Origin of the sequence: Cytobacillus sp. Hm23 (assembly GCF_051842895.1) — a bacterium.
Lineage (GTDB): Bacteria > Bacillota > Bacilli > Bacillales > SM2101 > Nanhaiella.
This window is the reverse complement of record NZ_JBPXRQ010000001.1, coordinates 1-57,671: the sequence shown is the minus strand read 5'-3', so window position 1 is coordinate 57,671 and position 57,671 is coordinate 1. Positions and strand designations below refer to the sequence as shown.

The following is a 57,671-nucleotide window of genomic DNA, read 5'->3' as shown; positions in this document are numbered from 1 at the left end:
TCTTTAAGAAGCTCTTCTTTGTTTTGTCTAATTAGTTCTGCTAACGGCATTTTTACTTTTTTCATTACATTCACTCACCTTTCAATTAATTTTTCTTAATTAAGGTCAATATAATATGTTTTGGCTTTATACAATTATGATTCTGTAGGAAATTATCGTGTTATATCATGTATAGTAGGTCAATATTTTTTACATCTCTTCACTCCGCTTTTGTATTACCTATCAAAAAAACCTTTACCAGAGTGGTAAAGGTTTTTCTACATATAAATACCTTTACCGCTTGATAAAGGTCTTGCTAACAACGTTTATGTCGCCAACAAAGCCGAGAGTATCAAACTCCGTAATGACGACTTTGCTGTAAAAGCTACTCCCCTTTAGGAGAAACATTAAGTTAATTTACCTATATCATAAAGTAAACAATATGTCTTTGTCAATTAGTATTTTCATATTTTATGTGACAGCATGGGCTTATTTTCTATTAACAAATTTTCCACTACCTCATACGAAAGTTGTACTAATACTCATACATCTGCCTAATGCTCTGTCTAATAAAATTTATTACAATAAACTCAACACCATATTATATAAAGATTTTTTTAGTTAAACAAAGGGGAGATTAATAATGAAGATTATTGAGTTATCTATGAAAACATATAACTTAGATAAAATGAAGAAATTTTATACAGATGTTCTACAAATGACATTAATTGAAGAAAACAACCAAATGTTTTCTGTGATAGCTGGAAAGACACGGCTAAATTTTGAACACGATACCCAACTTCCATTCTATCATCTTTGTTTTCGTACAAACGATTCGTTTTTCCAACAAATATATATAGCGTTGTCAAAAAAGGATGTGTTATTACCAGATGAGTCTGGAGAAACCTCTTTATTTTGGGAAGGGCAACAAGCATATTTTTATGATCCTGATGGGAATATTTTAGAAGTGCTAGTAAGACCTTTTATTGATGATGAAGTGGAACCATTAGGCTGGTTTGACGTTGGAGAAATCGGCATGCCTTCCAGTTCAGTTAGACAAATGCAAGAAGTTTTGATCCCTTATATTAATGACAAAATGCATGGAAATGGTGATAATTTTGCATTTTACGGTGATGAATTTGGTGTTTTTGTTTTAGTGAATGAAGGAAGACATTGGTATCCAACTGAACGTCCAGCAACGATCCATCCACTAGATATTACTATACTTGGTGAGAGGTTCCTTCATTTCGAACATTCAAACCTCCCCTATACAATCACGGTGAAACGTAATTAATTATTAAATACACTTGACTATTTTTGCATTATACTAATAGCCCTTCACCTAAACGATCTGTATTGTTGCTATACATTTTTCAACAGATGAGGAAGTGGATTGTGTAAACATAGGTACTTCAATAGACTTACTTACAGGTGAACGAGTACTGGTTCTAATTGAAACAACGGTAGATGTTTCAATTATACAGAATGATCTCTGATGGTCCCTTTTGTCCTTTGACGTGGTGTTGGAACAACTCTACATTTACAACCTTTATCTTTCGTTACTTATTTCACCTACTATAATGTTTTTTCATTTTAAATTAATGGTTATTTGCTATTGATGGTTGGACTATCTTATATAACGTAACTAAATTAGACTAAGGCCTAAGTTAATTGTACATCTGCCAACAATTATGATATTCTAATCATAGACAAGCAGTAACTGCATACAATAAGAAAGACCGCAAGTGTCGCAAGCACTCACGGTCTGTACAATAGACGATTCTCTAGAGAGTCGGCTTTAATAGTCTAAATAGACCACCTACCGCTCTGGCTAAAGCGTAAAGGGTGGTCTATTTGTCGTTATCTTTGTTGAAAGACAGTACTGAAATAATCAGCCCGCAAAATGCAATTGCTAACATCAATGCTTCAAATACCGTCATACGCCTCACCCCCTTTCACGGGGAATGAAGCCGACCACCCTTGGAAATTCGCTATTGTATTCCAATTATACCATAGTTGCCCATGTTATCGTAAGTTGATCCCACCTTGCATGTTTATGTATAATTAGAAAAGTTCCAATTTTTCATTTAAGAAAAACAGAAACTAATCAATTCACTAATTATTGAGCCTTAAAAAATGATTTATATAACCTATCACATTAATACAATCCTAAATTAAATGCTTACATAACATAAAGTACACCCTTTATTAACACTTTCCCCCTCCCTGGTTGGTTCATTCATCCTTTCGTGAACCATACAGGAGGGCTACTAATTTTCTGGATGTTCACTCCTTGTTTGTATCTATTTCTGGCTGATTGACATTTAGGTTTCCAATTCCAATATTAATAATGTTTGTTCTTCTTACTACTATTAACAACAGTAATGGAAAAAAGAAAAATCCCGCTAACACTAAAAAATCTTTTCTATGATACTTCATGTCATCTCTCCCTATTGACTTTACTGTCAAAAAGTTTTTTCTACTATTTTTACTTTTTCTTAACTGAATAAAGCTTGTTTTAACAATAAAATCAAGATACTTTCACGCAATATATTTTGTGTCAGCTTACCAGAACTAATAAGCTAACTCATTCTTTGCATTGCGACTCAAAGAATCTTGATAGCTTCATACGTTTTTTTTTGCTTCCTCTATAATGAACTTTTTTTACTTCTTCTCTTGAGCTTGGTTCTTCATATCAATCAGCTCCTGAAGGTAATTAATATGATAAATTTCCATTAAGATTGTGATGAAAAGTTGAGCTTCATTAAAATATTTCAACTGCACTTACATGTGATAATTTCACATGATACTCGATTGGACAGTAATAAACCTATATCTCTCTTTGATCTTTAAAGATAAGCCTATGTCCATAACGCAGCATAGAAAAATTTTGCATTTCATTTGTTTAATCCTATGGCAAATTCTCTTTTATATACTTCGTTACTTCATCTGCTTGTTTCTTCATTATAAAAGACATCACCTTTCATTATTGGATATACATCCCAATTCGACAAGAAAGGTGATTTTCCTACTATTTTTATTAGAAGATTTATACATAACAAACATGAAAGAAATTCGAGGAATAAAAAATGGCCAACTCTATAAACCATGATGAATCAACATAGAAATTTTAAGCTCGAAAACATCCGAAAAGCGGGCAAAAAACATCAAACTTATAAAGTAAAAATATTCCTAAGCATGTTTACATGTTCGTTTAAGCTTGCATATAATAATGTAACTTTAATACGGGAAGGAGGACGCGATGTATAAGCTAATGTTAATGTTGTTCAGTATTTATTTTTTTCTTTCCTCGGCATTTTTCTATGGGCAAATGTTAATAAAAGACTCTATCATATTTATAGCCCACCGTGGTGCATCTGCTTATGCACCAGAAAATACTTTTGCAGCATTCGATAAGGCAGTTAAAATGGATGCTGATTATATAGAAGTTGATGTGCAAATGACAAAAGACTCGCATTTAGTCATTATTCACGATCTAACGGTTGACAGAACGACGAATGGAACTGGTTATGTAAAAAACTTAACACTAACAGAATTACAGCAGTTGGATGCAGGTAGCTGGTTTCATACTAAATATGCAAATCAACAAATACCAACATTGTCAGATGTTATAGAACAATATAGCCGATATATTGGCATTATGATTGAAATTAAAAACCCTTCACATTATCCAGGTATAGAAGAAAAAATAGTGCAACTACTTCAACAATACCAAAACGAACAAAACATGCTCCAGCATATTAAAGTACAATCATTTAACGAAGCCTCTATCGTGAAATTCCATTCACTGCTCCCTTCTATTTCTTCCGGAATCATTATTAATAAATCAACCTCACCTTATCAAATCCTACAATATTCAGGTATAATTGATTTCATATCAGTTCATAAGTATTTTGTAACGGACGTACTAATAAAAACAGCCCATTCTATTGATGTCAGCATTTTTGCTTGGACGATTGATCGTTATGAAACTGCAAACAAGCTTGCTATAAACGAACCGATTGACGGAATCATTAGTAATAGACTAATGACTAAAAATGATATGGCAAATAAACAATTAATACTATACGAAAATTTTTGTGTTATGCCATCAGGGAATTCAAGTGAACAATTTATTTCACACGAAGAAAAGTCAAAAGGTTGAGCTTTAAGTCAACCTTTTGACTTTCTTACCATTCTATTTAGCAGTATCTCTCGATTAGTTCTTTCATTTTTTGTGTAAGATAACTCATATCATTAGCTGTAACTGTAAAACGGATGATGGATTCGTCCATTTCCAATGCTTCTGCTAAAAAGCCACCTAAACCTCTCGCTCGACGGTCTACTTCCATGAGTACTTCAACACTGTCATGTGATTGAGGGAAGAATACTAACTCCAACTCATCTAACTTGCCTCGAAATGGTCCACTCGTTGGAAAAAACTCAAACTCTTGAATAAATGGTAAACGCCCTTTCATACTGTACGGAGCTTGTTCACTTTCAACTTCGCGCAGACGAAAACCAAGTTCGTTAATTGATTTAAATATAGCAGTTGTTAAAGGCATCGGCTCTACTTGAATGTAATCCTTGTCACTAGGATCAACAGCATTTTTAATGTCTAAGCCTGTTTGAATCCATACTTTTGTTTTACCCATTGTTACAGGAGTGTCAATAGGTAGCTCAAATGAGAACGGGATTTCTTTTGCTTCTCCAGCCTTTATTGTAAAAGGTTCATTAATTTTAAACTTTCCAATATCAACTTGTCTATTAACCTTTGTATCATTAACTTCTTTAATATAAGTTGTTTTGACAGACAAATAGATTGAATCGATGTCCTGATCAACATTACCACCAGTTAGTTCAACAACACCTTTTACTTCTTCACCAGCTACTAATCGGTCATTATATAGCTTTGTATCAACTGTTGTCGATCCAATTCCAATACTTGCAAACATTTTATTAAAAAATGACATATTCATATCCTCCCATTTTCGCAAATATATTGACTAATCATATTATACTATAAACAGCAACTTCAAATAGGAAGTATTTTCAATAAATTTTTTGCAGTCTTAATCGGTATCAAATTCCTCGTCAATGATGTTCTTCTTCAGTAAATATTCAAAAGTGATATCTGCTATATCTAAGAGATCTTCTGCTTGTGGAATATGTCCTCTCTTTAGTAATTCATTAAAAAAAAACTCAGCAATTTCTTCTGTATCAATCACTACATTGATTTCACTCATTACATTTACCGCCTCCTTTTTTACAGGTTTATGTGTGATATTTTTACGATATACCTAAAGATTTACATCATGACACGAACATTATTTTTTGCAAAGGGTTTATTCACATTAATTGTTGGTTTTTAAAATAGGATGGTTTCGTACTAAAAAATCTCCGCATCTTTCTTCTATAAAACGATAACTGTTGCTTAAAACAACATTTTTATCTTCTACTTTTGGAACTATAAGAATAAAGCTTACGAAAAGAGCCTTGTAATTTAAGCTAAATAAGAATATTACTAACGTTCGGGGCATATTTTCTTCTCTAAACACTATAAAATTCATTTCATACACATCAATTATTCAAATGTGAGTGGAAAAGTTAATGAAAAGAATCTTTGTAAAACATGTATATTATGTTAAGACATTACATATCGTGTAATAAAAGTTAAGATTTTTAGGAGGGTTATGTATGTATGCAAAGCAAATAACTTATGTAAAGTCTCATGCGGAAAGTGAGGAGATGGATGTTGTAAGTGGACAAGCTTTTGACAGTTTATTAGAAAAGGTTACAAATGGGATGTTTGCATGCATTAAATACGTTGGTTTGCCATACTTGATCTACATTTTAATAAATTTTTTTCAATTGTAAAGTTATTATCTACTTAAATAAAGTGATAGTTTTTCTAAATGAAAGAAAATAATATCCATTATCTTTTTATATTCTTCATCCTGAAATGTTTCATATAGACGTTTGTAGTCGTTATAAATATCTAAATAGTAGTCAATCAGCTGCAAATATTTTTTTTTAATATAAGTCCGACTTTGATCAGATTCTTCTACATAGGAAGGTGAAAAATGATCTAATTCCTGATGTTTTAAGTATTTTAACGTTACATGCTTTTTTGTTAATACCTCACTACTATCTTTATCAGATAATAAAACTAGCTCTTCTTCACTGACTTCAAGCCACTCGCCCTCATTAATGCTTACGAGTTCATAAATGATATCTACAGCAACCTCAGCTTGATAATGCCATATTTCTGTTCTAATACCTATTACTTTAAATAAGGTGTTTCCATATTCCAACACCTTCACAATATCACCAAAGTAAAATTTATAATCAATTTCCATTTTTTCAATTTCAACATTATTTTCATAATCAGCTAATAGCTGAATCGCATTTTGGACATATAACTGATCACTGTAATTCACTTCATATAAAATTAACCCATCTATCATTGTGACATTTGTAATCATACCAACAGTACCATATTTGGAAATGACAACTACATCACCGACTTTAAATTGTGGTTTTTTTTCATTCTTCAAATGTATTACCCCCTTGCTGTAAGCTACATTCTAATACATTATTATATGCAGCTAGATCAGAAGAGGGATAAATCAATTTAACTTCATGACAGGATATTTCTAAGTTATATTTCTAATGTTCCTCATGAGCTCTATATAGCTCCCAAGCTGTATCAAATATTGACATACTGGCTAAGTAAGAACCATTCATTTCTAAATACGTACTAATTTCATTATAATCAAAAGAACTTTTAGGAAATCCATGATCTTCGTAAGCATTGTTTGCAAAGCCCCCGATATCAGTCTTAGCTTTAGGTTCCCTATATGTCATAAGATAATGATAAAATGATTTCAAAGCTACTACCTCTCAATCTTATATACGTGATATTAATTGTGTTCATTGTGTTTATATTAACTTTTTATATAACTATGGGTCAATTATTTTCACCTTCCTTGTCTTTTGGTACTTTGTTTTACTAACATGATAATTATGTAAGTAACAGAGTTCTGCACGCCCTTTGTAGCTCAATGATTTAAGTACTTAAATACATACTTAAGTAAATTTCCTGCCCTCAATACAAAGCCAGCCCCTTGCTGTGTTTTCATAAAAAGTAACCGAACCAAAACCAGTTGATATAAGTAATTGTTCCATATCCTCTTTAGTTTTATAGGATTGCATGTGATAGTTGATTTTGTATGTCTCTGCAACGATTAAGAAGATCTCATCCGACTTCAACACCGTAAAAACTTCTTTAACTCCAATCTCTATATCAGACCAGAAGTAATGAGTATTAAAAGCTATTATCGTATCAAATGATTAATGTGAAAATAGCAATTCATAAACAGTTGCTTGATATATGAGACTTTCTTCTTGGCAATATCCCCATTGTTAGCTTTAATCGATTCTTTTACTGCCTGTTCGGCACAATCTATGCCATATACTGTTCCGTTTGCAATTATTTTGGGTAATAATTGCACTGTTTTACTACCGCCGCAGCCTATGTCTAATATAGAAGCTTCTTCTACAAGTTGTATGTTCTCCAGCACCTATTTGTTTATGCCGAGAAGAGCACCCTTCATTATCTTCAGCATATAAGAACCTAAGCTCTCTCTTGGATTTTCAGCTTGGTCTATTAAACTTTGAAGTAATTTCATTTCTTTCCCCCTTTCTATTACCTCACTAGCGAATAAAAAAACCTAGCTTTGTACGTAGACACTTATTTAGCTAAAAATATAAACATAACATTTTCATATATTGTAATTACTACAAACTTTGTTTAAGTTAACAATAAAAAACTAGCACCCAAAAACATAGAAATACACACGAACCAACTAGATAACTATTTTTTTAGCAAATATTTTTCAACCTTGCTCCAATATGCATAATAGGAGCTACTATTGTTATACTCACACGCAAGTATCTACATCAAAAGTTGTATATAAATTACTTCATTTTAATGATGAAATTGTTGCACAAGTAATAGAAGATTGAAGGGGTATATAGTCCTTGTATATTTTTAAATCTGTAATGAGGTGAAAAGATGTTAATTAAATGGATCGTTTGTAATGTACCATTACATAAGAGAAGACAGTTTTCAATTGCACAAGAACAATGGAGATCACTAGAAAATATAGATGGTTTTCTAGGCCAAATTGGAGGATGGGATATAAATACACCTACTAAAGCATGTATTATCGCTTTTTGGGAGGATCATTCCTCATATAAGTTATTCATGAAGAATAAGCATGATGAAATCATAGAAGGTAATGATCAAATGAACGAATATGATAGTATTAAAGTTGAAATTTTTGAAAACAATTTAAAAGTAATGAACTTTAATATAAGTGAGGTTCTACAAAAAGCAACATTTTTAAACGTCGAAAAAGGCACCTGTACAAAAGAGAAGCAAAATCATTTTGAACAGAGTCAAAATTCATTATGTGATACAAAAATGAATGAAAATAAAGATATGCTAGGATGGATGTTTAGTAATAATCATCATTCATACTTAATAGCTTCATTATGGAACAATATAGAAGTCGATCATACATATACAAAAAACTTATTACCCAAATTTAATGAAAAATTAACAATAAATAAACATATAAGCCAAATGAACGAGAATTTAGTACAGTTGGATAGAAGTTGGTTAGTAACTTGTAATATGTAAGCACTCATAAAAAACAACGAAGTCATGTTAATGGGATAGATAACATCATAGAATTGTATCCCAACTCTATTATTAATATAAGTTTTAAATCATTATACAACCCCAAATTATATAATCGTAACGTCTATGGAATGAATGTACTATTTCTTGGTTAGAAGGAGTATCATCATTTATTTTAATTAGCTAACCTAGTTACATACCTCTACTAAAAAAACGTTTATAATTTTTAAAAGCTTTATATGGTGGTATTTTGACCGTTTCATCAGGTTGGTAGCATACCCTATCATGATATGGCATCTCTAACATTTCCCATTTAAAATCTTCTTCTGTACATTTTATAAAAAAATAATACCCTTCATCATCGGAAGGAGATAAAGTTAATCTTGCCTCTTCGTAATTTAACGCAGTATCGATTGCCTCTCTTAGCTCGGTTAAAGCAGCGCGATTAGCAATTAAAAACGCATTTCCATGCCACGATTGCTGACCGTATATATGACAAGTAGGCATAGATTCATCCTCCTCATAAAAATTATTGTTATAAACTTTTTCAAGCTGATGGAGAATTTCTTTTGGTTTGGTAACTTCTAGATAGGTGTCCATGCCCCATTCCCAATACCTTTGTCCACCACCCCAAAATTGTGAAATAAACTCATCATAAAGAGCATTATTTTCAACAAATAAATACCTTTCTAACTTATCATCTAAATCTCCTATAAAATAATAGCAGTGAATTTGCATATCTTCTTTTTTATACAAATAATGATATAAGGTTTCTGCTATTTTTTCTGTTTTACTTATTTTAAATTTAAATTTTTTCGCCCTTTTCGGCTTTAGTAAACCATTGACAAAGGGTGTCTCTGGAATATAGATAGCTGTAAACAAATCAGTATTTGACACGACTAAAAACACCTCTGTTAAAATTTATTGTCTCGTATTACTTAGTCTTTATTATATGATGACCAGGCTTATAACATTATTGCAGCTAATCATGAAGCTTTACACCCACATTATGAAAAATTTTATGAGTACATATTGAATTATGGTCGTGAACTAATAGACCAGTTGTTAAAATAATGAATTATAAATATATTTAAAACTCTTAATCTTTGATTTTATACCACTTATCTGTCAAGAACTCATCAGGAACCCTCTGTTCTGTTGGGTCATCAAATCCTAATTTATAAAGTGTTTCAAACCATAAATCCCTTTTCGATTCCGGAAGTTTGTTCCCACACCATGGACAGTAATGAATCGTTAAAGTAGAAGTACCTCCATCATGAATAATTAACCCGTACTCATCTAAGTTTTCGGTATAGTGTATTAGACTATCAGGACAATCAAAAATATTAGAATGTTGTTTACATTTAAAATTTACGTAATGTGTCATTGTTTCACAGCAGTGTTGCTTCATTTTTATGCCTCCAAACTATTAGTAATACAATCGAATTTAATCAATAAAACAATTCGTGCAATTGATACAACTAGACTAAATAATACTGATAATGTTTGTATTCAGCATCTATCTTTAATTACTATTAAAAAAAGTGACGTTAAGATAACAAACGACCATTTTGGAAACTCAATGTTCATTGATTTGAATGATATAGCCTCTGGTAAGATAGCTGTTGTAAAAAAAGTAATAATCCGATAATCCAAGAGTAAATCATTAATCGAAAAAGCCACAAAATTTACACTCCCATAAAAAACTCAGAATTTAACGATATATAGAGGTATAAAATTAATAATAATCCAGTTTAAATTACCTATTTAACGAATCCTTATATGTAAAATTCACCACTAGTCATTAAGATACTTGTAACAAAAACTTTTTACGATGACAAACAGCCCCACTATCCCTTGATTTGCTGGGTGTTAAGGTAAATGCCTTTTTTCCTTTCTTTTTTCTAACCTAGGCTGAATATATTTTTCAATTACCTTTACAGCTAAATATGTATTTACAAGTCCTACTATAATAGCAATCACTAACATACTAACCCCAGTAATGTCTTTTATCACAATTGGCTTAAGTAACGAAAAAACTATAGATAAACTAATAGGTAATGTCAATCCAACCCATAAACCTATATACAATATAAACATTTCTTTTCTCCATCATACTTGTCTTTTAACACATTTTCTCTATTCCATTATGTCTAAAGTTGTTGTAACATATCAAAGTTAAATATTGTAAATACTTACCCTCTTTAGTACTGTGAGAAACAAGCGGTACTTCTTGATTAAATAAGTGAATTGAAAAAAGCTATATTATTAACAATTTTTCTAATTAAATCATCATAGTACAGGCATCATACTAATGACGCCTTATATATTGGAGCAAATCATTCATGGACCGCTTAAAATTTTTTGTTTATCAATTGAGCTTATTTATAACACTTCTAGTCATCAATGTTTATGCCGATAAATATATTAGTAAGCCCTTTACTCGCATTGATTTATTAGCTATAAGTATAAGCTTACCGCTCTTTATACTAATAGCTATGTTAATTGATAGGTCTTATAAACGATTCAATGCTATTCAATTAAAGAATAGGATAGTATTATCAATAATCGCTTTTGTTTTTGCAGCTACGTTTCTAGCTTTTTTGGATAATATATGGTTTGAAATTACAGGAAAGATGCTATTCTTTTAGAAAAACTATACTGCCTAACAATGCTTATTTTTTATAAATACAGAATGCAGTGGAGCTGCTGTAATTAATGAGTTCATTCATTTATCTTTATAAGATTTGAATTTATATTATTAACAAATGTTCTTGACACTTTTACAAAAAAGGAAACCATCTACAGTAACAATTTTCAAACGCTATATAAATTTTGTAATAATATAAAAAAACTCTACTTCTTATAAAGTAAGAAGTAGAGATATTTCAAACATTTATTTACATAATAGTTGGACATGCTGATACATCATTATTAGTATGTTTTTACTTGCTACTTGTATCAAGCATGTTTATAACAGGTTTAATTAAAACTTGAAGTAATTCTTCTTTAAAATACGTGGTATTGCTAACAGTTCCTCATAAGTAATTGACTGTTGAATTTGCTCAGTATTGATTAACAGCAGTTGCTCTTCTATTGTATCTACTATTGCTTCTTCTTGATATTCGATACCGCACCGTAAGCATCTAATGCATGGTACAGCCTTAATCTGTATAGCCTTCGTACCATCTGGTAATTCCCAATAAACAGTATTTTGTTCGTGATTTATTTTATCCGATTCACACCATTGACAACTGATTTGATTAACCATTTGTATCAAGCCTCTTTTGTTGATTCGTTATTTTTTTCTAATTTTTGTATTTGTGATTGATATTTTTTTTCTTTTAATGCATCTCGTTTTTCTCTTTTATCCTTTAATGAACTATGATCAGGATTTTGGTCATAGTCTTGACGTCGATTAAGTCTTGATATCCCTTCAGGAATAAGGTTAAATTGTTCCTCATTCATTAGACCCGCTATCCCAATTGATGATTTCTTCTCATCCATAGATGGATAAATTTCTTTAAAATACCCATCAGCTCTACCCGCTACATAGTTTTCCGGCTCAGGATATGTCGTAATAACACCTTCAAAATTACGCAAAACAACTTTGTCTGCACTTTGGGAGATCAAATAATTAGGTTGAACAGCAATTTTACCTCCTCCACCAGGTGCATCAACTACGAAAGTCGGTACTGCATATCCTGATGTATGCCCTCTTAATCCTTCTATAATTTCAATACCTTTTGAAACAGGCGCCCTAAAATGGCTTATTCCTTCTGAGAGATCACACTGATAAATATAGTAAGGGCGCACACGTATTTTTACTAAATCATGCATGAGCTTCTTCATAATCGGAACACTATCATTGATACCAGCTAAAATTACTGATTGATTCCCTAAAGGAACACCAGCATTTGCAAGCATTTCACATGCTCTTTTCGATTCTTCTGTAATCTCTATTGATGTATTAAAATGAGTATTTAACCAAATTGGATGGTATTTTTTTAAAATATCGCACAAGTTTTCAGTAATTCTTTGTGGAAACACGACAGGAGCCCTTGTTCCTATACGGATAATTTCTACATGTGGAATGGCTCTTAAGTTTTTTAAAATATATTCTAAAATATTGTCATTGATTAAAAGCCCATCGCCTCCTGATATTAAAACATCACGAACTTCTTTTGTGTCCCTAATATATGCAATTGCAGCATCGAGCTGTTTTTTCGGTACGCCCATACCAATTTGACCTGAGAAACGACGTCTTGTGCAATATCTACAATACATTGAGCATTGATTTGTTACGAGAAATAATACGCGGTCAGGATACCGGTGTGTTAAACCTGGCACAGGAGAATCTTCATCTTCATACAATGGGTCTTCTAGATCGTATTGTGTTTTATAGATTTCGTTTGCAACTGGAACAGATTGCATTCTTATTGGACAACGCGGATCATCAGGATTCATTAATGAAGCATAATATGGCGTTATATTTAACGGAATAGTTTTCGTCGATATTTTAACTCCTTCTTCTTCTTCTGGGGTGAGATTAATAACCTTCCTTAAATCATCTAACGTTCGAATGGTATTCGTAAGCTGCCAAATCCAGTCGTTCCATTCCTCCTCAGATGTATCCTTCCATAGTTCTATATCATTCCAATGTCTAGAAGGTTTATATAAATCAAACATTTACAATCTCCTCTTTTCGTATTTTTATTTTTTACTTGCAACTTTCATGCCAATCAGTACTTATTAGTATCGTAACGATACAAATTAGACGTGCAAACGATGCGTTTCATCCTACATTTCTTTGTATTCTGCCATGGATGAAAAAAATTCATAATAATTTGAAATAGCATTTTTTGTTTTTTTACAAACAAAAAACTGCCAATAATTTGGCAGTTATCCTATAGGTTAAACTTTTTCATTTTATATTGAAGCGTTTGTCTCGGGATTTGTAGCATCTTCGCTGCTTGTTGAATATTACCTTGGGCTGTTTGTATTGCTGATTCAATCATTGTTTTTTCAGTTTGGCTTAGCACCTCTCTTAGCGGCTTAATTGTGTGATGTCGCTCAATTAGAACTTCATTGTTTTTTTTCACACTGGAAATGATGTTATGTGGAAAATGCTCTAATGTTAATTCTCTACCGTCAAGTAAAGTCATCGCATACTCAACGGTATGCTTTAATTCCCTTATGTTACCTGGCCATGAATAATTGCTAATATATTCATATACCTCTTCGTTTATATGTATTGCCTCCATTGCAGAAGATTGATTATAACTAGCTATAAAATACTTAAGCAGAAAAGTTATATCATCTTTCCTTGCTTTCAAGGGAGGTATTTCTAGAGATAAAACGTTTAAGCGATAATACAAGTCAGGTCTAAGTTGGTTGTTTTTTAAACAATTAGCAGGTGTTTCATTCAATGCTACGATAACCCTCACATCTACTTGATATGCAAACTCACTCCCTACTCTTCTAACTAGGCCATCCTCTAGTACACGTAAAAGCTTAGCTTGAAGTTCTAGTGGCATTGAATTTATTTCATCTAAGAAAAGCGTACCTCCATGTGCGATTTCGAATAAACCAGGACGATCAACAGCACCTGTGTAGCTTCCTTTTACTGTCCCAAATAACAAACCCTCTAGTAAATTTTCTGGTAAAGCTGCACAGTTTTGCACGATAAAAGCCCCTGATTTACGTGTAGACTCATTGTGAATAGCATGAACAAGCAATTCCTTTCCACTACCAGTCTCTCCGTATACGAGTACAGTAGAATCGTTCTTTGCTATTTTTTTTGCCTGCTCCTTCACATGCTCAACAGCTTTATTTACTGTTAAAATATCTTCAAACGTGTATTTTGCCCCATTTATTTTCCTAGGTTTTTTTGTATTAATATTCAGCTTAGACTGTAGATCCATGAGCTTCTGTGAAAGTAATTTCATTTTCGAATAATCTTTAGCGATTTCTACCGCTCCAACTATGTTATCATTTACTATAATCGGTATGGTGGTGTTGACTGTATCGATTAACTCCCCCCGAATGTTTTTATACGTTTGTGGTAAATGAAAAATAGGTTTTTTTGATGCTATGACCTTCAACAAAGTACTTGTTTTTTCTGTCAGTGATGGGAATGCATGAAGTAAGTGTTTCCCTAAAACTTCCTCTATCGACACTCCGTCATGCTTGGCTGCTATATTATTATAGAAAATGGTCACTCCATTATTGTCTACTACATGAATTGCTTCATCTATACTTTCTAATATTGCTTTAACCATTTCCTCTGTGTTTACCTGCTCGATAAACAAATGGTAGCCCCCTTCTAAAATGATGCTTAAATATCGGCAGTAAGTGCCAGAATATTGGCAATATTAATATCGTTAATTACTTGATAAATCTTTCACCCACACATTCATATCTTCAAGCTTATCAAATATATAACAATTATTTTTAAGCCTTCCTGTATACGAGTAGCCTAATTGCTTTAGCACAGCATTCATACCGTATGAAAGTGCACGAGCGATTGAATATGCACAATAAATATTGTTATTTATTAGTTCCTGTTCTAATTGTAATAGCAGGATTTTCATCAAACCAAATTTACGATGCTGTGTCAAAGTTGCGCAGTCAGTTAATTCTGCATTATTATACTTTTCATTGATTTCAGCTGAGGCTGCGCTCACGATTTCAGCTTGATGCTCAACCACGAAGAAAATTGTTCCGTTATTTATGATGTTAGTTATGTAATTCGGATCGTTTAATGGCGTAGGATATATTTCGAAGACAGTGGCATAAAGCTTTGCTAAATGATTAGCATCAGCATGAGTTGCTTTTCTCACTATATAACCGTCTGGTAGTTGCGGTCGAAGATCACTATCCTCTAGTTTTTGAACTGCTGTAAGTATTTTATCTTCTTCTATCCAATTATTACTTGTATAACGAGAATCGTCATAATACTTACACATACAATACACATCACTACCATTAAACATTTTTTGAAAAACTGCCTCTAACATAAAACCATGCTGTAAAAAAATATGTAAATGCTCATTTCTAACCTTTACAATTCCTTTGGTAAAAGAATTTGTTTGTATTAATTTATTGATGACTACAAGTAATGACCCAACATCTCCTCGGTAGTCATCAATCTTTAGCCGTTTATTGAAATAATCTAATGTTACTTCTGCAGTGAAAGTCCTTTCCTTTAGTTCAATATGATCGAAGTACTTTTTAACAGCCAAAGCTTCTTCCCCCTTTATTATAAATGGTAACAAATTTACCAGTTTTTTTCACCATTTATTGTTTTAACATACTTTTTACCTATAGTCTCTTTTTGGGCAGTTTTTGTTGTTATTGCTACAAGCAAGAGTTCAAACTATCTGAACATTGTCGGATCATCTAAGTCCAATCTGAAAAGATTTACAATTTTTATAACTGGAAAAAAAATTAATATTTTACTGAATGAGTTTTACATTTGTGGTCAATATATACCATAAGGAGGGATAAAATATGTCACGTTCTCAGAAAAAGCTCCTCGTTCCTGAAGCTAGGGAGGCCGTTACACATTTTAAACTTAAAGTAATGGAACAGCAAGGTTATCGAACATTGACAAATGATGCTAACAGTCTTAAATATGAAATAGCAAAAGACAAAAACATACCCCTATCTCATGGTTACAATGGTCATATAACGCCTACTGATGCTGGTAAAATTGGTGGTCAAATAGGTGGGACGATGGTAAAAGAACTAGTTAAGATGGGGAAAAAACTTTATGTTAATAATAAACAATAGGAGGTTTCATCTATGCCAAGCTATAGCTGTCCATCATGTCAAGCGAGAAGCCGTTTCAATATGATAGATCAAGTTGTAACACCTGTTAAAATTAACTTAGAGAATGGAGAAGTAGAAGAGCTGAACAACCTCGAGCCGTTTCATCTGCAATATAACGGGCCAGCAAGAAAGCTTCAATGCGCAAGCTGTGGATTAATCGAAGACGAGCAGCGATTCATAAAAATGGCAGAACATTTTCAAAATGAGCATAGCCATTCGCCTCCATCAAATTCTTAAAGACTTCATTCTACCACATACAAAGTCTGACGTTGTTTGTCAGATTTTTTTACATGAAGGCTATTTTCATGTTTTTCGACCTAACAAATAAACACGAATACAGCTAAAATACGTGGCATCTTTTCTTCTACTGAAGCGATGACTTTTGAGTAACACGCCAACTTTATTTTCTTGATATTTCAACAAAGTTTACGAAATTAGCCTGTTGATGATTTGTGCTAACTTTACACGTAGATCATAAAACACGCGTTTTTATCACTCATCCATAAGCATACACTGGGATATGTCATTTTTTAACACAAACAACAAAACAAAGCTTGTGAAAAACACCGTTAATTATCATTTAAGAGCTGTGTTTCTTTCGTTAACCCTATAGCCGCTATTGAGGCTCCAATTACTTGTAGCCAGCTTCCAACTCTAGCAATTTGTTCACCTAAGTCCTCTTGCCCTTGTAAAATGTAAACAATCCCTATAGCATCTAATGCAGTTCCAAGAGTCTGAAGACCATTGCCAATAACACCAAAACTTTGAAACTCTGACTCCTCCATACTGGCTCCTATTGCTTCAAACGCAGCCCCTATTGATTGTACTATATTACCAAGCAAGTAGACCTGAAATCCTTCCTCTTCTTCACCTAATATATCTATCTCATTACCTACTACATTTGTTACATTCCCGCCCGCTTGCAGCCAGCTACCAATTATCAATAACGTCTCAGCCTCTTCAGCTCCACTTGCTGGTAAGTCTTGTTCTCTCCCTACAGCCTGTAATGAATTACCCACCGCTTCTAAGCCATTTCCTATACTAATTAACTCCTCGGCTATTCCAGCTTCCTCTGGAATTTGTTCAGATTGGCCAATCGCAGCAATAATTGTACCTGCTACTTGTAACCAAGCACCTATAACTTCAAGTTGCTGACCTCGACTGACCATTCGTAACCCACCAATCTTCTTTTTGTTATGCTTATCATATTCAACAATAGAAGATTTATTTTATTGAAAAGCCTAATTTTTTAGCACATTTTTTAAGAATCGTAATATATTTTTATATTTTTCAGATGATCGCAGAGGGTGTGAAAAGCTAATTTTCATCAATGTCTTATAGTCCTTTGAGCGGTGACTGTTAAAAAAATAGTTTATATTTTTCTAAAGCATACCAATTTTGTTTCTAACATTTCATCAATTGCATACTTGATTCCTTCTTTCCCGATTCCACTCTCTTTAACCCCACCATAAGGCATATGGTCAACACGAAACGTAGGGATGTCGTTTATCATAACACCTCCAACCTCTAGATGTTCAGCTGCCTTAAGGGCAAGTTGAAGATCATTCGTAAAAATCCCTGCTTGCAAACCATACTTAGATTCGTTTACTTCTGTTATCCCTTCTTCCATTGAAGATATTTTATTAATCATCACAACAGGTGCAAAGGCTTCCTGACAAGAAATTTTTTCAGTTGAAGGAACATTTAGCAATACAGTCGGTTCTAGCGTATTATTAGCTCTTCTCTGGCCTCCAATCACTAGCTCAGCACCAGCAATAACCGCTTCATTAATCCATTTAAGAGAGCGCTCAACATCTTGCTCTGAAATTAATGAAGAGATGTCCGTAGTATGATCTAACGGATTACCAATTTTTAATTTCTTCGTTTCTTCTAGAAAACTCGTAACAAATTGATCATATATTTCTTCATGAACATAAATGCGTTGTAATGAAATACATACTTGACCAGCAAAGGAGAAAGAGCCATTAACACATCTCCCTATGAAGTCAGTTAAATTAACATTCTTATCGATTAATAATGCGGAGTTCGAGCCAAGCTCCAAAGTCACCCGCTTTAAGCCAGCTTGGTTTTTTATTTTTCTTCCTATCTGTGGGCTTCCAGTAAAAGTAATCGCTTTAATTCTATTGTCAGTCACTAATTTTTCTCCGATTTTTGCCCCACTTCCTGTCACTATATTGAGTGCACCTGGTGGCAGCCCACATTCCATTAACAGTTCACCTAAGTAAATAGAAGACAGTGGTGTTTGGCTAGCCGGTTTTAATATAATTGTATTTCCAGCTGCAATTGCTGGACCGATTTTATGAGCTACTAAATTCATAGGGAAGTTAAAAGGGGTGATTGCAGCAATAATTCCAAGTGGTTGACGCAACGTGTAAGCAATTCGATTCTCTCCCCCTGGAGCGGCATCCATTGGTACTGTTTCCCCATTAATCCGTTTTGCCTCTTCAGCTGCAAATGTATATGTCATTATCGTCCTATCAACTTCAACAATAGCTGCCTTAATAGGCTTTGCTGATTCTTTAGCGATAATCGTAGCACATTCATGACGGCGATCCTTTAATAATTCAACCAGTTTCATCAAAATTTGTGCACGTTGAAAAGCTGTCAGCTGTACCATCGACTTAGTCGCACGATCAGCTGCATCAATCGCGAGATTTATTTCTCGTGCATTTGCAAACGCTACCTCAGCTAACTTATCACCGTTGTACGGGGCATATAGATCTCTATATTCGCTCGCTTTTATCCAATCTCCGTTAATAAGCAGGTGTTTTTTCATCATACTCCCCCCTATTTGCTACTATAACTACTCAATATTTTCTTCAATCACACCACACCATTCCAAAACTGTCAAAGCGATAATCTCAGCTGTTTGAAATATTTTGTCTAATTCAACAAACTCGTTTGGATAATGAGCAACCTCTGTAACCCCTGGTCCGAACACAACTGTAGGTATATCGCCAACTTGTGAAAGCAACCCACCATCTGTTCCCCAAGGTGAAGCTTCTACTATAGCCTGTTCATTCATAATTAACCGATATTTAGAGCTTAATACACTGATTAACTCATGGTCTAAGTTTAGTGTTCCAGGTACCCACCTAGCACCGAACCATTCCAAATCAACTGGGTTATGTTCAAACCAACTATCTTGTAAAGAAAGGGTTGTTAGCCATTTTTCCATTTCGGCTTGTGCTGCTTGTAATGATTCATTCGGTGCAACACCCATTCTTCCTTCTATAATCACCAAATCAGCTACTGATGATGGCCAAGTTCCTCCTGAAATTTTACCGATATTTATTGGGATTGGGATTGGGATATTTGCATATAGAGGATCATTTATATTTTCGTTGCGTTTTTTTTCAAGTTGTTCAATATGGGTAACAACAGACATGCTTTTTTCAATCGCACTAACACCTTCATACCTAGTACCTCCATGAGCGGCCCTGCCTTTTACCATTAATCTAAACCACATAGACCCTTGTTGTTTAGGAAATATTTTCATATTTGTAGGTTCTGGAATAATTGCAGCATCTGCTTTATACCCTCTTAATAATGTAGCTAAAGTTCCAACACCGCCACTCTCTTCCTCAATGACACTTTGAAAGATCACATCACCTTTTAATTTAATACCTAATCCCTTAATGGCATCTATGGCTAATAATAATGCAATATTTCCACCTTTCATATCAGTAGACCCTCGACCATATAATCGTCCATTTTTTACTTCCCCACTGTAAGGGTCAACATCCCACTGGTTATGATCACCTTCTGGAACAACATCTATATGTCCGTTCAAAATAATCGATCGACCGCCACCGCTTCCTTTCAATACGGCAACAACGTTAGGGCTATTAATGAAGTTCTTCCGTGTTGATACAAAATATGCACTTGTCGTTAATTCACTTATAGAAGGTTCCCATATATCGATCTGTAAACCTAATTCCCGGCATTTTTCAATAATTACAGCTTGAGCTGACCCTTCATTTCCTTGAGTACTTTCCTCTTGAACTACTTTTTGTAACAACTGTGTTGCTTTTGTTTGATTATTACTAATCCATTCATGTATGCGCTCTTTGTGATGATGCATTTGTTAGACGCTCCTTTCTTATCAATTATGGAATTACTTGTAGATTGTCACTTACATGCAGCAAGGCACCTGTTTTATCAATAACATCTTGAACTGAGAACGGTGCCATTAACTCGGATAATAACAACCCCTCTTTCGTTACATGGATCACTGCCATATCTGTAATGATCATGTGAACACAGTTTTTTGAAGTGAGCGGTAATGAACATTTTTCAACTATCTTTGATTGTCCCATTTTATCTGCATGACTCATTACGACAATAACTTTTTGCGCTTTTTGTGCCAGCTCCATCGCCCCACCCATACCTGGTACCTTTTTACCTGGTATAATCCAATTCGCTAAATCTCCGTTTTGACTCACTTGTAACGAACCTAAAATCGTTAAATCTACATAACCGCGTCTAATCATGCCAAATGAAATAGCACTGTCGCAATAAGAAGCACCGTTTACAACCGTGACTGGATATCCTGCTGCATTGCAAAGATTCTCATCTTCATTTCCTTTTTTTGGGCTTGGACCAATTCCAAGCACTCCGTTTTCTGCATGAAACATGACATGAATATCATGTGGAAGGTGATTCGGAACTAAAGATGGTATACCAATTCCTAAATTCACAATCATCCCATTCTTTATTTCTTCTGCAGCTCTATTGGCTATTCGATTACGTACATCTATTCCCATACCCATGACCAGTTCACTCCTTTGCTTTGAACAATGCTATTGACGAAAATTCCAGGTGTAACGATTTCTTCAGGTTGAATTTGACCTAACGGTACAATTTCTTCAACCTCTGCAATCGTATAATTTCCTGCCATCGCAACGAGAGGGTTGGTATTTTGAGCCGTTTTGTCGTAAATTAGATTCCCGAACGGGTCACTTTTTTTAGCATATATAATAGCCACATCTGCAGTTAATGGCGATTCTAGTAAATAATCTATACCATCAACTGTTATTCTTTCTTTTTCATGGTTAACAGTTTCATTATCTATACCAATATCTACTAATATTCCTCCAAGACCGACTCCACCAGCTCGGATTCTTTCAACTAAAGTTCCTTGTGGTGAAAACTCAACTGTTAAGTTATCGTCTGACATTAACTTTCCTGCAATTGGATTTGAACCTATATGGGATGCAATTAGTTTACTTGCTAATCCTTCACACACAATTTTCCCGATACCTATTTCAGGAAATCCAGCATCATTACCAATTAACGTCAAATTTTTCGGTCTTTTCGTTAAAATTTCATCAATTAACGTTGGGGGACTACCAACTCCTCCGAATCCACCGAACATTAGCGTGCTATTATCTGATATTTGTTTTACAGCATCATATGCGGTAGTAATTTTATTAAATGAGTTTTCTATACGAGACACCACTATTTCACCTCTCGATACTAGTAATCTTACATCCCTATAATTTGCAATTCTTTTTGTACTTCTTGTAACGATATTTCAAAAAGTTTAACTAGTTCATCAATTTCTTCATTAGAAATAGTCAAAGGAGGAGCTATTAATACAGCATCACCACCAACCCCTTCAGTTCCAGCGTTAGCCGGATAAACAAGCAAACCTCTCTCCTGTGCTTTGTGCACAACAATATCAGTCACATTTACCTCTTCTTTAAACGGTAGTTTACTAAATATGTCCGATACAAACTCAACACCAATTAACAGACCTTTCCCCCTAATATCACCGATAATTGGATTGTTTGGTCGTAGTTTATCCAATTTCCCCATCAAGCTATGTCCCTTTTTTTCAGCTGATACTACTAAATTATGTTTTTCAACATAGTTAATTACTGCTAATGCTACTGCTGCTGATTGTGGATTCGCACTAAACGTATGTCCACTCATGATTGTTTTTGATCCTTTAATAAATGGCTGCATAACATGATCGCTTACTAAAGTTGATGCTATTGGTGTATAGCCCCCACTTAATCCTTTCCCTAAGGTGATAATGTCAGGTTCTACATCCCAATGGTTGATTGCAAACATTTTCCCAGTACGCCCTAACCCTGTCATTACTTCGTCTGCGATAAATAAAATATTATTTCTTTCGCAAATATCTTTAATTGTTTGATAATAATTTGAAGGAGGAATAAGTGCACCAGCAGCAGCTCCAATAATCGGTTCTGCAATAAAGGCTGCTATGTTCTCAGCGCCAATACGTTTTATCACTCTTTCAAGCTCTGTCGCACACATTAACTCGCACGAAGGGTATGTTGAATGATATGGACAGCGATAACAATAAGGAGGTGGAATAATAGGTAAATCGTCAAGTAAAGAAATAAATCGAGCCCTCCGTTTTAAGTGACCAGACATAGATAATGCACCTATGGTTATGCCGTGGTAACTCATCCATCTAGATAGAATTTTATTTTTTCCTTTCATATTGCGCTCCTGCCAATATTGAATGGCTATTTTCATTGCTGTTTCGGTTGCTTCTGAACCACTATTTACAAAAAATGACCAATGAAAATCACCTGAAGCTAGCTCACTCATTTTTTTAGCTAGTTGTTCAGCAGGTTCATTTGTAAATTGTGAACGATAAACAAAGGAAACTTTTTTCGCTTGTTCTGCCATCACGTCAATAATTTCTTGAACCCCATGTCCAATACTTGCAGTAATCGCTCCGGATGATCCATCTAAATATTTTTTCCCTTTCGTATCGTACAAATAAATACCTTTACCATGACTAATAATAGGGTACTCTTTGTCTAATGTTGGTTTAATTAAATGAGTTTCCTCCAAACTATAACCTCCTTTCATTAACAAAGGCTGTTTTTGCAAGGTTGTTTTCGCATCGATTATTGCTTTACGTTTTTAGACGTAAGCACGTATACAGCTACGTTTTTGGTATTTTATTTACTGTTTAATGTATTGAGCTCTCATAAAACACTACATACTGTCCATTTTTACTAAAAATAACAACATTGTTTACGAAAAGAACATTACAATGATGGTTGATTTACCTACTAGGGAATAACGAAGTATGCAACTTTAGTTACGTAACTTCGCATAACATCCCGATAAAACACCGAATGGCATAATAAATAATAATGCATCGTATACAAGGCTTAGCTTTCACTTGTGAAGTTACTAGATGAGTATAAGTGTTTTCAATCTCCTAGTTATTTTTTACAGTTAGGATATCAACTTATCCTCTTTACACATCATATGTAAGAAAGATTCACTTTTTTCTACCTCAGAAAAATTTATTTCATATAAGGTACAAAAATTACTGATTTTAGAATGGTAGGTAACAGGAAATGTTGTATTTTTGTTTTTGGGTCCTTACTTTTTTTGTTCAAGAGAAGTTTTGTGACATATGAGGATAGTTGAATATATAATGAGTCTTTACTATTGATTTCTATAAATAAAATTTATAAGATGAGGAATTTATTGTTGAATTAACACGAGATGATCACCAAGTTATGATATCATCCTAAAGCTTCAACAACCATTTTGTTTTATAAGATGGGATATGTTCGAAGTTTAGTAACTTATATTAAATGATGTTTGACTAAGATTAAATTCACCTTTCTTCAAGAATACGTTTATGGATCCAAATAGCTGCTTGGGCACCCTCCCCCATCGCAAGCGTTACTTGCTCTGAATGTATAGTGATATCACCAGCAGCCCATATATTTTTAACACTTGTTTCTTTTGTTCGATGATTTGTGATTATATGATGATTCTCCATTCGTTCTACTCCTAGTTTGTATGCTAAATCACTGTTTACTTTATTGCCTCCAAAGCCAATAAAGCCTCGATCAGCCTTTATGACTTCTCCGTTACCAAATTGGACTCCTGCAAACTGACCTTCTCTTTGCACTATAATCTCTGTAATACTTTCATTAGTTAATGTGATATGATGCTCACTTAGCTTGTTCAATAGTGATTGTTTGATAGTTTCTTTGCCATGGTTTACATAGACAATATTTTCCGACCAATATGTAAGTGTTATCGCAAGAGATGCACCAACATCTCCCGAACCTATGACTACAACCTTTTTATTAGTCACTTCGTATCCATCACAATCCGGACACACATAAACCGTTAACCCTAAGCATGGTACAAGTTTAGGAATGATGGGGAACCGTTCAACAATACCTGTTGCAAACAACACTCTTTTTGCTGTATATGTATCCCCCTTTTCTCCGATTAGCGCAAATAGCTCATCCTGTTCCTTTACATCTACTATTTTGTCTTTGATAAAACACACTCCTAAGCCTATAGCATGCTCTCTACCTAATTGACGAAGCTTCTCTCCACTTACACCATGAGGCCACCCCAATATATTATGGTAGCATCGGCATATTGAAGACCGCCCTTGGTTATTGTCAATGACTAAAATACGATGGTTATATCTCCCTAGTTGGATTGCTGCTTGTAGTCCTGCTATTCCTCCTCCAATAATGAGACAATCATTTTCCACCATTCTCCACACCTTTATCACTATATTTTTTTTTAATTATAAGGAATAACAACTATCGACTTATTCCTTTTTTTATATCAATAATAAGAAGTAAAAACGGACTCAGATGTTACATTTCTTCATCTGAGTCAATTTATTTGTTTGAAAGCAAGGTGCCTTAAACCTGTCGACGGTTTTTCTTTCTAGATTTAAAAGGCACTTGTTTCTTACTTTCGATAACTCTTTTATTTCTTTCATCGATTTCTGCATCATTTGCTTCATAAATTAATTTTATTTCATAATCATTGTTAAGCATATATATACCTCCAAACAGCCAAACTCCTACCATACTTATCATGACCGAAAAGCTGTCTCGATATGCACTATGCTAGTTTGGACACTGAATACGCATTGTTTCATTTTTTTAGCTATGTTGCAATAGCTACGAGTTATTCAAAGTACGATAAAAATACTCAAAGTGATAACAATTTTGTATGAGTTGTTAACTTAACAACCAATTTATATACCAATAATGAAGTAAATACGACGAAATACATACAAAGCAACCATCGCTCGTCAATGTACCATTTATTGAATGAAGATGGTTATCCTTTTGTTTACATAATATTTTTATCGTATAGTATTACAGTTGTTAATTTTCTGTTCTTAAGTAACAGAGATCGGTTCAATAGTTGTAAGTAAAATAGACCTCTATTAGTACATCCTGTAGGTCTAATGCTGTAGCTGTTTGTTATTAGCTCTTTTCACAATTAATTGATACTTTTCATAATCAGATCCAAATACGCATATAGGTAACATTCAGGGTAATCTTTTCTTCTGTAATGATTATAAAGAAGTATATCATCCACATCCATTATTCAAATTTAAGTAAGAAAGACAACAAAGTGTAAGAAAGAGCTTTGTTATTTCATGTAAAATGTAGAACCATCAATTATTTCAATATGTTCTACCATCTTTAACTGCTCCATAATTGTAAACAATGCTTCGTCCTTTCTTTTCGCTTCAATCATACAATCAATTTGTGGAATGCTACCTTTTATCTCACTCAAAAAACGCATGAACATCGGGAAGTCAATATAATCTGCATGATGACGAAAAGCTGTTTCGCTTTTCGGACTTGAAATATGCATTTTAATAGGGAGTGGAGAAGTTTCCCAAGTATTCACAATACGTTGCCAGTTCATTTGCCAATCTTCTTGCTGATGATGTGCGAGATGATGGTGATAATCGAAGACGAGTGGAATATTTAGTTTTTCACATAAATATAGTGTATCGTCAACTGTAAAAGAAGTATCATCATTTTCAAGCATTATCATTTTTTGAATTGATCTTGGTACAACCATCCAATTATCTACAAATCGCTCAAGTGATTTTTCTGTTTCCTTATAGTTGCCTCCAACATGCATGACACAACGGTGGGTTATATCAATTCCCATTGCTTTTAATAGTATAAAGTGAAGCTTTAAAGTTTTTAATGAGTTTTGTAAGACGTGTTTTTTTGGAGAATTTATGATGACAAAGTGGTCAGGGTGAAAGTCGATCCTCATTCCATGCTTGTTGACAAAACTACCAATTTCACGCAGTAACAATTTTAATGGCTGTAAAAAATTCCAATCAACAAGCTCTTCGTGGGTCGCTAATGGTATTAGCCGAGAAGAGAAACGATAAAAATGAACATCAGAAGCGACATTATGTTTTAAATGCTTGAAAGTGTTGTTTAAATTTAACTGTGATATTTGTTCCAATTTATGCAATGCTGCCTCTCGGTCCTGTATTTTCTGAAATTGTGAGAAGGTCATTGTTTTTGATGGAGAGGAATTTGCCAGTTCCATGCTCATTGCAACATATCCAAGTCGAACGATCGTCATAGTATTTACCTCACAATAGTCATAGATGAGTAAAGCAATTATTGCGGTCATATTCATTATTAACAAAAATTAAAATGATATGTAGAGTTTTTGTTAAGGTTCATATAAATGAACTTAACGGATAAGTCCCTACCTTTTAAACGGGGTTATATCCGTTAAGCGATGGTATGATTTCTTCTCTTAAATACACAGGTTATTACGATACGAAAAAATAAAATAATCACTTGGACAGCTAGTATTCGTGTCATCTTGTCTTCTATATTATATTTTGATGAAAACTATTTAAATTAAAAAAGCAAGCAAAATTATCAACAAAAGACTTTATTTCTTGAATAGTCTTTTAAAATCACCATAACCCAGTTCTTCTAGCTCATCCTTAGGAATAAATTTTAGTGCAGCTGAATTAATGCAATAACGTAAACCGTTTGGCCCTGGACCATCCTCAAAAACATGACCTAAATGAGAGTCTGCTTCTTTACTTCTCACTTCAGTTCTTACCATATTATGACTTACATCCATTTCTTCTTTGACACCTGTTTCATATATTGGTTTAGTGAAGCTAGGCCAACCACAACCTGAATCAAATTGTTCGAGAGAGCTAAATAGCGGTTCACCTGACACAATATCCACATAAATTCCTTCTTGCCTATTATCCCAAAATTCATTTTTGAATGGTGGTTCTGTACCGTTGTTTTGTGTAACTTCATATTGAATAGGAGTTAACCTTTGTTTTAATTGTTCATCTTTTTTTGTATCTCGCCAATGTTTTTTCAAAAATGTATCTCTCCCTGAGCCTTGTCGATACATTTTATAGCGAAATGGATTTTTTTTGTAATAATCTTGGTGATATTCTTCAGCTGGATAAAATGTCATAGCGGGTAAAATTTTTGTTACGATAGGTTGTTTAAATTTTCCACTTCTTTCGAGATCTTCTTTGGATCGTTCAGCTAATTTCTTTTGTTCTTCTGTATGATAGAAGATAGCAGTTCTATATGAATCCCCTCTGTCATGAAATTGTCCACCAGCATCTGTCGGATCAATTTGCATCCAATATAATTCTAACAATTTCTCGTACGGAAAAACCTCCGGATTAAACGAGATTTGAACAGCTTCGTAATGACCTGTTGTTTCAGAACATACTTCTTTGTATGTTGGATTTTCTTTATGTCCACCAGTATAACCAGATATTAATTTGTTAATGCCTGGTTGCTCGTCAAAAGGTTTAACCATACACCAAAAACAGCCCCCAGCAAAAGTAGCTAATTCATTACTTCTCATCTAATCACACCTTTCAATTGTATGTAACTGATGATACATTTTTTTTATAAGAAAATGCAAAAGATTGAGCTTATAAAACAATTATGCGAATACAGAGTGCTACTACGATAATTATATGATTGCACAAGAATGTGAAATAACTTCTCGTTATTAGCTAAAAGTCAATCATTTTTTTTAGCTCTGTTCTGGAGTATTATTTTTCCCATTTTGACTATTTAATTGGCTGTTTTCTCATTGATAGTTGTTTTCCATACTAAAATATAACAATACGACCTTCGCCATAAAAATTCTGAGACAATTTGTATTTATAGAAGTAATACATAATCAGTCATTTTCTGAATTCACATTGTTAGTTGACCTAGAACAGTATGAGATCAGTAATGATAGCTTTGCTTCAATAGACCTAAGGAGGGCAGCTATGTATTATCAGCTCTTTAATGATTTGAAATTAGAATATATTAAGGTTCTAATATTCATTAAAAACGATTCCACAGGAAAAATATTCAAGACAGATGTTTATCCTGATGCATTTAATCATGGTGAATTTGAATAATATATAATTAATGTAGTGATTGAACTAACAAACAAATATATTCTTATCATATTAACTACTTATTATTTACAATTTATCAATAACTCAGAAATCGGCTTAATTTATTTTAAGACGTTTCAAAACATGGCTCATCGCTTTATTAGTTGTCAATCTTTATACTGTCTCCTGCAAGAAAGATGATTGGATTAATAAATCCAAATATTAATATTATCAAGAATATATAGAAAGATATTTCATCTCCCCCTAAACCAAGCTCATCGACGATAATTGCATCATAATATAACAATTGCGCTGATGCTATTACTGATAGTATTGATAGTCCAAGAACAAATAAATTATTAGTCTTCCTCTTTAATTTGTGAGTAATAATAAAAGATAGGTCGTAATAAAGTAAACACTCCTGAAACTTCAAATGAGCCGTATGTTTACATAGAAAATTAATCCTCCACATTTATTAAATTATATATTTATGGACATAGAAAAAATTAGGTTGGTTATACTGCCACTTTTCCTCATGTCAATTTAATAACTACTACTTTAATAAAAATTTATATAAGTATTATTAGAGACTAGCCACCCACTAACCATAAATTTCCTTTTGGATAATCATAATATTATATATGATTATTTTTAATCTTAAAAACTATAAAGTATAACGCTAAAGATTGCTAGCAGTTTCACATATTGGCATCGTTCGGTAGTAATGCTATAATGATACAAAAAAATTAACAAAGGTGTGATGATACTTGTCTTGGGGTGTTGTTATCTTTATTGCGATTGTATATGCTCCAATTTTTTATCGGATAAATAGGCGGATAAACCAATTGGAAGATGAAGTACGGCGTTTAAAAGATTCAAACAATTAACATATATATTTCAAGTTTGTTTGGGCATACTCTCATACTCATTTAGAAGAAGTAAAGGAAGAAGTGAACGGATACGGGGTTTTAAATTAAATTTTTTTATCCATTTGTCTAATGATTTTTGTGTCATTAGTTTTTTGTATGTTTATGATATCGGAAAACTAACTTTTAGAGAACGATACAACAATAGCAAAAACCTCTTGAAGCAACAGAGATTGTAACAAAATCTGTTATAAATGAAGACAACAATATAATTGTTTTTTATAGGTGGGGTAAATTCCCCACCTGTTGTTATTCTTAATCATAAAATGAAGGAAGGTTTCATTGTTGTTCGGTCGTTAAATATTCAATCGCTTTAACATTTTGCTTTAAGCTCAGTTCTAACTTTTCAATTTCTATCTCATTAAGTACATTGGGATTTTTTGCGAAATTCGCTAACTTATCTATTTCTGCTATGATGTCATTAAACGTTCCTTGCATATAATTGTGGAATTGTCCTTTTACTTGCATCTTCCATGCTCCCTCCAAAATAAAATATGGTCGATTTACCGTTTAACATATTATTCGACTAATATTTTGCAGTTTGTGGGGGTAGTACCAAGAAATCTTTAATAAGTCTGCTTTCGCATTCTTTGTTGTTTTTAGTATTAAGAGGTATACACTTACACAACTAAAGTTCGTCTAGTCTTTTCTAAAAATATAAAGCACCTTTTATAGTACTAATTTGATAACAACAGTAACAATGTTTACGAAAGCAACCTTTAGAAACGTGTGTTCAGTAAATCTCGATACTACACTTAGTTTATAGCTGGAAATAATAAAACCATCTCAATATGATCATTTGCTAAGTCAAATTTATTAAACTTCATTTTCATTCCTTCATCATCTATCTGTAATTCGTTAAAGTTAACATTTATAAGCTTCTGAGCAGGCTGAATGGTAATCCAGTCTGGTATAGGATAATGGTCACTAATATATTTTAATATAGCGGATACTGGTATTTTGAGGTTCCCAACTGACATCGATTGTTGTTGTAAAACAATCGTACCATCTTCCTGCAGATCGGGAATAAAGTCCATTACCATATTTATTTTTTTCCCAAACATTGAAACCGTTCCTATTAACTCAACAGTTTCTCCTAAAATCACCTCGTATTCAATTGGTTGATCTTTCGATTGTTTTTTAATGTTATAGTTGATTAATTCATTAAGTTCTTGTTTGTTCGTTCTTATCAAAAATTCAGAATATTCATCATCTGTTGTAGATCGTTCTTCTAATCGGACATGTTCATCCGACTTCATGATTAAATAACTAATATAAAAAACAACAATTATATTTATTGTCAATAATCCTAAAAATAGCCACTTCCAATAATGTTCTTTCATCATAATCCCTACTTACTTAAATTTTAGCTTAGAAATTTCTTTGAAATTGTTGATAGCGTTGTTTTAAGCTATCATACACTCTTTCTGCAATTAGTTGATACCCCACTGTATTGGGATGAAAATAATCATTATTTAGTAACGCTTTCGTATTTTTTTCAAATAAATCTCCAATTTCCACAAAAAGGGTCTGTTTGTGGCTCAAAGCAATTTGTTTGCTTACTTCATCCCATTTTCGCATAATTATATTTATTTCTTCCAAATTATCAAACCAAACACTAAATGGATTATATAGGCCAATGATCACGATAATGCAAAAAGGGTTTTCACTTCTTATTGCTGCTAATATTTCACCTATATTTTTTTCATAGTTTTGTTGCTGCTTATCGAACATCGGAATAGTAAGCTCGAAATAGTTATCACGAACCACCTTCATAATATCATTGCCACCTATCGAAGCTACCACTATATCTGCATTCTTTATGGAGTGAATAATCTCATTTTGTTTAACGAGCTCTAATAATTGCGAACTACGCAAGCCTCTTTTACCGAAATTATTCACTGTAACTTTATGTACATAACTTTCCTTTATTAATAATTCCTTCAAAAAGCCAGGATACCCACCCATTCCAGAGCTATCTCCAACACCTTTTGTTACAGAATCTCCAAGTGCAACGAGAGAAACAACGCCACTTGACGCGGCTTTTACTCTTCTTGCTTCATACTTTATTACATCTGCTTCACTCATCTCTGCATAAGCATGATGATTTGCCAATAAGATGCAGCAACTAATACTTACTATCCAAAACCTGAATTTCATGACAACACCCTCAAGCTTTACGATATAGGTTAAGTATCATTAGTTTATGACTTGTAATTTGTAACATGTAGCATTCATATGAAAAATTATTGGTAATTTAGGAATGTAGTAAGGTCTTATTTACTTTGACATGGACAAGACAAATTCCTTCTTTTTCTGGAATACTGCTTAAATTTATTCATCCGTAAATTGTAGGTTAATCAAAAACGTCGATGACTCATAAAATGAACCATCGACGTTATGTTAATATTTACCAATGCGCCCTTAATCTATTGCAGCACTTTAATATGCGAAACGATTTCGTCATACGGTGTATCTGTTACTCCTGAATAATACTTGATAATTGTACCGGTTTGATCAACTAAATAAAAGTCGATTCCATGTATAACTTGATCTTCATTTTTCGGCTTTTGGACATATGTCTTAAAGTTACTTTTTGCAAATTCTTCGATAAAACCTTGCTCATATCCAGTTAAAAAATGCCAGTTGTCAAAATTCGCATCAAACTTCGTCCCATATTCCGCTAGTATTTCTGGGGCATCCACTTCAGGGTCTACGCTAAAGGATACGAATTCAATGCCTTCTTCTATTCCTTCCTCTTCTAACATACGTTGTAACCTTGCCATATTTGCAGTCATTGGAGAGCATACTGTCGTACAACTAGTAAAAATAAAATCAGCTACCCAGATTTTTCCTTCTAAATCATTAAGCCCAAATGGCTCACCGTTTTGGTCAGTAAAAGTAAAATCTTCAACAGGATATTCCACTTGATTAGGTATTGCAGCCTTATTTGATTCAGCATTCCCGCATCCAGCTAGGATAAATAATAATGACATTGTGATAAGTACAAGATATTTTTTTGTCATACAATTTGTTCCTTTCTTCGCATTGACTGTAAAAATGCCCATCTCATACAGTCAATTTTTTCAACCATTTTGATTATAATAGAAAAATACACCATACTCCAACATTAAAGATAGTATATTGCACTATTAAACGTAAAGAAAGAAATATCACAGACACTAAATTGTCACAATTAACGACGTCTTTTATTTTTTGCTTTTAATAATCGATCTAGCCGAGCCTCATGATCATCGGTTTGATCAACTTTACTGTTCGCCTTATTATCACCATTATTTTTGAGAATCTTATTATCCTTTTGCTTAACGTTAGAAATAGGCTTGTTACTAACGTTCTTTGTTACATTTTTATCTATAGTCTTTTTAGTCTCTACTTGATGAATACGATGTGTAGATACCTTTTTCTTTTCTTGTAATCTTCCGAACGTTTTTTCTATTTTTTCATTTTTGGCAGCAGCTTCATGCTGATGGTTTGAGCGCATGGTAGCTACTTTGGCAATAAGCGGCTGTATACCAAATCTTCTTATAGCAATTTCTATAATAAAAAGGAAGAAGGCTAGCAACAATAATAATTCTTCAATCGGTTGCTTTTTCACATTTTTATTTGTTAACGCTCGAAATGCTTGTTCGGGACTTTCTATTAGCTTACCATTCCCAACTGTTACAATGTCTTGAAGTAATGGATCATTTTCTTTTTTCACTTCAAACTCTTTTGAATATGGAACTACTATAGCTTTGCTAAAAGTACTCTTAATTTCTTCTCCTTCACGCTTCATTAATTGCAAATAATGAATTCCAGGTTCTGCAGCAAAGCTCATTTCATACTTTCCTGGAGCTATACTACGTAGCTCTGCATCAACCTCTGAACCTTGGTCGTCCACAAGCTTGCTCTCTAATGGCAATAAATCTGTGTCGGCTGATTCAATTGTTAGTACTACTTCTTTGCCATTTGTAGTTTGAACAACATCATATGCATCCTGTTGAAATGTAGGTAACGTCCATGTAATTAGATCATTCCACATAATAGGCCACTCATTCCATGCTGGCCAAGCTCCTGCCCATTCACCTTTTAGATCAGACGTCCAAGCTATTGTTTTACCTAAACCGGATTTCCAACGAGTTAGCACTGGGTCACCCTTTTCAGATGTAAGAACTGTTTCGGCCCTTCCCTTTTCTGTCGTCGCAATATATGCATTCATTTTCGGAACGCCCTCACCAAACAATCGCGATACACTTGTACCTGCAATCGGTGTAGGATAAAACGGATTATCTTCAATGTATGTTCTAGTAGTCAAAGCCGTTTCTCTAGACAATATACTTGGAATTGTTGAAGCATCAGCAACATCGTAGAAGCGCCCATTTCCTTCCATTGCTAGAGATTCGAGTAATCTTCGGTCTGCATCTGAGCCAATTGCAACAGTCGAAATCGTAACATTGTCATTTAATCCATCAGATATTAATGAATTATAGTCAGCATTGGTTGCAGATTGACCGTCTGTTAATAAAATGATGTGTTTTCGTTTTAACTCAAGAGGTGTAAATTGTTCATACGCTTGCTGTAAAGCCGGGAAAATATCTGTCCCTCCACCTTCCTGAATTGAACGAATACTATCTACTACCTCTTGTTTATCATCTAGGGGTGCAGTTTCAACAATTTGCCATGGTTTCTCGTCAAAAGCGATAAAACCAAGAGTATCTTTATCTCTTAATAATTCAACCGTTCGAGCAGCAGCTTCTTTAGCAAGGTCCATTTTATAACCTGACATACTTCCTGAACGATCTAACACAATGACCATTCCTAAGGACGGCATTTCTTGTTTACCTTTAAGCTCCATATCCACAGGAAGAATATCCTCAATCGGTGTTTTAAAATATCCACCAAGACCGAAGCTTTCCATTCCACCTGTCATGATGAAGCCTACACCGAAATCATTTACAGCCGTTTTAATCATTTCCATTTGTGATTGGCTGACCTTTGTAGCTGAAACATTAGCAAAGACGATTGAGTCATATTGTAGCAGTGAAGCAATATTGGTAGGCAATAACTCTGGTTTTGTTTCTACTATATTTAAGCTGGCTGAATTAATCGCGTTCGCTAAATTATCCCCATCACCTTCGTTGCCTTCAACGATCAAAATAGTTGGTGTCCCTTTTACTGTAGCAACAGCATGGGCAGCATTATTTTGTTGTACTTCATCACCTTCTGCAATGATTTCTGCTTTATATGAATGTAATGTAGTAGAATCTACGATATGTGAAAAGGAATAACTGTTTCTGCCTTGCTTTACATCAATCTTTTCACTAATAATTTGTTCATTATTTTTCGTGATTTGAAGAGTAGCATTCATATCTTGATTACTTTCAATATCTATACTAAGCTTTGCTTGTTCCCCTACATATAATGTAGATGGTACTTGAAGGCTTTCTATCGCTACATCAGTTTTAGTTGCAGGTGCAAATGGCATTACATCAATTTCTATACCTTGTTGCGCTGCAAACTTTGTAGCCTGCAAAGCATCACCTACGTTTTCATTCCCATCTGTTAATACTACAACTCTGCCTCCTGCATTTGACAGCATAGACGAAGCGAGTTGAATACCTTCTGCTAGATTTGTATAATTTGTCTTTTCCATAACAGGCAACTGCGTCGTATTCAACGGTCTTGGTGATATGGAACGAACTACAGATGCATTATCAGCAACAGATACGATACCATAACGGTCCTCTACTTCCTTCTTATCAACCGCATCTTCCACAGCCCCAACCATCTTGATTTCTTGTTGGCCGACACTTGCCGAACGGTCGACGACAAATACAGTCGTCACTCCATTTATTGGGTATAATATAGTTGGTACCGTCAAGGCAAGGATTAATAATGTATATATGATCGATCTAAGCGTGATAACAGACACTTTTTCAATCTTACCTAGCTGTGTTCTGTCTTTCGCAAAGAACACAATCGTCATAATTGCAGGTATAAATAGTAGGAGCATGAGAGGATACTTAAGCTCTAATCCCACGTCGGTACACCTCCCATTCCACAATTAATATCATACTAGCAATTAATATAAACCAGTATGAAGCGACATTATGCCGTTTGCTTGTATTGTTATCAGTTTTAGATTCCGTTTCAGCTAACACAAAACTTTCTGAAGACACCATCTTCTTTTCACTTTCCTCTAAGATGACTGCAAATAACCGCTCCTTCTGTCCATCTTCGCCGCGTTCAATAAACCTATAAATTCCGGGTTCATTTGGAACTGCTAAAACCCCATCATCCATAGTCATTTCCTTCACTACTTCATAATCTTCATTAAGAATAGAACGACTTGACGCATCCGTCGATAAAGAAACATCTCTTACCTCACCAGGAGAAAAATAACCTAGTTGGGAGTTCTGCTCAGTTAAATAAGTGACAGCGTTATATAAAAAGATCGGAAAGCTTGCATGTAAAGGCCAATCTGAATCTTCGATATCCATGGACAAGAAAATAATAGGATGTCCTTCATATGTGCCCTTACTAATAAGATCCGTTTTTCCACTTGATGCAATTGTAGATAGTCCTAAACCTTCAAGAGGATATGCATTTTGAACGTAAATATTATTCATGTTAACAAATTGAAATAATGGATCATTACTCTTCACTTCAATGGCTTGTTCAAGTTGAACTTTTTCTTTTACTTCATAAGAACCACCTAAGGTAGGTGACAGAACCATTAACGGACCATCGGGCCATTTGTCCTCAGATAAATTACTTACGATATATACCCCACCATCACTGTCTGTGAGGTCATCAACACTGTCTGCTTGAACTACTTCTTTACTCATATTGACTAATGCTTTGGATATAAATGGACTTACATTACCTATAAGATTAACGGTTGGGTCATCATTTATATTCATAAAAGCAACACTGCTATTATCAAGCTGATAATCATCCTTCACATTAATTGTCGCTTTGTAATAATCGTATTCAGGCAGTTGAGGAATTTGAATATCACGTATTGTTTTGGGCTCAATTTCTTCCTTTGATGAATGCAGTTGTTTTCCATTCGACTCAATATTTATTGTAAATATTACCTTATTCGCTGAATCATTTGCTACTGATGCAACTGCCCTTATCTCATCACCAATTTCACCGACACCGAAAGATCTTAACGAAATGTTATTTGTTGAAGTTCCGATGTTATTTACGACAATCTTCTTGTCAACAAACATTGTAGCTATGTCTTCCTCCGTAACCGAATCAGAAAAAACTTGGATTTCACCTGTGTCATCTGTTAATAACGCAGCTCCATATTGAATTGCTTCAGCAATGTTAGCATTCTCATAAGACAATCGTAAATCACTTATCACTTTACGGATGTTTTGCTTATTCGTATCTTGTGATAATAATATTTCCGGCTTCTTACCTGACTCAATAATTGTGACTTTTTGAGCTTGTAATTTATCTACCATTTTTGAAATCTCATTTTTTGCTATATCAATACGGCTTTCTTCTTTTTCTTTAGCACTCATTGATGCTGATGTGTCAATCACGATGACAATGTGATCCCCTTCAATTGTTGAATCATTAAAATAAGGTTGGGCTAAAGCGATAATAATCATGGAAAGGATTAGCAGTTGTAGGTATAGCAGGATGTGACGCTGCAACCTCCTCCACCATTTAGATGCTTCCCACTCTTGCATCACTTGCTGCCATAACAGTGTGGATGGAATCACTTGCTGTTGATATTGTTTTCTAAATAAATAAAAAGCGATAACTACTAATAAAAAGATACTTAACAACAAATATGTTGGCGCTATTAATCCCATCTACTCACCTCACACAATCCAACCTTTTGGCATCAACGATTCAAAAATGATTTCTTCAATTGTTTCGGTTGTAGAACATCTTATAAAACCAATTCCACGATCAAAGCAAAATTGCTCTAGTTCCTCAGTATGCTGGTTTACACGGTTCACATAATTTCTTTTAATTGAAGGTAACATTGAAACATTCATCTGTTGATTCATCTCACTATCTATCAATTTTAAATCACCTTGATAGTTTGGATTGGTTTCTTCTTCCGTTAATAATTGAATTACATATAATTCCTGTCTATTCGCTTGAATTTTTTTAAGAGCAGCCTTTATATCATTTAGTGGCTCTAAAAAGTCACTTATGATAATGCTCACACCTGATTTAGGAACAATGTTAGTAGTAATACTTTGGGAAAATGTAGCATGTTCTGATACACTTTTTGCTAACTCACTTATATAAAAAACAGCCTTGTTAGCATATGCTCTTCCTTTTTTATAAAAAAACGGAGAGTCGGTAGAACATATTGGAAAAATACCAACTCTATCATCATGGCTTAAAGACATATATCCAAGTGTAGCTGCTAACCTTTTAGCCGAAAGCCACTTTTCGTCAATTAGATGCATTGATTTTGAACAATCTAAATATAAAGAAATTACTAATTCTTGTTCATCTAAAAATCTCTTAATATAATGCTTATTTGTACGTGCATATATATTCCAATCAATTTGTCGCAAGTCATCACCTGGCTGATATTGACGATAATCTGAAAAGTCTAATGATTGCCCTTGTTTCATTGATCTTCTTGCTCCTTGTTGGAAGCCACGCTTTTGTCGTTTTGACTGAATGCGATGCTTATTAAGACGCATTAATAAAGCACTGTCTATAATATTGGTCGTCATTTTTTATTCACGCTTTGCTCAACATTTGTAATTAATTCTTCAATGATGGCATCTGTACTAATACCAGCCGCTTCACCTTCAAAATTTAAAAATAGTCGATGTCGTAAAACAGCATTCGCACACTTTTTAATATCTCCTTTTGAAAGATGAACTCTACTATTACTTAACGCATGCACTTTGCCGATTTGTATCATACTTTGTAGCCCACGTGGTCCTGAGCCATAACGCACAAACTTTCTTATCATTTCTGGTGAAAAATCATTCGTAGGATGACTTGCAACGATGATATTGGTTGCAAATTCTAACACATCGTCACTAACGAGAATCTCTTTAGCAAGATTTTGGATTTCTAGAATATCATCACGATTGATCACTTTTTGTAATGATGGTGTTGTGTTTGTAGTTGTCTTTTTAACAATTTCCTTCAGTTGTTCTTTCGTAGGGTAATCGACATTAATCTTCAATAAAAATCGATCCATTTGTGCTTCTGGTAATGGATACGTACCTTCAGTATCCAACGGGTTTTGGGTAGCAAGAACAAAGAAGGGCTCCGCTAATTTTTTCGTATCACCCATGACAGTTACTGTTTTTTCAGCCATGGCCTCAAGCAGAGAGCTTTGTGTTTTAGGTGTTGCACGGTTAATTTCATCAGCTAAGACGATATTCGCAAAGACTGGACCTTTGTGAAAAACAAAGTTTTGCTTTCCATGTTCGTTAGGCTCTAGCATCATTGTCCCAGTAATGTCAGAAGGCATTAAATCAGGGGTGAACTGGATTCTTGAAAAATCCAAGTTCATCACCTCAGAAATTGTTCGAATAAGCATCGTTTTTCCAAGACCGGGTAACCCCTCTAACAATGCGTGTCCACCAGCAAAAATCGTCCATAATACTTGGTCAACCACGTCCTCTTGCCCTACTATAAATTTAGAAATCTCTAGTTTAGATTTTGAGATCTTATCTGCAACTGCTTGTAATTGTTGCTCTTTTTGTGCTAATTCTACCACGATTTTACTCCTCCCCTGGATCTATTTCTGTGAAATAATCCTTCACAACTTCTTCTAAGTACGATGGTAAATCTGAGCGATCAATACTCTCTCTATATGCTTGTGCATATTCTCCATAAACTTCCTCATACGGTCGTAACGTACCATTTAAAATTGGGCCCTGACCCTCAGACTGCTCACTACTACCTTTACCTAATTCGCTAAAGTCATTCTCAATCGTATTTGTACCATTCAAATACTCAGGTATTGTTAGTTCACGAGATCCTTGACCAAATCCAGCTCCAGATCCCCCTACTCCTGAACCTGTTCCACCTGAGCCTGATCCTGAACCCGAGCCTGAGCCTGATCCTGAACCCGAGCCTGAACCCGAGCCTGATCCTGAACCTGAACCAGAGCTTGATCCTGAACCTGAACCAGAGCCCGAGCCTGAACCGTTTCCTTGATTATTACCTGACTGTGATTGGTTGCTACTGTTCGTTCCACTTTGACTATTTGTTGCAGTCGTTGAAGCACTGTTATTTTGTTGTAAGGCCAGTTGAGAAGGTGTTCCTAAACCAGCAGTAGCCATTTGTTGCTGTAATGATGCTGATGTCTGCTGTAGCTGTTGTTGTAACTCACCTAGCTCTTCTAATGAGTTAGCGTCAGCAAATGCATCATTTAATTGCTTTTCCAGGTTTGCCAGTATCTCATTTAGTTGTTCTGCTGAAAGCTGTTCCAGGTCTAGCTGTTGTCCAGTAGTTTCTGCAAGCATAGATTCTATTGCTTCTTTATCATTTTTAGGTAACCCGTTAAGGTCCTTCTTTAACTTTTCAAGCGCTTCTTGTAATTTTTGTTGATTTTGCTCAGAAAGTGCAGCAGACAATTGGTTCAAGTTAGATTGATTTATATTTTGTTGAATCTTTTGTAATAACTGTTGTTGCTTTAATGCTTTTTCTTTCTTATTCGCAAGCTTTGCTTCCTGGGCCTGTATATCAGCAAGCAATTCCTTACTATCTTTCGGGGTTGACAGTTGTTTTTTTAGATCATCAACTTCTTTTGCTAATTTTTTATCATCTGGATTGTTGATTTTTTCAATCTCTTTTTTTGTTTCTTTAGTTATTTGCTTATCGATCTGTTCTAGCTTTGCACTCTCCATGACATCATTAGGAAACATGAGAGATAAAGTAGTACATATCGCCAACATTACCGAGATAACAATCTTTTTCCTATGAATTAAAGACAGTTTCCTCGTTTCTACTTGTTGATGTTCCTTCTTCATATGTGATAGAGCATCACGACGTTGCAATTGACTAATAATCGATTCATCATTTATATACGACAAGGCTGTTTGCACACGGTCTTCACCGACATATTCATCATAAAGTTGTGCTGCAACTTGATCTTTAGGTCTGTTTTTTATTGTAAATACGACTGATGTTACAATGGCAACAACACTTATGGCCAAAGCGATCATTATAGGGTGAAGTATAATGATAAACCTCGATGCGATAGCTAGGAAAAAGAATATACTAGCTATTGTGACAAGCATATAATGAAGGTTGGTGCTTACATGTTCCTTGAGTAATTTCTTTTTAAGAACTTTGAGAAAAGAAAAGAACTTCTGTTTTTCATCCACTTTATCACCCTCTCTTCGGTTTCATTTTTGGGCGAAGCTTCATAATGCTGATTAGTAAACTTATGACAGTAATGCTCAAATAGGAAAACGTAAAACTAATAAACAATGAAAAATCAATATTTGTCATATCAGCAAATTCATTCGCTGCGTTCGGTTCAAGTTCTGCAAGTATCACCGCAAATGGGTTAAACATTCCACATATATATGCAACAACATTGGTATGTTGAGGGTTGGCATTATATGAGTATCCACTCATTTCAAAAGAAAATAGCATAATCGCTGCTGTACCAGCTGTAAGAAACAACATAACACCATACGTAACAATCATCGATACGATTGTTTTGCGAATCAGTGTAGAAAATAAAATACCTATGCTCCCTACAGTTACTATCGTTAGTAAATAAATGACGAATACCGATATCAAAGTGTTCGGTGACACTCCACCAAATAGGAACACGATACTATATAATGGTAGTGATGAAAAAATGATTAAGAACAAGTATGCCAATGAAGAAACTAGCTTACTAACGATAATACTCGTCGACGATTGCTGTGTCGTTAACAAGATGTTTAATGTTTGTCTTTCACGTTCACCACTAATGGTACCTGCCGTTAACCCAGGGGTCATAAATAATATGAGCCCCAATTGTAGAACTGATATGATCATAAACATTTCTTGACTTTCATTCGGCTTAACAATTCCGCCTGGAGAGTTTGAACTATCTAAATAAATATATCCTAGTGCAATTCCTCCTAAAACTAATAGATAGAATAAAATGCCAAGGAAGCTTTTAAATGAACGAAAACGGAGTTTAATCTCCTTATTTAACACTGGATTAATTAATAGGCTTCTCATTGTCACTCTACCTCTCTCGTGATTTCTAGGAAAATATCTTCCAGGTTAGAATCTTCTTCACTAAATGAAAGAATAAGAAGGTTCTCAGACAACGCTTTTTTTAATAAGTTCGTTTGTTCCTGATCATCCCCTGAAAAGGCAAATGATAACACATTTTCAAACCTTTCGTTCCTGTGAAGGTTTGTAACAAACTGTTGGTCTTCAAAAAACGCATAAGCTTTTGCCATATCATCTACTAATTTTACATTAATTACTTTATTTGCTTGTAATTGTTTTTGTATTTGAGCGACTGATCCTGTCGCTACAAGCTTTCCACTGTCAATTACCCCAATTTCATCACACATCTCAGCAAGCTCTGGTAAAATGTGAGAAGAAATAATAATCGTTTTACCCATGTTCTTTAGCTCTTTTAATATCTCACGCATTTCAATTCTTGCACGGGGGTCTAACCCTGATGCAGGTTCATCCAAAATTAGCAATTTAGGATCATGAATTAAAGCACGAGCGAGGCAAAGCCTTTGTTTCATTCCTCTTGATAGCACATCCACATACGAATCCTTTTTATGTGATAAATTGACCAGTTCTAATAGCTGTGGTATGAGCACGTTTCTTTCACGTTCTGGAATGCCATAACTACCACCATAAAAATGTAAATATTCGATTGTTTTGAATTGATCATAGACCCCAAAAAAGTCTGGCATATACCCTATTGACTTTCTAACATTTTTTGGCTCCTTAGTCACGTCATAACCGTTTACATATGCTGTTCCAGATGTTGGTGCCATTAATGTTGCCAAGATCGAAAAAGTAGTTGATTTACCAGCACCGTTGTGACCTACAAACCCAAACACTGTACCTTCTTTTACATTGAGGTTTAATGAATCAAGTGCGGTAAAGGAACCATATCTTTTCGTTAAGTTAATTGTTTCTATCATTTGATTTCCCCCTCAACTGAAATAGTAGGCACACGAATATCTTGATGGTCCGATACTTCTAATTTTATAGTAATTATCCCATTTTCATTAACAAACTCGTTGACATTTTCTTTAAAGTTAAAGAGCTGTTTACCTGACAATTCAACCGATTCACCCGTAACGTTATTCAATAAGCTATATACACCAGATGCTTCACGATTTAAGCTAATTTTCAAGTTGGAAAGTGATGAATCTTTTGCTGTTATAGTTGAAGGAATTTGATAAGTGATCAAATATTTTCCTTCTTCCATATAAATCCAGTCTTCACCGTACTCCAAACCATTGTCAACTACTCGACCATTTTGTCCCTCCTCAACTGAGACACTTGGTATAATAGTTCCTTCAGGTAGCAAAAATTCTCCTACGCCAACAGTATCTATTTCTACATTTTGCATTAATAGGTTTAATGCATTATTAACTGTTTTTTTATCCTTTATTGATATATCAGTAATTGAGTCGTTTGTAAAAGCAACGAGTAGAGGCTGATTATGTTTTGATAAGGAATATCTATCACTAATGGCTGTTGATAATAAACGATATTTTCTCCAATTCTCCAAGTCATTCTTTTCTATTTGCCCACCCCAAACATCCATTCCTGGAAAGGCAGACAATGCAGCAGAATACGTTGGACCAGCTACTACGTTAGCCAAATTATTTGATTTTATATCCAGTGATATGTCAGTTGTGTTTCCGCGCTTAACATTGCCTAGATCATAAGCATGGCTACCTGAGATTAAATACACTTCTTGCAAATCCAAATCTAATTGGTTATTTAATGAACCTACTAATTTGCCATTTTCTACTTGTAGCTTCACATCAATTTTGCCTATAGGCTGATTTACGATATTTCCTGTCGCTGAGCGTAAAGACCAATATTCAACGTCATTATAAGTAAGTGCTGTCTTACCGTGACTACTTTCAATCATTGCAAAATTTTCAATTACATCAATTGAATCTGAATAACGATTTAATATTGGAATAGGTTGATACGATTCAGACTTTGAAGTAAGAGTATAATCACCACCATTGTTGGATAAGAATGTAACAACTCCTAATCCATTACCAACACCTTGTTCATCGATAGCTAATATACTTACCTCATTTGCTTTTACACTACCTAAACGATCCTTCGCTCCGACGAAAAATATTGACACTGTCACAAGAATAGAAATTGTTGGAATGATAATCCAAGCTTTTTCCCGTTGATCAACTTTTCGTAGAATAATATATAGAACAGGGATAATTACTAATAAGTAGATAGCAAAAGTAAGTATCAATATATTTAACGGTATAACTGATGAATCGAATATCTCTGCAATTTCTGATAAATCATAATGGAAATAGTTTTTATCATAATTCTTTTCTACAAGCTTTGCAAAGACATCATCCCACCAATTTGCATATCCACTCCAATTACTTAAACTTTCTGCTCCTATGTTAAAAGTAAATTGAGTTATTTCACCACTACCAACATCTTTATTTAAAGTGATAGGTAATGAGTTATCAGAAAATACTACCTTCGTTTTATCTACTAAATCTCCTGTCATAATAGGAATATTCGTTAATGTCGGCAAGTCATCTCCACCGTATTGCTGTAAAAAAGCAAACTGATTAATGGATTGGTTATTCGTAACTTGAAGTGGTAATAAATTTCCTACTTCTCCAAGCTGGGTGGCTATATTCGGTCCACTACCAATAATTATATGTCCCCCACTATTCACCCAATTTATTATAGCCTGTTGCCTTTGTGTTGATAAAGCAGACACTTGAAAGTCATTAATAACGAGTACATCAAACACTTGTAAACCTAGTTGTTCATTAGGTAGTTCATCTTGTTGTATATTCAGTACTTCTACAATTTCACCATTATACTTTGTAAGCTTTAAAAAATTCAGTGAGTCCGGCGTGTCAGATAATACCCCTACAACTAGACGACTTTCATTTAAATGGATCGGCGCAAGATTTTTATTACCAATTAACTCAATTTCTTTGTTATCTTCCCAGCTTCCCTCATAAAACTTAATTAATGATTCCTTATTTGAGGTTTGCATACGTACTAAATTTTCCTCAAGTCCTGAAACAGAAGTTTGAATTTTTTTTGTTTCACCTTTCGCAAGCTCTACATGGATAACAGTATTACCGACTTTGCGGTTTGTTTCTGATAAGATTACTAAATCTCCGCTTATGGTTTTATCATTTTCATTTGATAACGTAATACTTACAGGAAAGCCTTGTCCCCTTTGAATTTTCTTGTCAAAACCATAAGAAACATCTGCCTTTAAATTGTTAGCGGCTAAAGCTGTTTCTGTAAATAAGATACTACCTACTAGCAATAATAGTAATACTAATATATATCGCTTCATCTTCAATACTTCCCTCTCCTTAACAAAATCTAATTTCTCTTTTTGTATTTTCTGTATTACTACTCATAGTACAGTGATATTATATCTAATATCATTATCTTTGTGAAGTACATAGCTAAAATTTTTTCAAACCTACAAAATATTAAACGACATCTAAGCAAAAAAAGTTACATAATAAATATAATAGCTACCACTGCTTTTCCATATTTATCGTGTTTAATGTTACTAGGTAATTCTTAAGTTTTTGATTACATAAAAATGAAGAATTTATGAAGATATGTTTTAAATAATGGTGGTTTCATTCTGAGACAAAATTCCAGATAATTTAAATCATGCGGTCATACGTATCATTAACCCATTGTCATTACAGCAAATAACCCCATTCTATATTGCAAGACGGGGTTTGCTAAATTACCATACTGATGAACTCTAGTAACTTTCATGATATTTTTTTATGTGAAGCACTCTTTTACACTTTTTGATATTAGTTTACAATCGGTAAAAATAAGCTAAACGTAGTCCCTTTATTCTTTACACTTTCCACTATAATTTTCCCTTTCATTTGCTCAATAATTTGATAACATACCATAAGACCAATACCTGTGCCTTTTTCTTTTAACGAATAAAAAGGTGTGCCTAAGCGATCAAGCTCATCCTGAGTCATGCCAATGCCAGAGTCGGTAATCTCAATCCGTACATATGAAGCATCTTTTACACATGTGACTGATAACTCTCCCTCTGCTTTCATTGCTTCGATGCCATTTTTCATAATATTTAGCAACACTTGTTTCAGTTCTCCTTTATTTCCTTTTACGTAAAGCCCTTCTTCTACATGTTCTATAATCGAGATATTATTTTTCATTAGAGCATATGAATTCACAATATCAGTAACATTTTTTACAATGTCACTACAATTCACTTCTTCACATTCACCTACATCAGGTTTAGCAAGAGACAAATAGTCATTAATAATCGTTTCTGCCCTGTTTAACTCATTTATCATTAAATGGATAAACTCTCTTTCTTGACTCTTAATATTTTCATTGGCGAGGAAAATCTGAAGAAAACCTTTTACTACCGTCATCGGATTTCTAATTTCATGAGCGACTGATGCAGCCATTTGACCAATTGCATTCATTTTTTCAGCTCTTTGTAGTTCCTTCTGAAGCTTCGTTTGATGAATAATTTCATCAATTTCTCCTATCGCTTTTTCAAACCCATGCAACTGTTGAGTAGCATAATTTCTTTTCCCAAAATGCTCTGCTGTTACTTGAACACGTTCAAATATAGTTCGTAAATAACCAACCATACTGTTAAATTCATCTTTTAAATATCCTAATTCAGAAGTATCTACATATGATAGTTTCACATCAAAATTACCTCTACTAACTTGGTAAACCCCTTCAAACAGCTTTTTTAAAGGATCCATCATCTTAGAAAAACCCCATTGCTGAATCTTTAATATGATACTAAATAAAATAACAAAACTGATAAATAAAGATATAAGTAAATTCCTCAATTCATCTCGAATCTCTGTAGCGTCTAGATCTATAGCTAACACAGCAATTATATTTCCCTCATCGCCGACAATTGGCGTAAAAGCAGTGATCCATAACCCCATTTGATCTTTATATAAGCCTGTTGCAGCACTTTTATTTTCGGCTATTGCTAAGGTAAATGCATTCGTATATTCCTTATTATTATGTATATGATGTTCGAGCTCTCGTTCACCCTGTATATTATGTTCTGAATCTACAATGACATGATAGCTATTGTAATTGTTACGATCAAAATCTAACAAATAAGCTCTTGAATACATGGAATAGTTTTCATGAATATGATTTAAGAGGTCAATAATGTGAGTTCTTGAAGGGGAATTTAACTCTTCGTTACTCTTAATTGTAGTAACATCCTCTGGTACCAATATTTCCTTCCATAAATTAGTTAAATTTATGGCACTTTCAGACAACAATTGTATTGTAGCGTTTTTCTGTATTTGGTAGCTGATTACCGCTGTTGCGATCCCTAAAAAAATGACAAAAACTGATGAAAAGATTAGTGTTTTTTTAAAAAAACTCAATCGATGGAATTTATGTATCATCAGAACATCCTTTACGAGTTATTGTATAGAGTTTTTTTCAACTTTTGCCACACAAATTCCTCTTTTTCACAATATTATTTACAAAAAAACTACGTATTTAATATAAATACCAATACTTAAACCGAAAGACACTATAAAAAATAAAGATTGATATTACCAGAATAAGATGTAGACAACTGTCAGTTGCACAATTAAGACATCAAGCATTCACTAAATATAAGAGAAGCTAATTAAGTTTAATGAAAGGAATGACTTAGTGATGTCTGATTGTCGATGTAAAGGAAAAGGAAACAATGAATTATTTTGTCGTTGTGAAAATACACCTATCTCTTTTAATGGTGATGGGGTGGGAATACCTGTACCTACACCATTTGTAACTTTAACCACAGATACTATAATGGTCAGTGAGAAGAATTGGATTGCAAAGGTTGATTCAATGGTTGATATACTCGTTGATGTGGTTGAGGATATACCAAATCCTATCAACTTATTTTATATAGTTGAACGTATTACTGAAAGTACTACAAAAACTCTTTGTTTATATAACCTCACTGATGATAGGGCTAATCAGCAATATACATTAACTCCTAACAATACAGTCTGTGATGAACCAGGGACAGGATGCCATAAGTACAGATTGACTGTCATGTCAAATAATCCACTCCAACAAGGAGTAACACTTTCTTTCAATTGCAGATGCATCAACGTAACTACATTTCAAAAAGGGTAAGCAAACATAAGAAATGCCCTACTCTATTCAAAGAGTGGGGGGGTTTCTGTTTCCATGTCATCATGCCAGTGTATTACATGTTATGCATTCTTGATTTGTTCGTGCATTTAATGTGAATAATAGTTGTTCAACACTATTATGTTTCTTTACTATTCAATTTAGTTGTTATGCCCAAATAGATCAATATACATCTAAAATGTGAATTATAAGATTTTTTCCTTTCCAAAACTCTACACAACAATCCCTCTTGTGTAGATTCTACTATTAGGATCTTCTCTTACTAGTTGAACTGCTCTAAAAACATGCTCTTTATTTATTGTAGCTATACTTATAGAGAAGTTTGGTTTAGTACCTAATATAAGTCCACTTTCACACAATACGTATAAAAGATGTTGGAGTATATAACTTTTGTTGACTTGATTTGCTGTAGGTATATTTGTTCTTCATGATCCCATGCGCTTTTATGTGTTTTAGATTCATCTGATTTCATTATTCTAACTGCTTTAATTGTTGTTAGTCCTTACTTGCCCAGGTGTATACTAGTATACTACCTATTCAACTAAATATCATTGTTATTTCACAGTTAGCGAATTAACCGACCAACTTTCCTATACTTTTAATATAACAAGCATTGAATAGAGATGGATTTATTTGACAACGACAGTCATTGATGTGAAAACGCATAGTGTCATTGCTACGATTTTCGTTGGAGACAACCCTTCTAATGTGCTTTCACACTCAACGGAAAATTTGCTTATGTGCTTGGAGGATAGTGGCATTATGTACAATTTACACATAAAAAAAACCATTTACAACGTCTAATTAATAGCTCTAAAATGCAAAAAAAAAAGAGGGTATTTGCTCATAGAATGAACAGCATATCCTCTTATTAGTTTAATCTATTTAAAAATATTACGCAGTTATTTCAAAACTAAATATAATCTTATATAAACTTCTCTTAATTGTACTTGTTAGTCATTCACTCATTGAATAATACGGAATATATTTATTATCAATGTTTAAATTTTTTACATCAACGCATTTAATTTATTCAGCAAAATACATAATACTCATAGCACCTGCTCCAGTGTGGAGTGAAATAACAGGGGTTGTATCCACAATTTCAATTTCTTCATACCCGGAGGCATGACTAATAGCTTCTTTTAATTTTCCTGCTAGATCACGTGCATCTGCATGTGCTATACCTACTGCTTTTATGACTTTACCCTCAACATCCTTAACAAATTGTTTAGTTAAATACTTCACTATTTGCGATTGACTCCTAACTTTACCTACCGGTGTAATACTTCCACCTTCGAGTGAAGATATCGGCTTTATGTTCAGTAAAGAGCCAATAAACGCTTTCCCTTTGCCAATTCTGCCACCCTTTACTAAATTTTCAAGTGTATCAACAGTAAGATATAAAAAACTATTGTTACGAATCTCTGCTAACCTATTCACAATATCATCTACACTTTTACCGTCTAAAGCCATCTTTGCAGCTTCTAACACTTGAAAACTTAAAGCTTTAGAAAGGAACCTCGAATCGACGACAGTCACATTGGCTTTTGATATTTCTGCAGCAGTTTCTGCAGATGCAACAGTACCACTCATACCACCTGTCATATGGATAGAAATCACATCATACCCTTCTTCATCTAATCTGTCATATAATTCAACAAATTGTCCTGTAGATGGCTGTGAGCTTTTCGGTAGATGAACAGCTTGTTTCATTTTATTTAGAAATTCACTAGGTGAAATGTCAATTCTGTCAAGAAAAGATTTCCCCTCTATTGTTATCATTAACGGTACCATTTCAATGCCATACTTTTGTAAAACCTCATCTGAAACATCAATTGTGGAATCAGTCACTATTTTTATTTTTCTCATCAACTTCACTTCCCAACATTTTTACGTCTGTTTCATTATACTTGTAATTATGGGCGATTGATAGGATTTTTAAAAAAATTGTCGAATTAGGGCGCGGCTTCAACTAAGGCTCTTTTCATAAAACTTTGTTTTTTCATTTATATTAGAGTAACAGATATATTTAATATGACTTTCATAGTCTTTAGAGAAGAAAAGACACCGTGAATGATAATTATATTAGTGTTTGCTTATATTTCGAAAAGCAACAATTAATGTGCACACGCCCTTAACAAAATATTTCTGAAAGGTGAAGTGATAAAATGAAACTATCATGTTGCAACTTATATAAAACCCATTCACTCTTGCTCAGTTAAACCATTTGTTAATGATGTTCCTTCATAAAACCTTAATAAATCCCCGTAGACAATGTTATCAGAGTACTCGAGCTCCTGCTTTGCTTTTTCTTCATACGGCTCACACTTAGAGCTGTCCGTCTCTTCCCCTGTCTCTTTATCATAGCATGTAGATTTTGTATATACATAGTTTTCAGTGATAAAGCTTCCATCTCTAAGCACAATAAAATCTAGTTTATCTTCTGAGAAAATATCAGATCCGAAGTGCACATCATCCTTCGTGCCGACACCTAATAAATGTAGAATTGTTGGCTTCACATCTAGTTGACCTGATACTTTAGAAATGACCTCTGGATTTTTGTCAGTCACACCCGGTATATGAATAATGAATGGAACCTTTTGTAATTGTACGACATCAAAAGGTGTGATATCTTCCTGTAAAAATTCTCCCATCGCTTTATTATGATTTTCTGAAATACCATAGTGGTCACCATAAAACACGAGAATTGAATTATCATATAAACCCTCTTGTTTTAATTGTTCAACAAAGCTTTTCAATGCTTCATCCATATATCTAACCGTTGGGAAATAACGATTAAGTGTGCGACTGTTTGACGTAAATTCATCTACCATTTTATCTCCTTCATCTAGCTCAAATGGGAAATGATTTGTTAACGTAATAAATTTTGTGTAAAACGGTTGAGGTAATGTTTTAAGCTTCTCAACAGATTGATCAAAAAACTCAATATCTTTCAATCCCCAACCAATTGAATTATCTTCGTTCACATCGTAATCTACCAATGAAAAGTAACGGTCATATCCAAGATTAGGATACATGACATCACGATTCCAAAAGCTCTTATTATTTGCATGAAACACTGCAGAATAATAATCTATTTCTTTTAAGATCTCTGGGGTAGCACGGTACTCATTTTCCGCATTCGTGAAAAACACAGCACCTCTACCTAAAGGGTATAACGAGTTTTCAACTACAAATTCAGAATCAGATGTTTTACCTTGACCTGTTTGATGATAAAAATTATTAAAATAATAACTTTCTCCAATGATGTCATTCAAAAACGGTGTAATTTCTTCCCCATTAATCGTTTCATCAATCACAAAGCTTTGCAAAGATTCCATTGAAACCATAATGACATTACGATCCTTTGCAATACCGAAAAGGTCTTCAACTGGCTTTGTGTAATTCGCATTTAGAAAATTCTCTATCTCAACAAATTCACTACTATCCGCAAGTGCTCTTTGGGCTGACGTTTTAGACGTTAACACAAGATCATATAAGTGGTAATTGTATGACCCTATATTTTTTACGAGCATTTCACGATCAAATGTACGAGTTAACAGCTGCGGACGTTCTGACTCTGCAAGTCCTAAGTTGAAAAATACCACTATCGCGACAACTAAAAAATAACCTCTACGTTCTCTGTTTGTAAAAGATGTCCGTGATGAAAGTTTATGACGATTTCGCATCATGAAATACAATACAACAATGTCAACAAACATCAAAATATCTGTAAAATGTAGTAGCTCAAAAATACTATTATCTAAATCTGCTAAATTATTAGTTTGAAAAAGTAAAGGAATTGTAATAAAATCGGTAAACTCTCGATAATACAACACATTTGCAAATAAAATAAAAGAAACTAAGAGGCTCGTTATGATCAGGTACCTATTACGATGTTTTTCTTTAATAAACATGGCAATCCCAAACAGAACGAGTAAAAAGCTTAAAGGGTTAATAAAAAGAATAAATTCTTGTAACCAAGATTCAATTTTTATATCAAAACTAGTTTTATAGACAATATACGTTTTAATCCATAATAATAGTGTTGCTAGAAGTATTAAAGACATCTTAGACAATGATGATGTTTTCATGTTTTACTCCTCCATAGTTTATAGCATTGTTTGTTCAAAGGAATCATTAAGTACAATAATTCTTCTGATTCATACTATACAACCTAAATCTTAACTTTTTGATTAGATAAATATGAAGGATTTCTTAAGAAATACTAACCGTTCCTAACAACACGAAGAAAACATGCACTTTATAAATTAACTATTATTGTTACAAATTTATTATCTACACTTGATTGTTTTACCTATTGCAGTAAAACATCATTTAATTAGACTCTTCAAATAAACTTTGTTAATATTTTTACGAAATTACGACTGTAAAAAGAAGTCTTATATGATTAGCATCTTAATATAGAAGAAAAGATACAGCGAAGTATTAGTATTAAAACAATCATTAATGTGAAAACAGCCTTGAATTAAAAGAGGCAACAAATGGTGAAGCTTACACCCATTTATAGCCGATTCCCCAGACTGTTTGTAAATGTTCATTAATTGGAAAGCCAGCTTTTTTGCATTTTTCTCTAATGTTTCTAATGTGTGAATCAACCGTTCTATCTTCAGTCTCAGAATCAAATTCCCATACTTGCTCTAAAAGGCTCTCCCGTGTTAATACTGAATTTTTGTTAACTAGCAATATCCCAACCAGATCAAACTCTTTCGGTGTAAGCACAATACTCTCATTACCGTACGTCAACTGATGATTACTTTTGTCCCATGTAAGGCCATCAACTTCAATCTTGCTATTGGGACTGGTTCTACGCAAAATGGCTTCGATCCTTGCTAGCAAAACTGTTTCCTCGAATGGCTTTGTTATATAGTCATCTGCTCCAATTCTTAACCCTTTTACAATATCAGAGCTTTGCTCCTTTGCTGTAAGCATAATAATAGGCACATCAGAAAAGCTTCGAATCTCTTCAGCAGTTTCCCACCCATTCATTTCTGGCATCATAATATCTAAAATAACTAAATCTACTTTTTGCTGCACCAAATAGTTGATTGCATCTTCGCCTGAGCGAACGGTTTTACAGCTATAACCAGTTGGCTCCAAGTATAACTTTAGTAGCTGTAACATTCTCGGTTCATCATCTACTAGTAAAATGACAGGCATTAGTCAAAACATCCTCCTTATAACACAATCTTAAATATAGTTCCTTCACCTATCTTGCTCTGTACGTCTATTTCTCCACCGTGACTATTGACAATACCTTTGACTATCGACAATCCTAAACCTGTACCACCAGTTGATCTAGATCTAGATTTCTCTACTCGATACAGCCGATCCCAAATGAAAGGCAGTTCATTCGCTGGTATACCTTCACCTTCATCCTTTACTATAATAGTAAGTTTGCCGTCTTGTTTTTTAGCATTAATTTCTACAGTAGATTGAGATGCTGAATGTTTTAAAGCATTATCCAATAAATTGCTTATCACTTGATCAAATCTGTTTGGATCAATGCTAGTAGTAATTTTTTCTGGGCATACAAGTTTTAAATGAATTTCTTTTTCACTGTATGCCGGCTTAAACTTCTCGACGATAGACGATAAAAAATGATGAACTTGAACGTCTTGTTGTTGAATCTTAAATACATTTTCATCAATTTGTGCTAAGTCGAATAAATCTTTTACTAAGCTAACCACATGCGTGGCTTCCTCCTCAATAATTTTCAAATAATCATTTCGCTCTTTTGAAGTGAGATTAGTTCGCTGTAAAATATCAGCATAGCCTTTAAGATAGGCTAACGGAGTCCTTAGTTCATGTGAAATACTTGATAGAAATTCATTTCGTTCTTTTTTTAAATGCTCTAGCCTATTAGACAGAACATGTATTGCTTTAGCTAATTCACCTAGTTCATCATCTCGATTCGTTGTTAAAAATACGTTATTTTGTCCAGTACTAATCTTCTCAGTCACTTCTTTCATATCTATTAGTGGTTTCGTAATAAAGCGTGACAGAAAAAAGATTGTAGCAATGGATAATAACAAAGACAACATACCAATAAAGAGAAATTGATAAGTTAAACCGTTAATCATACTTCTTATAGGCTGTGTAGGTGAAAACATAAATACATACCCTTGATGTTGTCCATCAAATATTATCGGATGAATCGTTGCTAAATACTCTTCTGTTTTCCACTTTTTTTCTAGCAACTCACCATCGTCAGGTACTATTTGCTCTTTACTGTTTTTTATTAACTCTTCTAGTTTAGGGTTAATTGTGTCCGACTGCTCTAAAATCTGAAACTGAGCATTTGTAATGACTACTGCACTAACAGCCTCCGATTCCATTAATGCAACATGTTTTATTGTTAATTCATCAAAATTTTTTTCTAACACATCTCTATGACTTATACCTCTGCGAAATAAATCATCTGTCTCACTCTGAATTCGCTCATTCACTATACCGAAATATAGTAAGAAAAAAATCATAGACTCTATAAGTAATATAAAAATAAAAAAAAGAGCTCCTAATTTTATAGCTAATTTATTGATGAAACCAGCTCCTTTACAGGAAATAGAAACAGACTGTTATTTTTGAGTTCATTCGCAACATAGGGTTTTTTGTTGTAAAATGTACGGCATCGTCACAAAATCAGCTATAGAACTTATAACAGTCTGTTTTATTTTGGCTCTTGTCAAAACTTTGTTGCTATTGTTACCAAACTAGAACCACAATAATCAAATATATATAGTTGTCATCATGTTACAGAAGAAAAGATACCAAGCTGTTTATGCGCACGTATGTAAAGGTACAATTCATCCGAATAATTACTATTGAATCTTCCCTTCATTTACTAACATCTCCCAATTCTCTGCCCCATCGTTGGAGTAAAATACATTCCCGTTGTAGGTTATAAAGGCTAACTCGTTGTCATTTTGGGGGTTGGTAGTAAAATACATTACTGCATCCTCATCCATGGAAGGCAACGTAATTATTTCTTCCGTTTCACTATCGAAGGATTTCTTAATAAGATGAGGCTCACCATTATATCCGCCATACCATAACGCTTTATTTGACATGTAGATGGACGTACCTTGCATATTATCTGAAATTAATTCAAATGACTGACCCTTATTAGTTGAGAGGTAGATTCCTTCTTTAGCTGCTACAGCCACTTTATTTGAATCAGTTGGATGGACAGCAATATTAATAATATCTTTACTTAAGCCTTCTGCGTCTATCTTCTCCCAATTTTCTGATAGGTCATCGCTTACATATAACTCACCAGCTTCTTCTAATAAATCGTTCGCTTTTGGGTTAGCGACAAAAATTGTTTGACTTTCGTATCCTACACCCATCACATGAAAATCAACAACTCCTTCTAAAGCTAATGTTTCTAATGTTTGACCATCATCTAAGCTACGCTTAATACCAAAAGGATTAACAAGATTTGAATTGGCAGCTGGATGTCCACTAGCGAAAAAGCCTCCATCTACTGCGTTAAAGCCCATATAATCATGATTTTCAGCTACTGTTTTATACCATTGGCCATCTTCGTACACTTTCAACCCATCATGAGCTGCAAAATAGATCGCATTTTGATTCCCAGCATATCCTAATCCGTGAACATGCTCTAATGTTCCGTTAAACGGCTCGTAAAAATCGTTATCCGTTATTTTGTTTTTTGATGTTTCAGCTTTGACAGTTTGCTTATCTTTCTCGTTCTCTTCAGTCGCATCATTATTTGTTGCAATTTCAGTATTATTTTGTGCTGAGTCGTTAGGTAGTGCTTCATTCTCATTCTGTCCACACCCAAATAATAATGAAGTAATTGACAACAGTGCTATTGTTTGTAGTTTCCTTTTCATATACATTGTCACTCCTATAAATACAATATTTTCTCTTGGTCCCTATCGGAAACTTCACAGCCATCGTTACAAAAATTAGCAAGGTAAATGTTATGTTGCACAATTGATGAAGGTATGTCGCCATTTTATAAATGGTCTTTTCGTTAACTTTGTCTTTTTCACTTACAATAAAGTAACTGTTGTGTTGTATTTGACATTCAAAGTCTTTAGAGTAAAAACATCCCAACGTGTTTAGCTCTCTTATTACGGAAAGCAACAATTAATGCAAAAAACAGCCTTTATAATTAAACAACCAATTGTACGCGAAAAGCTTTTTCTTATTATAAATAGAAAATAAGGAGATTTTGTGCAGATGCTGAGTAATTATAAGTAAAGAAGGAGGATAAAATGCTCATATAATGAACATGATACCCTCCTTTCATAATTGTATATATTAATACAAAAACATGCATTCATCAAATATTACAAAAGATAAAATCTCTTTATTCTACGTCGTATCCTTGATCCTCAACTGCTTCTTTCAATGCTGCTACTTTCACTTGAGCATCATCATATTGAACGTCAACTTTACCGTCTTGAAGAAATACCGTCACGTTATCTACACCTTTAACTTCTGATAATGCTCCCTTTACTGCCTTTTCACAATGACCACATGTCATACCAGATACTTGTAATGTTGTTTTCACCATATATATCCACTCCTAGTATAATATTTTAGTGATGTTCAAAAAGTCTCGTTTTGAACATCATTATATTTTTACTCTCTTCAAACGAAGGGAGTTTGTCACAACTGATACTGAGCTAAACGCCATAGCTGCTCCAGCTACCCAAGGTGCTAATAAACCAATGGCTGCAATTGGAATACCTGCTGAATTGTAAGCTAGTGCCCAAAATAGATTTTGACGGATATTTCTCATCGTTTTTCTACTAAGGTCGATTGCTTTCGGAATCAACGTTAGTTCTCCACCCATAAGGGTTATATCAGCTGCTTCAATGGCAACATCTGTCCCAGTACCGATGGCAATCCCGACATCTGCTGTTGCTAGAGCTGGTGCATCATTAATTCCATCACCCACCATGGCAACTTTCTTCCCTTGTTTCTGTAGTTCCTTCACATGGTTTGCTTTTTCTTCAGGAAGTACCTCTGCAAATACATGTTGAATCCCTACCTGTGAAGCGATAGCTTGTGCCGTTCTTTCGTTGTCTCCTGTCATCATATATACTTCAATACCTTGTGATTGAAGTTTGTCGATAGCTTCTTTTGCTGTTTCTTTCACTGTATCAGCCACTGCAATTACACCAGCTAGATGCCCTTCTATTGCTATCATCATCGCTGTTTTTCCTTCTTTTTCAAAGGTCTCTAGCTTTTCATTATAAGAATGGAAGTCTACTTGATATTTGTTCATAAGCTTACGTGTTCCAGCTAGCACATCTTTCCCTTCAATACGGGCTTCGATACCATGACCAGGTATTGCTTCAAAATGGTCGATTGCTAGCTCTTTAGCTTGTTTTTCTTTTCCATATTCAACGATGGCTTCTGCTAAAGGATGTTCAGATGATTTTTCTGCTGTGTATAAGTACGATAAAACTTCTGTATTGTCTGCTTCAAAATCTGTAACTACAGGCTTACCTTTTGTAATCGTTCCTGTTTTATCTAACACAATTGCTTCAATTTTATGAGCAATTTCTAAATGCTCTCCACCTTTAAATAAGATGCCATTTTCGGCTCCTTTACCTGT

57 protein-coding genes (1 of these 57 running past the window's edge) are annotated in these 57,671 nt (G+C 34.0%); 10 read left to right on the top strand and 47 right to left on the bottom strand.

Features of this window, described 5'->3' with window-relative positions:
* Positions 1–65 carry the 5' portion of an FbpB family small basic protein gene (locus tag ACSVDA_RS00285; RefSeq protein ID WP_485879832.1) on the bottom strand. It extends 61 nt beyond the left edge of the window, so the window shows 65 of its 126 coding nt (coding positions 1–65); its start codon is at positions 63–65; its stop codon lies beyond the left edge, outside the window.
* A 557-nt stretch (positions 66–622) separates the two neighbouring features.
* On the opposite strand from ACSVDA_RS00285, the gene ACSVDA_RS00280 reads away from it, so the two are divergent.
* On the top strand, positions 623–1,273 hold the full coding sequence (locus ACSVDA_RS00280) for a VOC family protein (protein WP_485879830.1): 651 nt from the start codon (positions 623–625) through the stop codon (positions 1,271–1,273).
* Positions 1,274–1,829: 556 nt separating this feature from the next.
* On the opposite strand, the gene ACSVDA_RS00275 is transcribed toward ACSVDA_RS00280, so the two are convergent.
* On the bottom strand, positions 1,830–1,919 hold the full coding sequence (locus tag ACSVDA_RS00275; RefSeq protein ID WP_485879828.1) for a putative holin-like toxin: 90 nt from the start codon (positions 1,917–1,919) through the stop codon (positions 1,830–1,832).
* Between the two features lie 346 nt (positions 1,920–2,265).
* A complete protein-coding gene (locus ACSVDA_RS00270) occupies positions 2,266–2,418 on the bottom strand; it encodes a hypothetical protein (RefSeq protein ID WP_485879827.1) in 153 nt (50 codons plus the stop codon).
* 823 nt (positions 2,419–3,241) lie between these two features.
* Between ACSVDA_RS00270 and ACSVDA_RS00265 the strand changes: the two genes are divergently transcribed.
* Positions 3,242–4,144: a glycerophosphodiester phosphodiesterase gene (locus ACSVDA_RS00265; protein ID WP_485879825.1), complete on the top strand. Its 903-nt coding sequence runs from the start codon at positions 3,242–3,244 to the stop codon at positions 4,142–4,144.
* Between the two features lie 37 nt (positions 4,145–4,181).
* Here the strand turns inward: ACSVDA_RS00265 and ACSVDA_RS00260 are convergent, their stop codons facing one another.
* Positions 4,182–4,952: a sporulation protein gene (locus ACSVDA_RS00260; RefSeq protein ID WP_485879823.1), complete on the bottom strand. Its 771-nt coding sequence runs from the start codon at positions 4,950–4,952 to the stop codon at positions 4,182–4,184.
* 99 nt (positions 4,953–5,051) lie between these two features.
* Positions 5,052–5,225 carry a YozD family protein gene (locus tag ACSVDA_RS00255; protein ID WP_485879821.1) on the bottom strand — a complete coding sequence of 58 codons (174 nt, stop codon included), beginning with the start codon at positions 5,223–5,225 and terminating at the stop codon, positions 5,052–5,054.
* A gap of 451 nt (positions 5,226–5,676) precedes the next feature.
* On the opposite strand from ACSVDA_RS00255, the gene ACSVDA_RS00250 reads away from it, so the two are divergent.
* Entirely contained in the window at positions 5,677–5,856 is a 180-nt protein-coding gene (locus ACSVDA_RS00250) for a hypothetical protein (protein ID WP_485879820.1), read from the top strand.
* Positions 5,857–5,861: 5 nt separating this feature from the next.
* Here the strand turns inward: ACSVDA_RS00250 and ACSVDA_RS00245 are convergent, their stop codons facing one another.
* From ACSVDA_RS00245 to ACSVDA_RS00230, 4 genes are all read right to left on the bottom strand, one after another.
* Entirely contained in the window at positions 5,862–6,536 is a 675-nt protein-coding gene (locus ACSVDA_RS00245) for a hypothetical protein (protein WP_485879819.1), read from the bottom strand.
* Positions 6,537–6,648: 112 nt separating this feature from the next.
* The gene (locus tag ACSVDA_RS00240) at positions 6,649–6,870 is read right to left on the bottom strand and encodes a YozE family protein (protein WP_485879818.1); all 222 of its coding nucleotides are present in this window, start codon (positions 6,868–6,870) and stop codon (positions 6,649–6,651) included.
* A gap of 198 nt (positions 6,871–7,068) precedes the next feature.
* Positions 7,069–7,254 carry a hypothetical protein gene (locus ACSVDA_RS00235; RefSeq protein WP_485879817.1) on the bottom strand — a complete coding sequence of 62 codons (186 nt, stop codon included), beginning with the start codon at positions 7,252–7,254 and terminating at the stop codon, positions 7,069–7,071.
* Between the two features lie 62 nt (positions 7,255–7,316).
* Positions 7,317–7,562, bottom strand: coding sequence for a hypothetical protein (locus ACSVDA_RS00230; protein ID WP_485879816.1), 246 nt, complete (start codon positions 7,560–7,562; stop codon positions 7,317–7,319).
* Positions 7,563–8,056: 494 nt separating this feature from the next.
* Between ACSVDA_RS00230 and ACSVDA_RS00225 the strand changes: the two genes are divergently transcribed.
* The gene (locus tag ACSVDA_RS00225) at positions 8,057–8,686 is read left to right on the top strand and encodes a YdbC family protein (protein ID WP_485879814.1); all 630 of its coding nucleotides are present in this window, start codon (positions 8,057–8,059) and stop codon (positions 8,684–8,686) included.
* Positions 8,687–8,878: 192 nt separating this feature from the next.
* Here ACSVDA_RS00225 and ACSVDA_RS00220 read toward each other — a convergent pair whose 3' ends face one another.
* From ACSVDA_RS00220 to ACSVDA_RS00210, 3 genes are all read right to left on the bottom strand, one after another.
* Positions 8,879–9,583, bottom strand: coding sequence for a hypothetical protein (locus ACSVDA_RS00220; RefSeq protein ID WP_485879812.1), 705 nt, complete (start codon positions 9,581–9,583; stop codon positions 8,879–8,881).
* A gap of 202 nt (positions 9,584–9,785) precedes the next feature.
* Positions 9,786–10,097: a DUF6980 family protein gene (locus tag ACSVDA_RS00215; protein ID WP_485879810.1), complete on the bottom strand. Its 312-nt coding sequence runs from the start codon at positions 10,095–10,097 to the stop codon at positions 9,786–9,788.
* Positions 10,098–10,558: 461 nt separating this feature from the next.
* Positions 10,559–10,786, bottom strand: a complete 228-nt coding sequence (locus ACSVDA_RS00210) for a hypothetical protein (protein WP_485879808.1) — start codon at positions 10,784–10,786, stop codon at positions 10,559–10,561.
* 245 nt (positions 10,787–11,031) lie between these two features.
* Between ACSVDA_RS00210 and ACSVDA_RS00205 the strand changes: the two genes are divergently transcribed.
* A complete protein-coding gene (locus ACSVDA_RS00205) occupies positions 11,032–11,337 on the top strand; it encodes a hypothetical protein (protein WP_485879806.1) in 306 nt (101 codons plus the stop codon).
* A 335-nt stretch (positions 11,338–11,672) separates the two neighbouring features.
* Here ACSVDA_RS00205 and ACSVDA_RS00200 read toward each other — a convergent pair whose 3' ends face one another.
* From ACSVDA_RS00200 to ablB, 4 genes are all read right to left on the bottom strand, one after another.
* A complete protein-coding gene (locus ACSVDA_RS00200; RefSeq protein ID WP_485880246.1) occupies positions 11,673–11,945 on the bottom strand; it encodes a YokU family protein in 273 nt (90 codons plus the stop codon).
* Between the two features lie 17 nt (positions 11,946–11,962).
* Complete coding sequence (kamA, locus tag ACSVDA_RS00195; RefSeq protein WP_485879804.1) at positions 11,963–13,375, bottom strand: lysine 2,3-aminomutase; 1,413 nt, start codon at positions 13,373–13,375, stop codon at positions 11,963–11,965.
* Positions 13,376–13,593: 218 nt separating this feature from the next.
* A complete protein-coding gene (locus tag ACSVDA_RS00190; RefSeq protein WP_485880245.1) occupies positions 13,594–14,991 on the bottom strand; it encodes a sigma-54 interaction domain-containing protein in 1,398 nt (465 codons plus the stop codon).
* 78 nt (positions 14,992–15,069) lie between these two features.
* Positions 15,070–15,930 carry a putative beta-lysine N-acetyltransferase gene (ablB, locus tag ACSVDA_RS00185; protein ID WP_485879803.1) on the bottom strand — a complete coding sequence of 287 codons (861 nt, stop codon included), beginning with the start codon at positions 15,928–15,930 and terminating at the stop codon, positions 15,070–15,072.
* 268 nt (positions 15,931–16,198) lie between these two features.
* Here ablB and ACSVDA_RS00180 point away from each other — a divergent pair, with 268 nt between their 5' ends.
* Both ACSVDA_RS00180 and ACSVDA_RS00175 read left to right on the top strand, forming a co-directional pair.
* Positions 16,199–16,480, top strand: a complete 282-nt coding sequence (locus ACSVDA_RS00180; protein ID WP_485879801.1) for an alpha/beta-type small acid-soluble spore protein — start codon at positions 16,199–16,201, stop codon at positions 16,478–16,480.
* Between the two features lie 12 nt (positions 16,481–16,492).
* A complete protein-coding gene (locus ACSVDA_RS00175; protein ID WP_485879799.1) occupies positions 16,493–16,756 on the top strand; it encodes a DNA alkylation repair protein in 264 nt (87 codons plus the stop codon).
* Positions 16,757–17,088: 332 nt separating this feature from the next.
* Here ACSVDA_RS00175 and ACSVDA_RS00170 read toward each other — a convergent pair whose 3' ends face one another.
* The 10 genes from ACSVDA_RS00170 to msrA all read right to left on the bottom strand — a co-directional run bounded on the left by ACSVDA_RS00170 (position 17,089) and on the right by msrA (position 28,207).
* On the bottom strand, positions 17,089–17,688 hold the full coding sequence (locus tag ACSVDA_RS00170) for a DUF6944 family repetitive protein (protein WP_485879797.1): 600 nt from the start codon (positions 17,686–17,688) through the stop codon (positions 17,089–17,091).
* 203 nt (positions 17,689–17,891) lie between these two features.
* Positions 17,892–19,316 (bottom strand): aldehyde dehydrogenase family protein, encoded by a 1,425-nt coding sequence (locus ACSVDA_RS00165; RefSeq protein ID WP_485879795.1) that lies wholly within the window; start codon positions 19,314–19,316, stop codon positions 17,892–17,894.
* 27 nt (positions 19,317–19,343) lie between these two features.
* Positions 19,344–20,624, bottom strand: a complete 1,281-nt coding sequence (locus ACSVDA_RS00160) for a peptidase (RefSeq protein WP_485879793.1) — start codon at positions 20,622–20,624, stop codon at positions 19,344–19,346.
* Positions 20,625–20,649: 25 nt separating this feature from the next.
* Positions 20,650–21,312 carry a 3-oxoacid CoA-transferase subunit B gene (locus ACSVDA_RS00155; protein WP_485879791.1) on the bottom strand — a complete coding sequence of 221 codons (663 nt, stop codon included), beginning with the start codon at positions 21,310–21,312 and terminating at the stop codon, positions 20,650–20,652.
* Positions 21,297–21,998: a CoA transferase subunit A gene (locus ACSVDA_RS00150; protein WP_485879789.1), complete on the bottom strand. Its 702-nt coding sequence runs from the start codon at positions 21,996–21,998 to the stop codon at positions 21,297–21,299. Before ACSVDA_RS00150 ends, ACSVDA_RS00155 begins: the two co-directional genes overlap by 16 nt.
* Before the next feature lie 29 nt (positions 21,999–22,027).
* Entirely contained in the window at positions 22,028–23,374 is a 1,347-nt protein-coding gene (locus tag ACSVDA_RS00145; RefSeq protein ID WP_485879787.1) for an aspartate aminotransferase family protein, read from the bottom strand.
* Positions 23,375–24,158: 784 nt separating this feature from the next.
* The gene (locus ACSVDA_RS00140) at positions 24,159–25,064 is read right to left on the bottom strand and encodes an NAD(P)/FAD-dependent oxidoreductase (protein ID WP_485879785.1); all 906 of its coding nucleotides are present in this window, start codon (positions 25,062–25,064) and stop codon (positions 24,159–24,161) included.
* A 154-nt stretch (positions 25,065–25,218) separates the two neighbouring features.
* Positions 25,219–25,356, bottom strand: a complete 138-nt coding sequence (locus tag ACSVDA_RS00135; RefSeq protein WP_485879784.1) for a hypothetical protein — start codon at positions 25,354–25,356, stop codon at positions 25,219–25,221.
* Positions 25,357–25,963: 607 nt separating this feature from the next.
* Positions 25,964–26,929, bottom strand: a complete 966-nt coding sequence (gene uvsE / locus ACSVDA_RS00130) for a UV DNA damage repair endonuclease UvsE (protein WP_485879782.1) — start codon at positions 26,927–26,929, stop codon at positions 25,964–25,966.
* 321 nt (positions 26,930–27,250) lie between these two features.
* Positions 27,251–28,207 (bottom strand): peptide-methionine (S)-S-oxide reductase MsrA, encoded by a 957-nt coding sequence (gene msrA, locus ACSVDA_RS00125; RefSeq protein ID WP_485879780.1) that lies wholly within the window; start codon positions 28,205–28,207, stop codon positions 27,251–27,253.
* A gap of 418 nt (positions 28,208–28,625) precedes the next feature.
* Between msrA and ACSVDA_RS00120 the strand changes: the two genes are divergently transcribed.
* Entirely contained in the window at positions 28,626–28,760 is a 135-nt protein-coding gene (locus tag ACSVDA_RS00120) for a hypothetical protein (protein WP_485879778.1), read from the top strand.
* A 139-nt stretch (positions 28,761–28,899) separates the two neighbouring features.
* Here ACSVDA_RS00120 and ACSVDA_RS00115 read toward each other — a convergent pair whose 3' ends face one another.
* The 14 genes from ACSVDA_RS00115 to ACSVDA_RS00050 form a co-directional block, all read right to left on the bottom strand.
* Positions 28,900–29,172: a hypothetical protein gene (locus ACSVDA_RS00115; RefSeq protein ID WP_485879776.1), complete on the bottom strand. Its 273-nt coding sequence runs from the start codon at positions 29,170–29,172 to the stop codon at positions 28,900–28,902.
* A gap of 772 nt (positions 29,173–29,944) precedes the next feature.
* Positions 29,945–30,133 carry a hypothetical protein gene (locus ACSVDA_RS00110; RefSeq protein ID WP_214484256.1) on the bottom strand — a complete coding sequence of 63 codons (189 nt, stop codon included), beginning with the start codon at positions 30,131–30,133 and terminating at the stop codon, positions 29,945–29,947.
* 287 nt (positions 30,134–30,420) lie between these two features.
* Positions 30,421–31,008 (bottom strand): YpmS family protein, encoded by a 588-nt coding sequence (locus ACSVDA_RS00105; RefSeq protein ID WP_485879774.1) that lies wholly within the window; start codon positions 31,006–31,008, stop codon positions 30,421–30,423.
* 28 nt (positions 31,009–31,036) lie between these two features.
* A complete protein-coding gene (locus ACSVDA_RS00100; RefSeq protein WP_485879772.1) occupies positions 31,037–31,825 on the bottom strand; it encodes an SGNH/GDSL hydrolase family protein in 789 nt (262 codons plus the stop codon).
* 269 nt (positions 31,826–32,094) lie between these two features.
* On the bottom strand, positions 32,095–32,691 hold the full coding sequence (locus tag ACSVDA_RS00095) for an SCO family protein (RefSeq protein WP_485879770.1): 597 nt from the start codon (positions 32,689–32,691) through the stop codon (positions 32,095–32,097).
* Positions 32,692–32,861: 170 nt separating this feature from the next.
* Positions 32,862–35,705: a VWA domain-containing protein gene (locus ACSVDA_RS00090; RefSeq protein WP_485879768.1), complete on the bottom strand. Its 2,844-nt coding sequence runs from the start codon at positions 35,703–35,705 to the stop codon at positions 32,862–32,864.
* Positions 35,689–37,500 (bottom strand): VWA domain-containing protein, encoded by a 1,812-nt coding sequence (locus ACSVDA_RS00085; protein ID WP_485879766.1) that lies wholly within the window; start codon positions 37,498–37,500, stop codon positions 35,689–35,691. The genes ACSVDA_RS00090 and ACSVDA_RS00085 overlap by 17 nt, the downstream gene beginning before the upstream one ends.
* A gap of 9 nt (positions 37,501–37,509) precedes the next feature.
* Entirely contained in the window at positions 37,510–38,388 is an 879-nt protein-coding gene (locus ACSVDA_RS00080) for a DUF58 domain-containing protein (protein WP_485879764.1), read from the bottom strand.
* Positions 38,385–39,392, bottom strand: coding sequence for an AAA family ATPase (locus ACSVDA_RS00075; RefSeq protein ID WP_485879762.1), 1,008 nt, complete (start codon positions 39,390–39,392; stop codon positions 38,385–38,387). The genes ACSVDA_RS00080 and ACSVDA_RS00075 overlap by 4 nt, the downstream gene beginning before the upstream one ends.
* A gap of 4 nt (positions 39,393–39,396) precedes the next feature.
* Positions 39,397–41,007, bottom strand: a complete 1,611-nt coding sequence (locus ACSVDA_RS00070) for a hypothetical protein (protein ID WP_485879760.1) — start codon at positions 41,005–41,007, stop codon at positions 39,397–39,399.
* A gap of 4 nt (positions 41,008–41,011) precedes the next feature.
* Positions 41,012–41,863 (bottom strand): ABC transporter permease, encoded by an 852-nt coding sequence (locus ACSVDA_RS00065; protein ID WP_485879758.1) that lies wholly within the window; start codon positions 41,861–41,863, stop codon positions 41,012–41,014.
* A gap of 2 nt (positions 41,864–41,865) precedes the next feature.
* A complete protein-coding gene (locus ACSVDA_RS00060; protein ID WP_320258603.1) occupies positions 41,866–42,798 on the bottom strand; it encodes an ABC transporter ATP-binding protein in 933 nt (310 codons plus the stop codon).
* Entirely contained in the window at positions 42,795–45,206 is a 2,412-nt protein-coding gene (locus ACSVDA_RS00055) for a hypothetical protein (protein ID WP_485879756.1), read from the bottom strand. The genes ACSVDA_RS00060 and ACSVDA_RS00055 overlap by 4 nt, the downstream gene beginning before the upstream one ends.
* A 478-nt stretch (positions 45,207–45,684) precedes the next feature.
* Complete coding sequence (locus ACSVDA_RS00050; protein WP_485879754.1) at positions 45,685–47,280, bottom strand: ATP-binding protein; 1,596 nt, start codon at positions 47,278–47,280, stop codon at positions 45,685–45,687.
* A gap of 280 nt (positions 47,281–47,560) precedes the next feature.
* Between ACSVDA_RS00050 and ACSVDA_RS00045 the strand changes: the two genes are divergently transcribed.
* Together ACSVDA_RS00045 and ACSVDA_RS00040 are read left to right on the top strand one after the other, a co-directional pair.
* A complete protein-coding gene (locus ACSVDA_RS00045) occupies positions 47,561–48,031 on the top strand; it encodes a hypothetical protein (RefSeq protein ID WP_485879752.1) in 471 nt (156 codons plus the stop codon).
* Positions 48,032–48,682: 651 nt separating this feature from the next.
* A complete protein-coding gene (locus ACSVDA_RS00040) occupies positions 48,683–48,853 on the top strand; it encodes a hypothetical protein (RefSeq protein WP_485879751.1) in 171 nt (56 codons plus the stop codon).
* A gap of 225 nt (positions 48,854–49,078) precedes the next feature.
* Here ACSVDA_RS00040 and ACSVDA_RS00035 read toward each other — a convergent pair whose 3' ends face one another.
* The 7 genes from ACSVDA_RS00035 to ACSVDA_RS00005 all read right to left on the bottom strand — a co-directional run.
* Complete coding sequence (locus tag ACSVDA_RS00035) at positions 49,079–49,921, bottom strand: DegV family protein (RefSeq protein WP_320209825.1); 843 nt, start codon at positions 49,919–49,921, stop codon at positions 49,079–49,081.
* A gap of 335 nt (positions 49,922–50,256) precedes the next feature.
* Positions 50,257–52,146, bottom strand: a complete 1,890-nt coding sequence (locus ACSVDA_RS00030) for an LTA synthase family protein (protein WP_485879749.1) — start codon at positions 52,144–52,146, stop codon at positions 50,257–50,259.
* Between the two features lie 421 nt (positions 52,147–52,567).
* Positions 52,568–53,233: a response regulator transcription factor gene (locus tag ACSVDA_RS00025; RefSeq protein WP_485879747.1), complete on the bottom strand. Its 666-nt coding sequence runs from the start codon at positions 53,231–53,233 to the stop codon at positions 52,568–52,570.
* A gap of 17 nt (positions 53,234–53,250) precedes the next feature.
* On the bottom strand, positions 53,251–54,552 hold the full coding sequence (locus tag ACSVDA_RS00020) for a HAMP domain-containing sensor histidine kinase (RefSeq protein ID WP_485879745.1): 1,302 nt from the start codon (positions 54,550–54,552) through the stop codon (positions 53,251–53,253).
* A gap of 342 nt (positions 54,553–54,894) precedes the next feature.
* Positions 54,895–55,932 carry a F510_1955 family glycosylhydrolase gene (locus ACSVDA_RS00015; RefSeq protein ID WP_485879743.1) on the bottom strand — a complete coding sequence of 346 codons (1,038 nt, stop codon included), beginning with the start codon at positions 55,930–55,932 and terminating at the stop codon, positions 54,895–54,897.
* Positions 55,933–56,414: 482 nt separating this feature from the next.
* Complete coding sequence (gene copZ, locus ACSVDA_RS00010) at positions 56,415–56,621, bottom strand: copper chaperone CopZ (RefSeq protein WP_485879742.1); 207 nt, start codon at positions 56,619–56,621, stop codon at positions 56,415–56,417.
* A 60-nt stretch (positions 56,622–56,681) separates the two neighbouring features.
* A partial coding sequence (locus ACSVDA_RS00005) for a heavy metal translocating P-type ATPase (protein WP_485879740.1) occupies positions 56,682–57,671 on the bottom strand: 990 nt, incomplete at its 5' end.

Excerpts from the sequence above, each read along its gene's own strand:
- ACSVDA_RS00255 (WP_485879821.1), bottom strand. The coding sequence starts at position 5,225 with ATGAGTGAAATCAATGTAGTGATTGATACAGAAGAAATTGCTGAGTTT.
- ACSVDA_RS00095 (WP_485879770.1), bottom strand. The coding sequence starts at position 32,691 with ATGACAAAAAAATATCTTGTACTTATCACAATGTCATTATTATTTATC.
- copZ (WP_485879742.1), bottom strand. The coding sequence starts at position 56,621 with ATGGTGAAAACAACATTACAAGTATCTGGTATGACATGTGGTCATTGT.
- ACSVDA_RS00275 (WP_485879828.1), bottom strand. The coding sequence starts at position 1,919 with ATGACGGTATTTGAAGCATTGATGTTAGCAATTGCATTTTGCGGGCTG.
- ACSVDA_RS00085 (WP_485879766.1), bottom strand. The coding sequence starts at position 37,500 with ATGGGATTAATAGCGCCAACATATTTGTTGTTAAGTATCTTTTTATTA.
- ACSVDA_RS00250 (WP_485879820.1), top strand. The coding sequence starts at position 5,677 with ATGTATGCAAAGCAAATAACTTATGTAAAGTCTCATGCGGAAAGTGAG.
- msrA (WP_485879780.1), bottom strand. The coding sequence starts at position 28,207 with ATGAGAAGTAATGAATTAGCTACTTTTGCTGGGGGCTGTTTTTGGTGT.
- ACSVDA_RS00110 (WP_214484256.1), bottom strand. The coding sequence starts at position 30,133 with ATGCAAGTAAAAGGACAATTCCACAATTATATGCAAGGAACGTTTAAT.
- ACSVDA_RS00020 (WP_485879745.1), bottom strand. The coding sequence starts at position 54,552 with ATGATTTTTTTCTTACTATATTTCGGTATAGTGAATGAGCGAATTCAG.
- kamA (WP_485879804.1), bottom strand. The coding sequence starts at position 13,375 with ATGTTTGATTTATATAAACCTTCTAGACATTGGAATGATATAGAACTA.
- ACSVDA_RS00035 (WP_320209825.1), bottom strand. The coding sequence starts at position 49,921 with ATGAGAAAAATAAAAATAGTGACTGATTCCACAATTGATGTTTCAGAT.
- ACSVDA_RS00180 (WP_485879801.1), top strand. The coding sequence starts at position 16,199 with ATGTCACGTTCTCAGAAAAAGCTCCTCGTTCCTGAAGCTAGGGAGGCC.
- ACSVDA_RS00270 (WP_485879827.1), bottom strand. The coding sequence starts at position 2,418 with ATGAAGTATCATAGAAAAGATTTTTTAGTGTTAGCGGGATTTTTCTTT.
- ACSVDA_RS00045 (WP_485879752.1), top strand. The coding sequence starts at position 47,561 with ATGTCTGATTGTCGATGTAAAGGAAAAGGAAACAATGAATTATTTTGT.
- ACSVDA_RS00140 (WP_485879785.1), bottom strand. The coding sequence starts at position 25,064 with ATGGTGGAAAATGATTGTCTCATTATTGGAGGAGGAATAGCAGGACTA.
- ACSVDA_RS00155 (WP_485879791.1), bottom strand. The coding sequence starts at position 21,312 with ATGGGTATGGGAATAGATGTACGTAATCGAATAGCCAATAGAGCTGCA.
- ACSVDA_RS00205 (WP_485879806.1), top strand. The coding sequence starts at position 11,032 with ATGGACCGCTTAAAATTTTTTGTTTATCAATTGAGCTTATTTATAACA.
- ACSVDA_RS00120 (WP_485879778.1), top strand. The coding sequence starts at position 28,626 with ATGTATTATCAGCTCTTTAATGATTTGAAATTAGAATATATTAAGGTT.
- ACSVDA_RS00170 (WP_485879797.1), bottom strand. The coding sequence starts at position 17,688 with ATGGTCAGTCGAGGTCAGCAACTTGAAGTTATAGGTGCTTGGTTACAA.
- ACSVDA_RS00065 (WP_485879758.1), bottom strand. The coding sequence starts at position 41,863 with ATGAGAAGCCTATTAATTAATCCAGTGTTAAATAAGGAGATTAAACTC.
- ACSVDA_RS00225 (WP_485879814.1), top strand. The coding sequence starts at position 8,057 with ATGTTAATTAAATGGATCGTTTGTAATGTACCATTACATAAGAGAAGA.
- ACSVDA_RS00260 (WP_485879823.1), bottom strand. The coding sequence starts at position 4,952 with ATGTCATTTTTTAATAAAATGTTTGCAAGTATTGGAATTGGATCGACA.
- ACSVDA_RS00080 (WP_485879764.1), bottom strand. The coding sequence starts at position 38,388 with ATGACGACCAATATTATAGACAGTGCTTTATTAATGCGTCTTAATAAG.
- ACSVDA_RS00215 (WP_485879810.1), bottom strand. The coding sequence starts at position 10,097 with ATGAAGCAACACTGCTGTGAAACAATGACACATTACGTAAATTTTAAA.
- ACSVDA_RS00175 (WP_485879799.1), top strand. The coding sequence starts at position 16,493 with ATGCCAAGCTATAGCTGTCCATCATGTCAAGCGAGAAGCCGTTTCAAT.
- ACSVDA_RS00160 (WP_485879793.1), bottom strand. The coding sequence starts at position 20,624 with ATGCATCATCACAAAGAGCGCATACATGAATGGATTAGTAATAATCAA.
- ACSVDA_RS00030 (WP_485879749.1), bottom strand. The coding sequence starts at position 52,146 with ATGAAAACATCATCATTGTCTAAGATGTCTTTAATACTTCTAGCAACA.
- ACSVDA_RS00210 (WP_485879808.1), bottom strand. The coding sequence starts at position 10,786 with ATGTTTATATTGTATATAGGTTTATGGGTTGGATTGACATTACCTATT.
- ACSVDA_RS00105 (WP_485879774.1), bottom strand. The coding sequence starts at position 31,008 with ATGAAAGAACATTATTGGAAGTGGCTATTTTTAGGATTATTGACAATA.
- uvsE (WP_485879782.1), bottom strand. The coding sequence starts at position 26,929 with ATGACGATCGTTCGACTTGGATATGTTGCAATGAGCATGGAACTGGCA.
- ACSVDA_RS00025 (WP_485879747.1), bottom strand. The coding sequence starts at position 53,233 with ATGCCTGTCATTTTACTAGTAGATGATGAACCGAGAATGTTACAGCTA.
- ACSVDA_RS00015 (WP_485879743.1), bottom strand. The coding sequence starts at position 55,932 with ATGAAAAGGAAACTACAAACAATAGCACTGTTGTCAATTACTTCATTA.
- ACSVDA_RS00135 (WP_485879784.1), bottom strand. The coding sequence starts at position 25,356 with ATGCTTAACAATGATTATGAAATAAAATTAATTTATGAAGCAAATGAT.
- ACSVDA_RS00165 (WP_485879795.1), bottom strand. The coding sequence starts at position 19,316 with ATGAAAAAACACCTGCTTATTAACGGAGATTGGATAAAAGCGAGCGAA.
- ACSVDA_RS00100 (WP_485879772.1), bottom strand. The coding sequence starts at position 31,825 with ATGAAATTCAGGTTTTGGATAGTAAGTATTAGTTGCTGCATCTTATTG.
- ACSVDA_RS00060 (WP_320258603.1), bottom strand. The coding sequence starts at position 42,798 with ATGATAGAAACAATTAACTTAACGAAAAGATATGGTTCCTTTACCGCA.
- ACSVDA_RS00280 (WP_485879830.1), top strand. The coding sequence starts at position 623 with ATGAAGATTATTGAGTTATCTATGAAAACATATAACTTAGATAAAATG.
- ACSVDA_RS00265 (WP_485879825.1), top strand. The coding sequence starts at position 3,242 with ATGTATAAGCTAATGTTAATGTTGTTCAGTATTTATTTTTTTCTTTCC.